61 protein-coding genes and 2 tRNA genes (2 of these 63 only partly in view) are annotated in these 54,333 nt (G+C 62.6%); 29 read left to right on the forward strand and 34 right to left on the reverse strand.

Features of this window, described 5'->3' with window-relative positions; translation table 11 throughout:
* From NKI67_RS16190 to NKI67_RS16220, 7 genes are all read right to left on the reverse strand, one after another.
* Positions 1-177, reverse strand: the 5' portion of a protein-coding gene (locus NKI67_RS16190) for a YkgJ family cysteine cluster protein (RefSeq protein ID WP_051406159.1). Its footprint begins 162 nt before the window's first position; 177 of the gene's 339 nt are visible here — the first part of the coding sequence; its start codon is at positions 175-177; the stop codon falls past the left edge of the window.
* 50 nt (positions 178-227) lie between these two features.
* Entirely contained in the window at positions 228-392 is a 165-nt protein-coding gene (locus NKI67_RS16195; protein ID WP_023677606.1) for a hypothetical protein, read from the reverse strand.
* A 1-nt stretch (position 393) separates the two neighbouring features.
* Positions 394-801, reverse strand: a complete 408-nt coding sequence (locus NKI67_RS16200) for a hypothetical protein (protein WP_023677607.1) — start codon at positions 799-801, stop codon at positions 394-396.
* Positions 801-1,028 carry a hypothetical protein gene (locus NKI67_RS16205; protein ID WP_023677608.1) on the reverse strand — a complete coding sequence of 76 codons (228 nt, stop codon included), beginning with the start codon at positions 1,026-1,028 and terminating at the stop codon, positions 801-803. Before NKI67_RS16205 ends, NKI67_RS16200 begins: the two co-directional genes overlap by 1 nt.
* A 343-nt stretch (positions 1,029-1,371) precedes the next feature.
* A complete protein-coding gene (locus tag NKI67_RS16210; protein ID WP_010915421.1) occupies positions 1,372-1,581 on the reverse strand; it encodes a cold-shock protein in 210 nt (69 codons plus the stop codon).
* A 435-nt stretch (positions 1,582-2,016) separates the two neighbouring features.
* Complete coding sequence (locus tag NKI67_RS16215) at positions 2,017-2,808, reverse strand: SDR family oxidoreductase (protein ID WP_280952103.1); 792 nt, start codon at positions 2,806-2,808, stop codon at positions 2,017-2,019.
* Positions 2,809-2,874: 66 nt separating this feature from the next.
* The gene (locus tag NKI67_RS16220; RefSeq protein WP_023677611.1) at positions 2,875-3,336 is read right to left on the reverse strand and encodes a RidA family protein; all 462 of its coding nucleotides are present in this window, start codon (positions 3,334-3,336) and stop codon (positions 2,875-2,877) included.
* 96 nt (positions 3,337-3,432) lie between these two features.
* Here NKI67_RS16220 and NKI67_RS16225 point away from each other — a divergent pair, with 96 nt between their 5' ends.
* Complete coding sequence (locus NKI67_RS16225; RefSeq protein ID WP_023677612.1) at positions 3,433-4,284, forward strand: LysR family transcriptional regulator; 852 nt, start codon at positions 3,433-3,435, stop codon at positions 4,282-4,284.
* A gap of 19 nt (positions 4,285-4,303) precedes the next feature.
* Here NKI67_RS16225 and NKI67_RS16230 read toward each other — a convergent pair whose 3' ends face one another.
* The gene (locus tag NKI67_RS16230; protein ID WP_023677613.1) at positions 4,304-5,059 is read right to left on the reverse strand and encodes an SDR family NAD(P)-dependent oxidoreductase; all 756 of its coding nucleotides are present in this window, start codon (positions 5,057-5,059) and stop codon (positions 4,304-4,306) included.
* An 83-nt stretch (positions 5,060-5,142) separates the two neighbouring features.
* Positions 5,143-5,811, reverse strand: a complete 669-nt coding sequence (locus NKI67_RS16235; RefSeq protein ID WP_352645962.1) for a glutathione S-transferase family protein — start codon at positions 5,809-5,811, stop codon at positions 5,143-5,145.
* A 147-nt stretch (positions 5,812-5,958) separates the two neighbouring features.
* Between NKI67_RS16235 and NKI67_RS16240 the strand changes: the two genes are divergently transcribed.
* On the forward strand, positions 5,959-6,138 hold the full coding sequence (locus NKI67_RS16240; RefSeq protein ID WP_031212003.1) for a CsbD family protein: 180 nt from the start codon (positions 5,959-5,961) through the stop codon (positions 6,136-6,138).
* Positions 6,139-6,200: 62 nt separating this feature from the next.
* On the opposite strand, the gene NKI67_RS16245 is transcribed toward NKI67_RS16240, so the two are convergent.
* Positions 6,201-7,331, reverse strand: coding sequence for a metallophosphoesterase (locus NKI67_RS16245; protein WP_352645964.1), 1,131 nt, complete (start codon positions 7,329-7,331; stop codon positions 6,201-6,203).
* 119 nt (positions 7,332-7,450) lie between these two features.
* Here NKI67_RS16245 and NKI67_RS16250 point away from each other — a divergent pair, with 119 nt between their 5' ends.
* Complete coding sequence (locus tag NKI67_RS16250; RefSeq protein WP_352645966.1) at positions 7,451-8,044, forward strand: hypothetical protein; 594 nt, start codon at positions 7,451-7,453, stop codon at positions 8,042-8,044.
* Positions 8,045-8,093: 49 nt separating this feature from the next.
* On the opposite strand, the gene NKI67_RS16255 is transcribed toward NKI67_RS16250, so the two are convergent.
* Positions 8,094-8,705, reverse strand: a complete 612-nt coding sequence (locus tag NKI67_RS16255) for a TetR/AcrR family transcriptional regulator (RefSeq protein ID WP_352595764.1) — start codon at positions 8,703-8,705, stop codon at positions 8,094-8,096.
* A gap of 150 nt (positions 8,706-8,855) precedes the next feature.
* Here NKI67_RS16255 and NKI67_RS16260 point away from each other — a divergent pair, with 150 nt between their 5' ends.
* The 5 genes from NKI67_RS16260 (at position 8,856) to NKI67_RS16280 (ending at position 13,299) form a co-directional block, all read left to right on the forward strand.
* Complete coding sequence (locus tag NKI67_RS16260; RefSeq protein ID WP_352645968.1) at positions 8,856-9,638, forward strand: NIPSNAP family protein; 783 nt, start codon at positions 8,856-8,858, stop codon at positions 9,636-9,638.
* 113 nt (positions 9,639-9,751) lie between these two features.
* Positions 9,752-10,510 (forward strand): SDR family NAD(P)-dependent oxidoreductase, encoded by a 759-nt coding sequence (locus tag NKI67_RS16265; protein ID WP_023677620.1) that lies wholly within the window; start codon positions 9,752-9,754, stop codon positions 10,508-10,510.
* Positions 10,511-10,780: 270 nt separating this feature from the next.
* Positions 10,781-12,178, forward strand: coding sequence for a class II fumarate hydratase (gene fumC / locus NKI67_RS16270; protein ID WP_352645970.1), 1,398 nt, complete (start codon positions 10,781-10,783; stop codon positions 12,176-12,178).
* Between the two features lie 128 nt (positions 12,179-12,306).
* Positions 12,307-12,741, forward strand: a complete 435-nt coding sequence (locus tag NKI67_RS16275; RefSeq protein WP_023677622.1) for a DoxX family protein — start codon at positions 12,307-12,309, stop codon at positions 12,739-12,741.
* 144 nt (positions 12,742-12,885) lie between these two features.
* Positions 12,886-13,299, forward strand: a complete 414-nt coding sequence (locus tag NKI67_RS16280) for a DoxX family protein (protein WP_023677623.1) — start codon at positions 12,886-12,888, stop codon at positions 13,297-13,299.
* 14 nt (positions 13,300-13,313) lie between these two features.
* On the opposite strand, the gene NKI67_RS16285 is transcribed toward NKI67_RS16280, so the two are convergent.
* The 3 genes from NKI67_RS16285 to NKI67_RS16295 are packed head-to-tail and all read right to left on the reverse strand — an operon-like array spanning position 13,314 to position 17,721.
* A complete protein-coding gene (locus tag NKI67_RS16285) occupies positions 13,314-13,943 on the reverse strand; it encodes a hypothetical protein (RefSeq protein WP_352645972.1) in 630 nt (209 codons plus the stop codon).
* Between the two features lie 44 nt (positions 13,944-13,987).
* The gene (gene ppx / locus NKI67_RS16290) at positions 13,988-15,520 is read right to left on the reverse strand and encodes an exopolyphosphatase (RefSeq protein WP_352645974.1); all 1,533 of its coding nucleotides are present in this window, start codon (positions 15,518-15,520) and stop codon (positions 13,988-13,990) included.
* Positions 15,520-17,721 (reverse strand): RNA degradosome polyphosphate kinase, encoded by a 2,202-nt coding sequence (locus tag NKI67_RS16295; RefSeq protein WP_352645976.1) that lies wholly within the window; start codon positions 17,719-17,721, stop codon positions 15,520-15,522. Before NKI67_RS16295 ends, ppx begins: the two co-directional genes overlap by 1 nt.
* Before the next feature lie 149 nt (positions 17,722-17,870).
* On the opposite strand from NKI67_RS16295, the gene NKI67_RS16300 reads away from it, so the two are divergent.
* Both NKI67_RS16300 and NKI67_RS16305 read left to right on the forward strand, forming a co-directional pair.
* Positions 17,871-18,116, forward strand: a complete 246-nt coding sequence (locus NKI67_RS16300) for a zinc-finger domain-containing protein (RefSeq protein WP_023677627.1) — start codon at positions 17,871-17,873, stop codon at positions 18,114-18,116.
* 19 nt (positions 18,117-18,135) lie between these two features.
* A complete protein-coding gene (locus NKI67_RS16305; RefSeq protein WP_352645978.1) occupies positions 18,136-19,368 on the forward strand; it encodes an FAD-dependent monooxygenase in 1,233 nt (410 codons plus the stop codon).
* Between the two features lie 218 nt (positions 19,369-19,586).
* On the opposite strand, the gene NKI67_RS16310 is transcribed toward NKI67_RS16305, so the two are convergent.
* Entirely contained in the window at positions 19,587-20,258 is a 672-nt protein-coding gene (locus NKI67_RS16310; RefSeq protein ID WP_352645980.1) for a TIGR02117 family protein, read from the reverse strand.
* A gap of 104 nt (positions 20,259-20,362) precedes the next feature.
* On the opposite strand from NKI67_RS16310, the gene NKI67_RS16315 reads away from it, so the two are divergent.
* Genes NKI67_RS16315 through NKI67_RS16325 form a run of 3 tightly spaced genes read left to right on the forward strand, consistent with a single transcriptional unit; the run spans position 20,363 to position 22,389 of the window.
* Positions 20,363-20,626, forward strand: coding sequence for a metal-sensing transcriptional repressor (locus NKI67_RS16315; RefSeq protein WP_352452777.1), 264 nt, complete (start codon positions 20,363-20,365; stop codon positions 20,624-20,626).
* On the forward strand, positions 20,623-21,645 hold the full coding sequence (locus tag NKI67_RS16320) for a cation diffusion facilitator family transporter (RefSeq protein ID WP_502904522.1): 1,023 nt from the start codon (positions 20,623-20,625) through the stop codon (positions 21,643-21,645). Before NKI67_RS16315 ends, NKI67_RS16320 begins: the two co-directional genes overlap by 4 nt.
* A gap of 30 nt (positions 21,646-21,675) precedes the next feature.
* Complete coding sequence (locus NKI67_RS16325) at positions 21,676-22,389, forward strand: HoxN/HupN/NixA family nickel/cobalt transporter (RefSeq protein ID WP_352645982.1); 714 nt, start codon at positions 21,676-21,678, stop codon at positions 22,387-22,389.
* A 74-nt stretch (positions 22,390-22,463) separates the two neighbouring features.
* Here the strand turns inward: NKI67_RS16325 and NKI67_RS16330 are convergent, their stop codons facing one another.
* The gene (locus NKI67_RS16330) at positions 22,464-24,380 is read right to left on the reverse strand and encodes a multicopper oxidase domain-containing protein (RefSeq protein WP_352452779.1); all 1,917 of its coding nucleotides are present in this window, start codon (positions 24,378-24,380) and stop codon (positions 22,464-22,466) included.
* Positions 24,381-25,038: 658 nt separating this feature from the next.
* On the opposite strand from NKI67_RS16330, the gene NKI67_RS16335 reads away from it, so the two are divergent.
* From NKI67_RS16335 to NKI67_RS16345, 3 genes are all read left to right on the forward strand, one after another.
* The gene (locus tag NKI67_RS16335) at positions 25,039-25,974 is read left to right on the forward strand and encodes a multicopper oxidase family protein (RefSeq protein ID WP_352645984.1); all 936 of its coding nucleotides are present in this window, start codon (positions 25,039-25,041) and stop codon (positions 25,972-25,974) included.
* A 131-nt stretch (positions 25,975-26,105) separates the two neighbouring features.
* Positions 26,106-26,462 (forward strand): multicopper oxidase domain-containing protein, encoded by a 357-nt coding sequence (locus NKI67_RS16340; RefSeq protein WP_352645986.1) that lies wholly within the window; start codon positions 26,106-26,108, stop codon positions 26,460-26,462.
* Between the two features lie 13 nt (positions 26,463-26,475).
* Entirely contained in the window at positions 26,476-26,913 is a 438-nt protein-coding gene (locus tag NKI67_RS16345) for a YqaA family protein (protein ID WP_352452781.1), read from the forward strand.
* A gap of 125 nt (positions 26,914-27,038) precedes the next feature.
* Here the strand turns inward: NKI67_RS16345 and NKI67_RS16350 are convergent, their stop codons facing one another.
* The 4 genes from NKI67_RS16350 to NKI67_RS16365 all read right to left on the reverse strand — a co-directional run bounded on the left by NKI67_RS16350 (position 27,039) and on the right by NKI67_RS16365 (position 31,300).
* Positions 27,039-27,788, reverse strand: a complete 750-nt coding sequence (locus tag NKI67_RS16350; RefSeq protein ID WP_031194215.1) for an amino acid ABC transporter ATP-binding protein — start codon at positions 27,786-27,788, stop codon at positions 27,039-27,041.
* Positions 27,789-27,858: 70 nt separating this feature from the next.
* Positions 27,859-29,016 carry an amino acid ABC transporter permease gene (locus NKI67_RS16355; protein WP_352569728.1) on the reverse strand — a complete coding sequence of 386 codons (1,158 nt, stop codon included), beginning with the start codon at positions 29,014-29,016 and terminating at the stop codon, positions 27,859-27,861.
* 4 nt (positions 29,017-29,020) lie between these two features.
* Positions 29,021-30,208, reverse strand: a complete 1,188-nt coding sequence (locus tag NKI67_RS16360) for an amino acid ABC transporter permease (RefSeq protein ID WP_023677634.1) — start codon at positions 30,206-30,208, stop codon at positions 29,021-29,023.
* 63 nt (positions 30,209-30,271) lie between these two features.
* Positions 30,272-31,300 carry an amino acid ABC transporter substrate-binding protein gene (locus tag NKI67_RS16365; protein WP_023677635.1) on the reverse strand — a complete coding sequence of 343 codons (1,029 nt, stop codon included), beginning with the start codon at positions 31,298-31,300 and terminating at the stop codon, positions 30,272-30,274.
* Between the two features lie 427 nt (positions 31,301-31,727).
* On the opposite strand from NKI67_RS16365, the gene NKI67_RS16370 reads away from it, so the two are divergent.
* The 4 genes from NKI67_RS16370 to NKI67_RS16385 all read left to right on the forward strand — a co-directional run bounded on the left by NKI67_RS16370 (position 31,728) and on the right by NKI67_RS16385 (position 34,777).
* Positions 31,728-32,897 carry a cystathionine beta-lyase gene (locus NKI67_RS16370; protein WP_352645988.1) on the forward strand — a complete coding sequence of 390 codons (1,170 nt, stop codon included), beginning with the start codon at positions 31,728-31,730 and terminating at the stop codon, positions 32,895-32,897.
* A gap of 253 nt (positions 32,898-33,150) precedes the next feature.
* Positions 33,151-33,822, forward strand: a complete 672-nt coding sequence (locus NKI67_RS16375; protein ID WP_023677637.1) for an RNA polymerase sigma factor — start codon at positions 33,151-33,153, stop codon at positions 33,820-33,822.
* Between the two features lie 104 nt (positions 33,823-33,926).
* Positions 33,927-34,451: a DUF4142 domain-containing protein gene (locus NKI67_RS16380; RefSeq protein ID WP_023677638.1), complete on the forward strand. Its 525-nt coding sequence runs from the start codon at positions 33,927-33,929 to the stop codon at positions 34,449-34,451.
* A 14-nt stretch (positions 34,452-34,465) separates the two neighbouring features.
* Positions 34,466-34,777: a cupredoxin domain-containing protein gene (locus NKI67_RS16385; RefSeq protein WP_352569824.1), complete on the forward strand. Its 312-nt coding sequence runs from the start codon at positions 34,466-34,468 to the stop codon at positions 34,775-34,777.
* A 107-nt stretch (positions 34,778-34,884) separates the two neighbouring features.
* Here NKI67_RS16385 and NKI67_RS16390 read toward each other — a convergent pair whose 3' ends face one another.
* The 3 genes from NKI67_RS16390 to NKI67_RS16400 all read right to left on the reverse strand — a co-directional run bounded on the left by NKI67_RS16390 (position 34,885) and on the right by NKI67_RS16400 (position 36,607).
* Positions 34,885-36,105, reverse strand: a complete 1,221-nt coding sequence (locus tag NKI67_RS16390) for an anion transporter (RefSeq protein WP_352569726.1) — start codon at positions 36,103-36,105, stop codon at positions 34,885-34,887.
* A 59-nt stretch (positions 36,106-36,164) separates the two neighbouring features.
* Positions 36,165-36,241 (reverse strand) — tRNA-Arg (locus NKI67_RS16395).
* A 60-nt stretch (positions 36,242-36,301) separates the two neighbouring features.
* Entirely contained in the window at positions 36,302-36,607 is a 306-nt protein-coding gene (locus tag NKI67_RS16400; RefSeq protein WP_023677641.1) for an ETC complex I subunit, read from the reverse strand.
* A gap of 160 nt (positions 36,608-36,767) precedes the next feature.
* On the opposite strand from NKI67_RS16400, the gene NKI67_RS16405 reads away from it, so the two are divergent.
* Positions 36,768-36,844 (forward strand) — tRNA-Pro (locus tag NKI67_RS16405).
* 123 nt (positions 36,845-36,967) lie between these two features.
* Here NKI67_RS16405 and NKI67_RS16410 read toward each other — a convergent pair.
* A complete protein-coding gene (locus tag NKI67_RS16410; RefSeq protein ID WP_352569725.1) occupies positions 36,968-37,795 on the reverse strand; it encodes an alpha/beta fold hydrolase in 828 nt (275 codons plus the stop codon).
* A gap of 131 nt (positions 37,796-37,926) precedes the next feature.
* Here NKI67_RS16410 and NKI67_RS16415 point away from each other — a divergent pair, with 131 nt between their 5' ends.
* Complete coding sequence (locus NKI67_RS16415; RefSeq protein WP_352569724.1) at positions 37,927-38,955, forward strand: GlxA family transcriptional regulator; 1,029 nt, start codon at positions 37,927-37,929, stop codon at positions 38,953-38,955.
* Between the two features lie 439 nt (positions 38,956-39,394).
* Here the strand turns inward: NKI67_RS16415 and NKI67_RS16420 are convergent, their stop codons facing one another.
* From NKI67_RS16420 to NKI67_RS16435, 4 genes are read right to left on the reverse strand one after another with little or no spacing between them, the layout of a single operon-like run.
* Complete coding sequence (locus NKI67_RS16420; RefSeq protein WP_352594419.1) at positions 39,395-39,730, reverse strand: hypothetical protein; 336 nt, start codon at positions 39,728-39,730, stop codon at positions 39,395-39,397.
* Positions 39,731-39,740: 10 nt separating this feature from the next.
* Positions 39,741-40,442 carry a DnaA regulatory inactivator HdaA gene (gene hdaA / locus NKI67_RS16425; RefSeq protein ID WP_352646027.1) on the reverse strand — a complete coding sequence of 234 codons (702 nt, stop codon included), beginning with the start codon at positions 40,440-40,442 and terminating at the stop codon, positions 39,741-39,743.
* A 5-nt stretch (positions 40,443-40,447) separates the two neighbouring features.
* Entirely contained in the window at positions 40,448-41,674 is a 1,227-nt protein-coding gene (locus NKI67_RS16430; protein ID WP_352645991.1) for an AI-2E family transporter, read from the reverse strand.
* Positions 41,646-42,203 carry a CDP-alcohol phosphatidyltransferase family protein gene (locus NKI67_RS16435; protein ID WP_023677645.1) on the reverse strand — a complete coding sequence of 186 codons (558 nt, stop codon included), beginning with the start codon at positions 42,201-42,203 and terminating at the stop codon, positions 41,646-41,648. Before NKI67_RS16435 ends, NKI67_RS16430 begins: the two co-directional genes overlap by 29 nt.
* Positions 42,204-42,403: 200 nt before the next feature.
* Here NKI67_RS16435 and NKI67_RS16440 point away from each other — a divergent pair, with 200 nt between their 5' ends.
* The 7 genes from NKI67_RS16440 (at position 42,404) to NKI67_RS16470 (ending at position 47,148) form a co-directional block, all read left to right on the forward strand.
* Positions 42,404-43,054 (forward strand): glutathione S-transferase family protein, encoded by a 651-nt coding sequence (locus tag NKI67_RS16440; RefSeq protein WP_352645993.1) that lies wholly within the window; start codon positions 42,404-42,406, stop codon positions 43,052-43,054.
* 133 nt (positions 43,055-43,187) lie between these two features.
* Entirely contained in the window at positions 43,188-43,820 is a 633-nt protein-coding gene (locus tag NKI67_RS16445) for a hypothetical protein (RefSeq protein ID WP_352645995.1), read from the forward strand.
* Positions 43,821-43,954: 134 nt separating this feature from the next.
* Positions 43,955-44,362, forward strand: a complete 408-nt coding sequence (locus NKI67_RS16450; RefSeq protein WP_156937368.1) for a hypothetical protein — start codon at positions 43,955-43,957, stop codon at positions 44,360-44,362.
* Between the two features lie 109 nt (positions 44,363-44,471).
* The gene (purM, locus tag NKI67_RS16455; protein ID WP_023677649.1) at positions 44,472-45,536 is read left to right on the forward strand and encodes a phosphoribosylformylglycinamidine cyclo-ligase; all 1,065 of its coding nucleotides are present in this window, start codon (positions 44,472-44,474) and stop codon (positions 45,534-45,536) included.
* Positions 45,533-46,240 (forward strand): phosphoribosylglycinamide formyltransferase, encoded by a 708-nt coding sequence (gene purN, locus NKI67_RS16460; protein WP_023677650.1) that lies wholly within the window; start codon positions 45,533-45,535, stop codon positions 46,238-46,240. The genes purM and purN overlap by 4 nt, the downstream gene beginning before the upstream one ends.
* Positions 46,241-46,290: 50 nt before the next feature.
* Complete coding sequence (locus NKI67_RS16465) at positions 46,291-46,623, forward strand: hypothetical protein (protein ID WP_023677651.1); 333 nt, start codon at positions 46,291-46,293, stop codon at positions 46,621-46,623.
* 9 nt (positions 46,624-46,632) lie between these two features.
* The gene (locus NKI67_RS16470; protein WP_352645997.1) at positions 46,633-47,148 is read left to right on the forward strand and encodes a SixA phosphatase family protein; all 516 of its coding nucleotides are present in this window, start codon (positions 46,633-46,635) and stop codon (positions 47,146-47,148) included.
* Between the two features lie 110 nt (positions 47,149-47,258).
* Here the strand turns inward: NKI67_RS16470 and NKI67_RS16475 are convergent, their stop codons facing one another.
* The 6 genes from NKI67_RS16475 to NKI67_RS16500 all read right to left on the reverse strand — a co-directional run.
* Positions 47,259-47,531: a DUF680 domain-containing protein gene (locus tag NKI67_RS16475; protein WP_023677653.1), complete on the reverse strand. Its 273-nt coding sequence runs from the start codon at positions 47,529-47,531 to the stop codon at positions 47,259-47,261.
* A 275-nt stretch (positions 47,532-47,806) separates the two neighbouring features.
* Complete coding sequence (locus NKI67_RS16480; protein ID WP_023677654.1) at positions 47,807-48,046, reverse strand: DUF680 domain-containing protein; 240 nt, start codon at positions 48,044-48,046, stop codon at positions 47,807-47,809.
* 378 nt (positions 48,047-48,424) lie between these two features.
* Positions 48,425-50,626, reverse strand: a complete 2,202-nt coding sequence (locus NKI67_RS16485) for a cation:proton antiporter domain-containing protein (protein WP_502909345.1) — start codon at positions 50,624-50,626, stop codon at positions 48,425-48,427.
* Between the two features lie 170 nt (positions 50,627-50,796).
* Positions 50,797-51,495, reverse strand: coding sequence for a DUF2270 domain-containing protein (locus NKI67_RS16490; RefSeq protein ID WP_352622363.1), 699 nt, complete (start codon positions 51,493-51,495; stop codon positions 50,797-50,799).
* A 56-nt stretch (positions 51,496-51,551) separates the two neighbouring features.
* On the reverse strand, positions 51,552-53,660 hold the full coding sequence (locus tag NKI67_RS16495; protein WP_352646000.1) for a molybdopterin-containing oxidoreductase family protein: 2,109 nt from the start codon (positions 53,658-53,660) through the stop codon (positions 51,552-51,554).
* A 212-nt stretch (positions 53,661-53,872) separates the two neighbouring features.
* Positions 53,873-54,333: the end of an ABC-F family ATP-binding cassette domain-containing protein gene (locus NKI67_RS16500; RefSeq protein ID WP_352646002.1), read on the reverse strand. Its footprint extends 1,417 nt past the window's final position; only the last 461 of its 1,878 coding nucleotides appear in the window; the start codon falls outside the window, past its right edge; the stop codon is at positions 53,873-53,875.

Raw genomic sequence — 54,333 nt, forward strand, 5'->3', positions numbered from 1 at the left:
ACCGGCTTCGTCGGCAGCCACGTATTTTTGCGGGATAAGGTCGAGCTGCGCGTCATCCTCGGTGGAGAAGCGCGGCCATCTGGACGAGTAGGCGCAGCAGGCGCCACAGGTCTGGCAATCGAAGGCAATCGGACCGGCGCCCTCTTGTGGCGACGAAAACTCCTCTGCGACCGCCAGGGCAAGCAGCCTTGGCGCAGATTTCCGGTCGGCATTTTGCTGCAAGGGCGCTATTTCTTCTTGGGCTTGCGCGGCGGTGCTTCCGCCGGCGACCTGAACAGATCGGTGCCCGCTTCGGCGGCTTCGCCGGTTTTTGGCGCGGCGGCCGGCTTGACCGGCTTCACGGCGGCAGCAGGCGCTGCCGGCTGGCCCTTGGCGGAAAACTTGATTGCCATATCAATCCTCGTCAGAGAAACGCGATGATGGCGCATTCGGATTGCGAAGGCGGCCGATGAGCGCCGAAACGGCCGTGATGTTCATTTCTTCGGGCGACCAGTTCCTGGCTTCCTCGATGTGCCGAGGCGCCAGCTCGCGATGCGTGCTGCCGCTGTAGGCGGCATCCTGAAAGGTCACGCGCTCGCGGGTCTTGGCGTTTTCCCGGACGTATTCGATCAGATAGTTGGGGCATTCGGCACGACCGCGCACGCCGAGCCGAACCTGGGCATCGCCGTGGACACGCCTGCAGCGCTCGAGCTTTTCGAGCACGCGCCGGACATATTCGACCGGCTTGTCTAGTTCGCCCACGACATCGGCGATGGTCGAATCTGTGGCGATCGCCTTTTGAGGCACGCGTTTGGTGGCCATCAGCGTTTGCCTGCGCGTTTCGGCGAGGCCGCGAGCGCAACCGCCGCCGCCATGTCGTCGGCTTCCTTCTCCAGGCGCAATTCGCGCAGCCGCGCGGTCTTGGCTTCGCGGGCCTGGCTGACGGCATCCCGTTCGGAATTGATGCGGTCGAGCGACATCGACTGGGTCCGCGTCTTGCTGAAAATGGATTCGGCCTGGTCGCGGGGTTTTTTTGAAGTTGCGGTCAAGGTCTTTCTCCCGGTTCGGAGCACGCCGCCGAAAAGTGGCGAGACTGGTCTTTCGGCCAGGATCCCGCACAAAGCAATACGGCAGCCGGTTTCAAATTGCTGGAACGTCCTTAGCACGTCCGGGCCGTCGAGCAGCGCTCTTTCGGCGGTCGAAGCGCAAAAATGAAAAAGGCCAGGCACCGCCTGACCTTCCATAAGAGCGCCTGCGCATCCCGAGAGACGCGCAAAGAACGTTCTTCTCATGCGCATGAGCGGGGACTTAACATCCCCGCGATCATGCGCTGGAATTTGCCATTCACCGGTGCCAGTACATCCGTGGTCACCGGCGAGGCTGAATTCCGTTTTAGGCCGCCTTCAACTGGTCGGCGGACATCTTGCCCGACTTGTTGTCGCGGACCATCTCGTAGCCAAGCTTCTGGCCCTCGACGATGTCGCGCATTCCGGCGCGCTCGACGGCTGAGATGTGGACAAAAACGTCGGCAGAACCGTCGTCAGGCTGAATAAAACCAAAACCTTTGGTGGCGTTGAACCATTTAACTGTGCCTGTGCTCATAACGAACCCTTTCCATGGCAAATATTCGTTCGCCGTCATGCGGATGCACAACAACGTTTGTCTCGATTTTGATGGGGGAAGTTCGCCAAAGGCGCGCCTAAGCACGCGGATAACAAAAGTCGGTCAAACAAATATCGACAAAATTCTTATAGACTTCTTTGCGCGTTGTGTCAATTTTTTTGATTTTCCACACTCGCGGAGACGCGCGGCGGCGGCCCGCGCCAGCACATCGGACGGCGAAAGCCGGGCTATTGCCCGCCGAAAAAACCAATCAGCCGGGAACCATTTTGGCACCGCGGGCATTCTTTCGGTGTCGAAAGCCGTTCTTGAAAGAGCGATCTTGAGAGAGGCGGACGACAAACAGGACGCCCCCCGCGCAGATAAAAGGCACGAGGGGCGTTCCTGTGTGATGCGAGCATTCGCGCCGCCTGCCCCTCACAGCATGCCGCGGCTGAGCCCACCATCCACCGGCAAAGCCACGCCGGTGATATAGGCGGCGTCGTCGCTGGCCAGGAATGCGGCAACCGCGCCGAATTCGGCGGGGGTCCCGTAGCGCTTTGCCGGGATTTCGGCCTGACTCTCGGCGGCGATCACAGCAGCGTCCACACCCCTGTCGGCGGCGTCCATCGCGTCGAACTGCTTCGTCCGGTCCGTCGCAAAACGGCCAGGCAGCAACAGGTTGACGGTGACGCCGTCCGCCGCCACTTCGCCGGCCAGGGTCTTGGCCCAGCCGGCAAGCGACGCGCGCAACGCATTCGAAGCGGTGAGGCCGGGGATCGGCTCGCGGACGGACGTGGAGGAAACGGCGATGATGCGCCCCCAGCGCCGCGACCGCATGCCTGGCAGGAAAGAAATGGCGATACGCATCTGGCTCAGCACCATGCTGGTGAACTGCTTCTCCCAGACGCTCGCATCGAAGACGCTGGCCGCGAAGGGCGGCGGGCCGCCGCCATTGAGCAGGACGATGTCGATCCGCTGATGCTCGTCCTCGATGGCACGGATCAGCCGGGAGACGCTGTCGTTATCGGAAAGATCGGCGCTGAAGGTCGAGCAGACGGGGCCGGCGGACTCGATCGCGCGCCGCGCCGCATCCAGGGTCTCCTCCCCTCGTCCGACCAGGATGATCTCGGCGCCTTTCGCCGCGAGCACTTCGGCGACGCCGAAACCGAGGCCCTTGCCTCCTCCGAGAACCAGCGCCTTCCGCCCCTCAAGATTTGTACTTATCAAGCCAAGCCCCCTCTGGTTTCACTGCGCACTCCCGGATAAGCCCTGAGTGCATGCTTTGGGCGTGCATCAGCGGACATGCACAATGGCGTCGGCTTCGACCGGAACATTGGCCGGCAAGCCGGCCATGCCGAGCGAGCAGCGGGCATGCTCGCCACGCTCGCCAAAAACATGGAGCAGAAATTCGGATGCTCCGTTGCCGACCTCCGAATAGGCCGCAAAGCCGGCCGCCGCGTTCACATAGACGGTCAGCTTGGCGAATTTCACGACGCGGTCGAGATTGCCGTCCAATTCCTTGTCCAGCCAATAGACGATGTTGGCCGCGCAGAGCCGGGCGGCATTCCGCGCCGCGGCCAGATCGATCTCTGCGCCGACCTGGCCGATCGCGGCGATCTCCTGCCCGATCTCGGGGATCTGACCGGAGACATAGACGATGTCGGCGACCCGAACCGTCGGCGAGAACGGCAAAGCGGGCCGCTCGAGTGACGGCCAGGCGACACCGAGCTCCTCAAATCTTCTTCTGTAGGACAAGGTGGCTGCTCCTGTTTTCGTTGGACGAGCGGACCTTGAATTCAGATCGGGCTTTCAGGTAGCCTGATAGTGCTGACACAGCTATCAGGACTTCTTATGACTGGAGATATCGACGTCAGGCTGCTGCGCGCCTTCGTCACCGTGGCCGATACGGGAACGGTGAGCCGGGCGGCCGATCGGCTTGCCCGCACCCAGGCGGCGGTGAGCATGCAGCTTCAGCGCCTCGAGGGTGAAGTCGGCGCCGAGCTGCTGCGCCGTTCGCCGCGCGGCGTGACGCTGACCGAGGCCGGCGAGATCCTGCTCGCCTTCGCCCGCAAGGCCATCGCGATCGGCGACGATGCCAGGCGCGAGATAGAAGGCCGCAGGCTGGTCGGCCGTGTCCGGCTCGGCATCGTCGAGGATTTGGCGGTAACGCGGCTGCCGTTGATCATCGCCGACTTCCGCCGCCGGCATCCTTCCGTGGAGATCGAGCTGACGTCGGCCAGCAGCAGCGATCTCAGCAAGTCTTTGGGCGAAGGAAGATGCGACATCGTCATGGCCGATCCGGCGCGCTTCACAAAGGCGCCGCGAGGCCATCTGTCACGACAGCTGGTCTGGGCGGCAAGCCGCATGATCGAGATCGATGACGAGGTTGAGCTTCCGCTGATCATCTTCGAAGGCGCCTGCTCCTGGCAGGACAGGATGCTGGCCTCGCTCGCCGAGGCCGGGATCGGCTGGAAGATCGGCTGCCGCGTGTCGACCTTCGCGACACTGATCTCGGCGCTGAGGGCCGGGCTTGGCATCGGCCTTCTGCTGCAGGAAGGACTGCCGCCCGACTGCCAAAGCCTCAACGGACGCTTCAACCTGCCGCCGGCGCCGATGGCGGATTTCGGCGTCTACCTCGCGAGGGACCCGTCGCGGCTGGTCGAGGAGTGTGGCGATTTCCTGCGGGCGGGATTTGAGGCGTAGCGAAAATATCTGACGCCGTTCACCGTTCCTGGTCGGTCGGGCGGATGACGATCTCGTTGACGTTGACGTGTGCCGGCTGGCCCACGGCGTAGAGAATGGCCGCGGCGATGTCCTCGGCGGTCAGCGCCTCCATGGCGGCGAGCCGCTGGTCGAGCCCGGCCTTCGCCGCCGGGTTGGTGACATGGTCGCCGAGTTCGGTGCGCACAAGGCCAGGCTCGATGACGGTGACGCGAACCTTGTCGGCGTAGACTTCGCGGCGCAGCGATTCGGAAAAGCCGACGACGCCGAACTTGGTTGCGGCATAGCCGCTGGCGCCGGGATTGGCGACGCGTCCGGCGATCGACGAGACATTGACGATGTGACCCTTGGCGGCCCTGAGATGCGGCAGCGCCGCCTTGGTGACGCCCATCAGCGCCAGCAGGTTGAGCTCGACCATGCGGCGCCAGTCGTCGAGTTCGGCATCGGCGGCCGGCGACAGAAGCATGACACCTGCATTGTTGACGAGGATGTCGAGGCGGCCCCATTCGGCGACAACCTTGTCGACCATGGCGGTGACATCGTCGTTGCTGGTGACGTCAGCCTCGATGCGGAGCGCAGCGCCGCCGGCCTCTTCGATACGCGCGGCCAGCGCTTCGAGACGATCGGCGCGGCGTGCGGCAATCGCCACCTTGGCCCCGGCGGCTGCGAGTGCCACAGCCGTTGCCTCGCCGATGCCCGAGGAGGCGCCGGTGACGAGTGCGACCTTGCCGGCCAGTGCGGAAGAAACAGATGTCATTGTGAAGTCTCCAAGGCCCCAGCCCGATCTTCAGATAGGCCGCGGGCCGCGAAGTGGAAGACCAGTTTGCCGGTTGCTCGGCTCTATTCGTCTGGGCCGGGCTCCGGCCAAGGCTCTTTCGCCGCCTCGGCATACCAGTGGCGCATCGCCGGCATCGAAAGCACGGCGTCGACATAGGCGCGGGTATCGGTTGTCAGCGTGCCGCCATAGGTGTCGAAGCGGGTGACGACCGGCGCATACATGGCGTCGGCCGCGGTGAAATGGCCAAACAGGAACGGGCCGCCTTTGCCGTATTTTTCGCGGCATTCGCGCCATAGCCCTTCGATGCGCGCCCGTTGTGCCTCACCTTCGGCGTCGAGCGGCTTGTAGCCTTTTGGCCGGCGCAAATTCATCGGCCAGCCATAGCGGACCTCGCGAAAGCCGGAATGCATCTCTGTCGCCGCCGAGCGGGCCAGCGCGCGGGCGCCGATGTCGGCCGGCCAAAGCTCTTTCCCGGGAAACAGCTCGGCGAGATATTCAAGGATGGCAAGGGTTTCCCAGACGATCCGGACCTCGCCATTCGGCAGCCGATGGTTCAGCACCGGCACCTGGCCGGTCGGCGATATCCTGGCCAGATTGGCCGCGGTCTCGGGCGTGCGCAGGCGCACAAGACCTTCCTCGAACGGGATCTCCAGATACTTCATCGCCAGCCACGGCCGCAGTGACCACGACGAAAAACACTTGTTGCCGAGGAAGAGCGTGAATTCAGCCATTGTCCCTCCGGCCCTGTCTGTTCGGGCGTTCTGGTGCACCCTATCCTGTCGGCTTCGCGGCCGGAAGCTATCCCAATCGACGGGCAGAACCCGGAACCTAAGCGATCCGCGACCGTTTCTCCAGGCGAACGGTCCAGGAGATGCGAGATGGTGAACAAGGATCAGGTTGCCGGCGTTGCCAAGCAAGCCAAGGGCTCGGTCAAGCAGACCGCCGGCAAGGCCACCGGCAAGAGGCGCGCCGAGGCCGAAGGCGACGTCGACAAGGCGACCGGCAAGATGCAGAAGGCTTACGGCGACGTGAAGGAGAAGGTGAAGAAGGCGCTTTGACGCCGGCCCTTCGTGAACCAGGAAAAGGCGGCTCGGCCGCCTTTTTGGCCCTCTCCTGCCCGTCAGAAAGTCAGGCTTTTGCTGTATGCATTGGTGAAGGTGACCTCGCCATGATCTCCGGCGGCTTCGCCCAGCACCACATCCATGCTGTTTCCCGTCACCCGCGCCAACGCAAAGCCGCCCATGAAGGCGGCCTTCGGCTTGAATAAATCGAGCCCGTCGCGGCGGTAGATTATCGGCGTCGCGTGCTGGTGGCCATGGAAGATGCCGACGATGTTGTAACCCTTCAGCACAGCCAGCAGCGCCTGCCTGTCGGCTTCGCTCCACCAGTGGGGCGGACCCTTGCCGCCGTCGTCGAAGGTTTTCTCGGCGGCGTCCCATCTTTCGATCGAAAAAGTATCCCAGCCATAATGCTGGAACAGGATGACCGGGCGGCCGTCGCCGGCATAAGTCGCCAGGTCCTGCTTCAGCCATGGCAGGCTGCTGACGGCGCCATGGCCGGTATCGCCGGCGAAACGGTGCGTCTGGACAAGATGCAGGCCGCCCCAATCCCATGAATAGCAATCGGTCGCGACATCGTAGTCGGTCGCCGGCGCAGGCGGCTTGAAGAACACGCCGGGGCGGTGGTTGACCTCGACGTAGTCGCGCATTTCGCGGCGGTACCAGTCGACATGCGAGCGCGGGCCGTTCTGGTCGAGGTCGTGGTTGCCGAGGCCGACATAGACCGGCATGTGCACGCGGTCGGGGCCGACGCCTTGCTGGTAGCGCTGGCTGAACTGAAGCAGTTGCGTGCCCTCGCTGGGCTGGGTGATCTGGCCGCCGCCATCATCGGTGATGTCGCCGCCAACGACGAGGCCGAGCGGCGTGCCGATTTTGCCCGTCGAGCGCAGGGCGGTGGCAACGCCATCGATTTCAGCCGGCCATTGCCTGTCGCCGACGCCGTTGAGTGCGGCGACGTTGCGCAGCAAGGCAGCGTCGGTCTTGCCCTCCTGCTCGCAATGCGGGCTCAATCCGTTCGCCGTGCGGCAGGCATGGACATCAGCGATAAACAAGAAGGTGGCGTCGATCGGCGGGATACGCTGGCCGGTCTGGCCAAAGGCCGGGCGCGAAACGGCGCCGGCCGCGGCAACGGCCGCTGCCTTCATCAGGAACCTGCGCCGGGAAACCGGCCGGGCGGAAATACGATGCATCATGTGCTAAAATTCAGCACGACGCGGACCGGCAGTCCAGTTGCTCGCAAAGTGTGTCGACACGTTCTCCCAGGTCTGGCATTGCTTTCGGCATTCAACTTGCGCGGGCAGAGGAGGACGCCATGAAAGCTACATCCATCGGCATGGCAATGGCGATTCTGGCGGTGACGAGCGCAGCGCATGGCGCCGGGTGCATCGACGCCAAATCGGCCAAGGCCGGCTTCATTCTCGAAAGGGCTGGCATCCACAGCGAATTTCGTCCGGCGGCGGGCGGAATGGTTGCCGTGGCCAACAAATACCAGTCGCAATCGCCGCAGTCGCAGTACCTGTTCGGCGGGCTGATCGAGGTGTTTCGCGACAGCAGCACGGGGCAGCTGGCGATGATCCCGTTTTCCGATCTCAGGAAGGTGTTCCCGCTGAAGGCGGGTGCCAAGAGCAAGATCGTATTTGGCCGTCTCGCACCGAACAAGCCGCCGAAGGGCACCGAGACGCTGGAGATCAACATCAAGGGCAAGGAGACGTTCAGCCTGGGTGATTGCAAATACTCCGTGCTCGCGGTCAAGCAGACGATCAGGAGCGAGGCCGGCGAGATGCGGGACGAGTTTACCGCGCTTTACGCACCCGACCTGCAGGCAGTTGTGGCCAGGCGCTATGACGAGGGCACCAGTGCCGAAAGCGTGGTCGGCTACGAGCTGATCAAGCCGCTGCCGAATTAAGAGCTCGGCCTCCCCGCCTCGGTCATAGTGAGCGACTGTCCTGCCGGCGTCAGAGGGCTCTGTGCAGTATCCTGCTACGTCGCCTCGTTCCTGCCTTGGACGACATAACTCCCTGCTCCAACGCCATCAGGCAGTCACGCAGCACGCTCGCGTCCTGTGCTGTCTTGGCCATCGACATGGCGCCCGAATAGCTGGCGACGGCGAGCGCTGCGAAGCGCTGCGGATCGGTGCCCAGCTCCCGGCCCGCCTGCTGGTCGGCGCTGATCTTGTCGGCGATCGCCTGACGCCAGGTCGAAAAAATGCCGGCAAGGGCAATGCGGAAATCCGGATCGGCAAGCGACAGTTCATGCGCCAGGTTGTTGAGCGGGCAGCCGCGCACGAAACCCTGCTGCTCCAGCTCCGCCGCGACGGCCGCGAACACGGAGCGCACGCCCTCGCGCGCTGAGGGAGCCATCCGCATCGGCGCGATCCAAGTCTCTTCTACGGCGGCGGCGACCCGCTCCTCGATCACTGCGAGCGCCAGCGCCTTCTTGGTTGGGAAATGGTGGTGCAGCGCGCCGCCGGTGACGCCCGCCGTCGCCATCAGGTCGCCCATGCTGGATGCATGATAGCCGCGTGCCTGAAACGCCTCCTCGGCGACATCGAGCACCTTTTTGCGCATGCCTTCGGGGTCGTTGGTGCGTTTTTGAGCCCGCGACCTTGGGCGAGCGGATATCTCTGCTGACATCTTCACACGATAGCAGATTGACAAAACAGGACAATCGGTCTGTTTTGTAAAACAGGATGACTGTCCTGTTTTGGAGCTCGCGCGATGAACCTGCCTTTGAACGCCATACCTAATCCCGATCTGCTCGCCTCGCCCGTCGTCGAACTCAGGCAATACACGCTGAAACCCGGCCGGCGCGAGACACTGATCGGCATCTTCGACAATCAGCTGATCGAGGGCCAGGAAACCGCGGGGATGACCATCATCGGCCAGTTCCGCGATCTCGACCGGCCGGATATGTTCGTCTGGCTGCGCGGCTTTGACGGTATGGAAGCGCGGAAAAACGCTCTGACCGCCTTCTATGACGGGCCGGTCTGGGCTGCCTGGCGCGACGCCGCCAACGCCACGATGATCTCATCCGACGACGTGCTGCTGCTGAAGCCGGCCTGGCCAGGCGCCGGCCTAGACCTCTCGGGATTGCAACGATTACCCCAGGCAGACCTCGAAAAACCGAGCGCAGGCAGTGATTTGCAGGCAATTGTTGTCATCAGGATTCATCAATTGCAACCGGGCCTGGAAGCCCGTTTCGCCAATGACTTCCAGACCGCGGCCCTTCCGGTGCTCGCCGCATTTGGCGCGTCGCCGCTCGCCGCCTTCGTTACCGAGCATGCCGAAAACAGCTTTCCGCGGCTGCCGGTGCGGGCCAGCGAAAACGTCTTCATCAGCATCACCGGTTTCGCCAGCGCCGATGCACATGCCCGCCACGAGGCAGCCTTGGCTGCCTCCCCGGAGTGGCAAGTGTTCGAGCAGAGCGTCCAGTCACGTATGGCCAAGCCGACTGAGACTTTGCGACTGTCGCCAACCTCACAATCGCTGCTTGGGCGGTGAGACGAGGCGAAGTTTCATACGGTGGGATAGGCAGGCGACTTGACCCCGAGTGCCGGCGGCGCTGCTCTGGGGTTCATGCCGCCGGCGGAAGCGGCAGTGCGCGGGAGTGTTGGATGAGACTAGGCGGCAAACGGGCACTGGTCACCGGCGGCTCGGACGGGATCGGGCTGGCAATCGCCGAGGCGTTTTTGCGCGAAGGCGCGGACGTGCTGATCGTCGGCCGCGACGGCAAAAAACTCGACGCCGCCCGCAAGCAGCTCGGGGATAATGTCGAAGCGCTTTCGGCCGACCTGTCGGCCAGCGCCGGCATCGATGCCGTGGTCGAGCATGCCAGGCGCGGCCCACCTGTCGATATCCTCGTCAACAATGCCGGCGTGGCGTTCCTTGTGCCGTTCGAAACCGTCAGCGAGGATCAGTTCCAGCAGTCCTTCGCACTCAACGTCACGGCGGTATTCTTCCTCACCCAGCGGCTGTTGCCGCATCTCGCGCCGGGCGCGGCCTCGGTGATCAACATCTCGTCCTATTTCGCGCATAAGATGATCCCGAAGCGGCCGTCCAGCCTCTATTCGCTGTCGAAGGGCGCGCTCAATTCGCTGACCAAGTCGCTCGCCTTCGAGCTCGGGCCGCGCGGCATAAGAGTCAACGCCATCGCGCCCGGCACGGTCGACACAGCGATGCGGCGCAGGTCGATCGAAAACCTGCCTGAGGCCGCGCAAGCCGAGCTCAAGGCCTATGTCGAGCGCAGCTACCCGCTCGGCCGCATCGGCCGAACCGGCGACCTTGCCGGCATCGCCGTCTATCTCGCCAGCGACGAAGCGGCATGGACCAGCGGCGGAATCTTCGCCGTGGATGGAGGATACACGGCGGGGTGAGGAGCGCGCGCTCTTCCTTCTCCCCTTGCGGGAGAAGGTGGCCGAGCGAAGCTCGGTCGGATGAGGGGTGCTGGACGGATCGCCGACGCCTCGTTTCTTCCAACACCCCTCATCCGGCTCGGCGCTACGCGCCGATCCACCTTCTCCCACAAGGGGAGAAGGAAAAGGCGCTGCTTCAACCGATTTGCATTCCCGTCACCCGCAATCTCCGCTTGAAGGCATTTGTGCAACGCGATACGCCGTTTGCAAATTGCAAACCGGAGAGACTTCGTGAGCGCGCCAGAGACCAGAACCGAAACCGACACGTTCGGTCCCATCGAGGTCGCCGCCGACCGTTACTGGGGCGCGCAGGCGCAGCGTTCGCTGGCCAATTTCAAGATCGGCTGGGAAAAGCAGCCGGCCTCGATCGTGCGGGCGCTGGGCATCGTCAAGCGGGCGGCAGCGGAGGCCAATATGGAGCTGAAGCGGCTCGATCCGGCGATCGGCAAGGCCATTATCGAGGCCTCCCAGGAGGTCATCGACGGCAAGCTCAACGAGCATTTCCCGCTGGTCGTCTGGCAGACCGGTTCGGGCACGCAGTCCAACATGAACGCCAATGAGGTGATCTCCAACCGGGCGATCCAGCTTTTGGGCGGCGTCATGGGGTCGAAGAAGCCGGTGCATCCCAACGACCACGTCAATATGAGCCAGTCGTCGAACGACACCTATCCGACTGCAATGCACATCGCCTGCGCCGAGCGCATCATCCACGACCTGCTGCCGGCGCTAAGACATTTGCATGCGGCACTCGAGGCCAAGACCAAGGCTTTCGCCCATATTGTGAAGATCGGCCGCACCCATACACAGGACGCGACGCCGCTGACGCTCGGCCAGGAATTCTCCGGTTATGCGGCGCAGGTCGCCTCGTCGGTCAAGCGCATCGAACTGACCCTGCCCGGCCTGCAGGAATTGGCGCAAGGCGGCACCGCGGTCGGCACCGGCCTCAACGCGCCGGTCGGTTTTGCCGAAAAGGTGGCGGCGTGTATCGCCGCGATCACCGGCATCGATTTCGTCACCGCGCCGAACAAGTTCGAGGCGCTTGCCGCCCATGATTCCATGGTCTTCTCGCACGGCGCCATCAATGCCTGCGCGGCGGCGCTGTTCAAGATCGCCAACGACATCCGTCTGCTCGGTTCCGGCCCGCGTTCGGGCCTCGGTGAATTGTCGCTGCCGGAAAACGAACCGGGCTCGTCGATCATGCCGGGCAAGGTCAACCCGACCCAGTGCGAAGCGATGACGCAGGTTTGCGTGCAGGTCTTCGGCAACAATGCGGCGATCAGCTTCGCCGGCAGCCAGGGCCATTTCGAACTCAACGTCTACAATCCGCTGATGGCCTATTGTTTCCTGCAGTCGGTACAGCTGCTGGCCGACGCTTCGGTGTCGTTCACCGACAATTGCGTCGTCGGCATCGAGGCCCGCGAAGACAACATCAAGGCGGCACTCGACCGTTCGCTGATGCTGGTGACCGCGCTGGCGCCGACGATCGGCTACGACAACGCGGCCAAGATTGCAAAGGCGGCGCACAAGAACGGCACAACGCTGCGCGAGGAAGCGCTGGCCACCGGGCTGGTCAGCGAAGCCGACTATGAGCGGCTGGTGCGGCCGCAGGACATGACGCATCCGGGGTAAGTTGATCGCGAAAACGTTACCTGGGTGAACAATCCGTAACCAATCTGGCGTCTTTGGTGAACAGTCGGCCTGCGCTAACTAGACGGGTATCCCAAGCCGTTTGGCCAAACCCTTCTGGAGAGTTACGCATGTCCACCAACACGTCCACCAACACTTCGTTTGCCGGTTCCGGCACCGCCGCCGGCGCCTCGGGCACGATCCTGCTCGGCCGCATCCTGCTTTCGGTCATCTTCCTGCTTTCCGGCTTCGGCAAGCTGACGGCGATTGCCGGCACGGCCGGCTATTTCGGCAGCCTCGGCCTGCCGCTGCCGATGGTGACCGCCATTGTCGTCGGCCTGATCGAACTGCTTGGCGGCCTCGCCATCCTCGTCGGCTTCCAGACCCGGATCGTCGGCTGGGTGATGGCGATCTTCACCGTTGCCACCGCATTGGTCGCCCACACCGGCTGGGCCGATCAGATGCAGATGATCAATTTCCTGAAGAACGTTGCGATTGCCGGCGGCTTCCTCGTGCTGGCCTCCTCGGGCCCAGGCGCCTATTCGATCGACGCCAAGCGCGGCTGAAGCAGTCCAGCATTGCTTGGACAAAAGGGGTGCGGAATTTTCCGCGCCCCTTTTTCGTTGTCGGTTTGTGCCCTTCGGTCCGCTGACGGAAAACCTGCTAAGATCGGGCGCCAGGCCAAGCGGCCGTCGACAACGGAGGTGAAGATGCCCCGCAATGCGCTGCTTCTGCTTTCCCGATTGCTGCTCGCCGCACTTTTCGTTCCGTCCGGCTTCCACGCGCTTACTGACGTTGCCGGCACATCAGGCTATTTTGCCGGCCTCGGCCTGCCGCTGCCAACACTCGTAGCCTGGGCGACGGGCCTGTTCGAGCTGATCGCCGGACTGCTCATCCTCGTCGGCCTCAAGACGCCGATCGTGGCGCTCCTGCTTGCCGCGTTCTGCATCGCGGCGGGCTTCATCGGCCACTATGGCCAGGGTGGCGACGATCCGACGCTGACCTTCATGCATTCACAGATGCTGATGAAGGACATCGCCATATCAGGCGGTTTTCTGGCGCTGGCAATGGCCGGCGCCGGCGCCTATTCGTTCGATGGCCGGGCGTTTGGGACCCGCGCCTGAGCAAGTCACCCGGTTTATTTGGTGTCCAGAAAAACAAATTTTGCGAGACGGCTTACATTGACAGGCACCGACGCTAGGGCGCTGTAGTAGCCCATCCGCCCAACGCCGATGTACAGACAAAGCTGCTGTTTTTCTACCGCTGCAGCCACCCACTCCGATCCGAAGTCGTTTGGGTCCCAAACGTAGTTTCGAAGGTTGCTGTCTATGGCGACATATACATAACCATCTGATTGAATCAGTTCTTTTCTCTTGAGATACGGCAACAGATCGACTCGACCAAAAATGGGCTTGGTCGATCCGCCAATGGTCTGAGCCCTGTCGGAAAGAGCTTGGTCAATACCTCTTGAACATGGCTCGAGCCTTGAAAACAAATCGCTCTTCGACAGCGATTTCATAAATTTGAGAACGTCCGTGCTTGGCTTGAATACAAAGTAATTTATGCGCTCCCCGTTCTGGGGTGTTCTCAACATCCTATGAAAATTGAACGGCATTCTGACGCCTATCCCTTTGGGATAATGTCGATCCAGATCGAACGTCCCCTTGGCCACGACGGACAGAGTATAAAGCGTCTGGCCACTGGCGGTGCCCGCGAAGACGACGAAGATCGCTGCAACCAACAGCTGAAGAACCTGCCTGGATCTCATGGTCTTCCCCCTTCCTAAACTGTCACGTGCGACGACGCAGGCGCCTATTTCACAGAAACGCTTGGCCCGCCCTCGACCGCCAGCACCAGCCGACGGTTGGTGACCCTTGCCAGTTGTGCCAGCCGGCCGGCGGGCCGCTCGCCGTAAAGATCGGCCAGCGCTGCCGGCAGCACCAGCGCCAGCACGCCATTGCCGCGGTTTTCCCATTTCAGTCGCGGCATGACGGCGGGCATTGCCGCGCTCAGCAAATAGACGACGCGCAGCAGCGCGGCCAGCACGCGGGCCCGTTCGAGATAGCGCGGTGTCGCCAGCCCGCGGATTTCCGGAGCGGCTTCATTGAACACGCCCTCGTGGCGAAACAGGCTGACAAGCGCCAGGAAGGCGCGGCCGGGATGATCGACGCCGATGAACGAGGCGTGGGCGATGATGTTGAGCGATTGCTTGCCGCGATATTCGGGATGGGCACGCCAGCCGATATCGGCGAGCAGGCAGGCGGCGTGGCGGTAGCGCGCCTCATCCCTGGTCTCGTCGATGCCGAAGGCGGCGAAGGCCTTGCCGGTCCACTCGACAAGCTCATGCGCGTGGTCGACCGAGCGCGAGCGCAGGCGGGCAAGCTCTTCCGCCGCTGAGATCAGCGGATCGGCCTTCTGCTCGGCCTTGTCGAGCAGCGAATAGAGAAAGCCCTCGCGCACGCCCAGCGCCGACACGATGATCTTCGACGGCTGCATCGCCGCCATGATCTCCTGCAGCACGATGGCGCCATAGGGCAGCAGCGAACGGCGGTTCTTGGAGATGCCCTCGATGCCTTTGATCTTGTCGATCTCGGCTTTGGCGACCTGCCGGAGGAAGTTCGCGGCGCTTTCGATGCCGATCTCGTAATGGTGCATGACGCCGAGCGGGTAGTTGGTCATTTCCATGTGCAGCCGGGCGAGGTTTCGCCAGGTGCCGCCGACCGTGTAGAACGCCCTGCCCTGCCCGCCCTTCAGCAATTTCGCCCGCGCCAGTTGCTCGCGCGTGATCCTTGCCGCCTGCGTCAGCGAGTTCTTCGCCATGTCCTGCAGGCGCAAGCCGCCCAACGGCAGCGTGATGCCGTCACCGATCGTCTCACCGTCAATGTCGATCAGTTCGAGGCTGCCGCCGCCAAGGTCGCCGGCAATGCCGTTGGCTGGGTGGAAACCGGAGATGACGCCGAGCGCCGAATAATGGGCTTCCTCGCGGCCGCTCAGCACCTGGATCTCGGTCTTGAGCACATCCTCGGCGCGGTGGATGAAGTCGGGGCCGTTGACGGCCTCGCGAGCGGCGGCGGTCGCCAGCACATACATGCGCTCGGCGCCGGCCTGGTCGGAGAGCGCGCGGAAGCGGCGGAACTCCTCCATCGAGCGCGTCACCGCCTCGGGATCGAGTTTTCCGGTCGAAACGATGCCGCGGCCGAGGCCGGCCAGCATCTTTTCGTTGAACAGCAAGGTCGGCGAGCGCGCCAGCCCCTCATAGATGACAAGACGGATCGAGTTCGACCCGATATCGATGATGGACAGCGGTCGGCGGTCCTGGAGCCGGCCCTGGGATGCTGAAATCATCAGCCCGTCGCTGCGTTCTGTTTCTTGCGGCGCTTGAACTGCGCGATGCGCTTGGGCGCATGCGACTTCAACGCATCGCCCCGTCCGGACAGGCTCGGATTGGTCATGAAATATTCCTGCGCGTTGAACGGTTCCTCGCCCTCCTCCAGCACAACGCGCCGGGAGGTTCCGTCAGCCAATACGTCGAAACTTTGCTGGTTGTCCATGATGTTGCCGAGCATGATCTGGCCGAGCACCTGTTCGTGCACAGTTGGATTGGTGATCGGCACCATGGTCTCGACACGGCGGTCGAGATTGCGCGGCATCAGATCGGCCGAGGAGATGTAGACGATCGCCCCGTCCGAGGGCAGGCCGTGGCCGTTGCCGAAGCAGTAGATGCGGCTGTGCTCGAGGAAGCGGCCGACGATCGATTTCACCCTTATGTTCTCCGACAGGCCGGGCACCTGCGGCCTCAGGCAGCAGATGCCGCGCACGACGAGATCGATCTCGACGCCGGCGCGGCTGGCATCATAGAGCGCGTCAATGACGATCGGGTCGACCAGCGCATTCATCTTCATCCAGATGCGGGCGGGCCTGCCCTCCAGCGCGTGACTGATCTCGTCCGAAATGTGCTTGAGGATGCGGTCGCGCAGCGTGAACGGCGATATGGCCAGCCGCATCTGCTCGGCCGGCTCGGCATAGCCGGTGATGAAGTTGAACAGCTGGGCGACATCGCGCGCGATCGTCGGGGCGGTGGTGAAGAAGGACAGGTCGGTGTAGATGCGCGCGGTGACCGGGTGGTAGTTGCCGGTGCCGAGATGCACGTAATTGCGCAGCCTGCCATCCTCGCGCCGCACCACCAGCGACATTTTCGAATGGGTCTTCAGTTCGAGGAAGCCGAAGACGACCTGGACGCCGGCTCGCTCGAGGTCGCGCGCCCAGCGGATGTTGGCTTCTTCGTCGAAACGCGCCTTGAGCTCGACCAGCGCGGTCACCGACTTGCCGGCCTCGGCGGCGTCGACCAAAGCGCGCACGATCGGGCTGTCGTTGGAGGTGCGATAGAGCGTCTGCTTGATCGCCACCACTTCCGGATCGGCCATCGCCTGGCGCAGGAACTGCACCACGACGTCGAAGGATTCGTAGGGGTGGTGGACGATGATGTCCTTCTCGCGGATGGCGGCAAAGCAATCGCCGCCATGCTCGCGGATGCGCTCGGGAAAGCGCGGATTGTAGGGGGTGAATTTCAGATCGTCGCGGGCGACGGCGACGATCTCCGAGATCTGGCTGAGCGCCAGCGGACCGGTGAGCACGCTGATGCGGCTCGCCGAAACGCCAAGCTCGCCGGCGACGAAGTCGCGCAGTTCGGGCGGCATCAGCATGTCGAATTCGATACGGATGACCGAACCGCGGCGGCGGCGCTTCAGCGCCGTCTCGAACAGTCGCACCAGATCCTCTGATTCTTCCTCGACCTCGATATCGCTATCGCGGATGATGCGGAACGTGCCGGAGCCCTTGACCTCATAGCCTGGGAACAGCTTGCCGATATAAAGACCGACCGCCTCCTCGAGCGGGATGAAGCGGACATGGCGCTTGCGATCCGGCAAACGGATGAAGCGCCTCAGCGCCACCGGCAAGCGCAGAAGCGCGCTCATTTCCTCGCCGTTCTTGCGATGGCGCAATTGCAGCGCCATCGAGAAACCGAGATTGGGAATGAACGGGAACGGATGCGCCGGATCGATCGACAACGGTGTCAGCACCGGAAATACCTGCTCCTGGAAATGGTCCTCCAGCCAGGCCTTCTCGTCCTTGCTCAGCGCCTCGCGAGTGATGCTTTCAATGCCTTCCTTGTCGAGGAGCAGCATCAGCGCCGAAAGGCTTTTCTGCTGGTCCTCCTGCAGGCGCTCGACCTCGCGCAGCAATTGTTCGAGCTGCTGCTCGGGCGTGCGCCCGTCCGGGCTCTTCAGCACGATGCCCTCGCGCACCTGGCCGGCAAGACCCGCAACGCGGACCATGAAGAACTCGTCGAGGTTGGCGGCCGATATCGACAGGAAGCGAACACGCTCGAGCAGCGGATGATTGGCGTTCAGCGACTCTTCGAGCACGCGCCGGTTGAATTGCAGCCAGGAAAACTCGCGGTTGACGAAGCGGTCGGGATTGCCGCCTTCGCGGCTCGCCGCCTCGACGGTGATGAATTCGTTCTGCACCGGCTTCAGTTCGTTCATGGTTTCCGCTCTTCCCACACCGTTCGACGACCATAGCCTTAACCGGCTTAACTTATCCTCTGACAGGCTTTTGCGACAGTTTCATTTCATCGATCTTGCAAAGAGACGGGTTATGATCCAGATGCAATCGACAAGATCAGGAGACGACGATGGCAGGCGGTTCCATTCCCCATTTCCAGAACGATGCGGGCTATCCGGCAATCGACATCGGCGTCAAGGAATTCATGTGCACCGGCGCCAATCCGCCTTTCGACCACCCCCATGTATTTCTCGATATGGGCGACGACAATGAAAAGGTCTGCCCCTATTGCTCGACGCTCTATCGCTATTCGCCGAAGCTGAAGGCGTTGGAAACGCAGCCGCCGGGCTGCCTCTATCTCGACCAGGCCGCCTGATTCTTCCGCGACAAGCCTGATGCAGGAAACGCAGTCCCGGCAGGTGGTCATCGCCGGGGCGGGCGTCGCCGGGCTGACCGCGGCACTGGCCTTCGCCGAGCGCGGCTATCGGATAAAACTGTTCGAACAGGCGCAGCACCTCGAGGCTGCCGGCGCCGGTATCCAGCTTTCGCCCAACGCGACGCGCATCCTACGGCAGCTCGGCGTACTCGATCGGCTGTTGCCGACGGCGGTGCGGCCGGAGGCGGTCGTGCTCAAGGATGCCGCCACGCTGCGCAAGCTGGCGCGCGTACCGCTTGGCCAGGCGGCCGAAACGCGCTGGGGAGCGCCCTATCTCGTTGCCCACCGCGCGGATCTGCAGTCAGCGCTGATGCAGCGAGTTTCGGAGCAGCCCGGTATCGATCTGATCGCCGGCGCGCGGGTGACCGACATCGCAGCCGGATCGAAAGGTGTTACCGTCACTGCATCGGCTGATGGCGACACGGTCGAGGCTGGCTGTCTGCTGATCGGCGCCGATGGCGTCTGGTCGTCGGTGCGAGAAACGCTTGCCCGCAACGCAGCCGATTTCCGGAGAAGCCGGTTTTCGGGCGAGCTTGCCTGGCGCGCCACGGTGGCCGCCGACAGCCCCGCCGGACAAGCCTTCAGGGTGATCGGTGCGCCCGATTGCGTTACCGCATTCCTCTATCCAGGCTTCCATATGGTCGCCTATCCGGTCAGCCGTGGCACTGCCTTCAACCTCGCGGCCTTCACCAAGGGCGAGCGCATCGCCGAGGGCTGGTCAGGGCATGCCGACCCCGCCATCCTCGCCAGCGCCATGCGTGGCGCCGCGCCGGCGCTGGTCCGCTTGGCGAACGAGGCCGCGCCGTGGACGGCATGGCCGATCCACATTGTCGAGCAGCGGCGGTGGACGACGCCGGAAGGCATCGCGCTGACCGGCGATGCGGCGCACGCGATGACGCCGTTTGCAGCACAGGGCGCGGCGATGGCGATCGAAGACGCGGTAACCCTTGCCGGTTTCGTTGCCACCTCGCCTGCCGATCTCAGCAGCGCGCTTGTCGCCTGGGAACAGGCGCGGCGGCCGCGCGTCGCCCAGGTCGCCCGCCGCGGCGCCGTCAATCGCCTCGCCTGGCATGCGGCCGGGCCGGTGGCGATGGCCCGCAACCTGTTCCTGGCGATGCGCTCGCCCGAAAAACTCGCCGCCGATCTCGACTGGCTCTATGGCTGGCGGGCGTTGGACGATGGCGCGCGATGATACGCACGACAGGCTGGCGGGACAGCGCCTCTCTCTGTCCTGCCGGACATCTCCCCCACTTGGGGGGAGATTGGCCATCACATTGGCTTTCGCCAATCTTCAAGGTTGCATGACCTAGCAAGGCGTCGAAGCCGCTAATCTCCCCCCTCGTGGGGGAGATGTCCGGCAGGACAGAGGGGGGCGCGAAGGATCGCGGCGTTGATCAGCCGGAACCCTCTTCAATTGTAAAGCCGCATCGACAGGCCGAGCGAGGCCGGCAGCGGATTCCACCAGCCGGTGCGCAACCCGGCCGTGCGCAGTGCCGCCGCCGTCCAGGTGTTGCAGCCGACCAGCGCGTTGAAATGGCCATTGGCTTCGAAGAACCGATCGAAGCGGGAATAGGCCGCACTCTCGATCGGGATGGCCCCGTTCGGCCCCTGCCGGAAGCTTGCCGCAATGTAATCGAGCAGCGCCGTAAACCGCTCCTCGCCGATGTCGAAGGCAGCGACGTCGCGATGCGGCTCGGCGATGTCGACGGAAATGTCGACATGCATTGCCGAGGCATCGACCGATAGCGCCTTCATCACCGGCACCGCCTTCAGCTCCGACCAGGTCGGCGTCTCCAGATAGAAGGCGCGGCCGCCCCAGCCGAAGACGATGTAGCGGACCTCCGCCATGTCTGCTGGAATGCCGGCATCGACCAGGAAATGGAAGCGCCGGCGCACATCGTCGTCGACCGGGATGGCGATGTCGGTGTGGATCGGATTTTGCAGCACCAGGATACGGTGGCTTGTGCCGATCGGATCGGCAACGGCCGCCGGCCAGAGCGGGCGCGGCAGCAGCGTGCCCAGCGCCACCGCAAGGACTGCTGCAACGACCAGCAGGCCAAGAAAACGGGCAAGCTTCTTCATGGGAAAGGCATAGAACAAGCAATGCTCAAGGTGAAGCCCCTCCGAACGTTGCACAGCTGACTTAGAGCTTGACGCATATCCTCCCCGGGAGGATATGCTCAAGCATGTCAGATCACCTCCACGCCTCGCATCCTTCCATCATAAAGCGCCTGAAGCGCGCGCAAGGCCACCTTGCGGCGGTGCTGGCGATGATCGAGGCGCATCGCCCTTGCGTTGACCTGGCGCAGCAGCTTCATGCAGTCGAAAAAGCGATCAGCAGCGCCAAGCGCGAGCTGATCAACGATCACATCGAGCATTGCCTGACGGACAGCGTGGAAACCGGCGGCAACTCGCTGGCGGAACTCAAGCAGCTGGCGAAGTATCTATGAATGCCATCGTAGCCCGCATTCTGGACTGGCTCGGGTTCGGCTCGCACGCCGCACATCATCACGGCGATCACGGTCCGCACGGTCACAGCCATGGCGTCATCGACGCGACAATTGCCACCACCGACCGGGGCATCTGGGCAATCAAATGGTCGTTCGTGATCCTGGCCATCACCGCGGCATTGCAGATGGTCGTGGTTGCGTTGTCGGGGAGCGTGGCATTGCTGGCCGACACGATCCATAACATCGGCGATGCGACCACGGCGATCCCGCTATGGATTGCGTTCGTTCTGGCGCGGCGCAAGCCGTCGCGGATCTTCATGTATGGCTTGGGCCGGGGCGAGGATCTGGCCGGCATCATCATCGTGCTCATCATCCTGTTCAGCGCTGTAGTCGCTGCCTACCAAGCCATCGACAGGCTGATCAATCCACAAGTGGTGACACACCTGGGCTGGCTGACTGCGGCGGGCATTGTCGGCTTCCTCGGCAACGAGGCGGTTGCCGTGTTCCGTATCCGCGTCGGTCGCGAAATCAACAGCGCGGCACTGATTGCCGACGGCTACCACGCCCGCACAGATGGACTTACCAGCCTTGCCGTGGTCATCGGAGCCATCGGCGTTTGGTTCGGCTTTTCCTTGGCCGATCCGATCGTCGGCCTGCTGATCACGATTGCGATCTTCGGTATCGTCTGGCAATCGGCCCGCTCGGTGCTGACCCGCATGCTGGATGGAATCGAACCCGGTGTGATAGACGAAATCCGACATGCCGCCGAGCATGTTCCGGGCGCGCGCATTGTCGATGCCAAGGCGCGCTGGATCGGTCATAGATTGCACGCCGACATCGCAATTGCCGCGGACGAAACCCTGCCGCTGTCGGCGGCGAACAAGATCGCCGCAGCGCTGAAGGACGAACTATCCCAGCATATGCCGGCCCTGGCTGAGGCGAATGTGCAGTTTTCAACGGAACGTGGAGAGAACGACCATCCTCACGAGCACACGCATCACCACGGCCACATGCACTGACGCTCGCCGATTTTCTGCTAGTCTCGTCCGATGTTCCAGACGCTCGTCGAATTTCAGCGCACGATCTATCTGACGCTCGGCGAACAGATCAAGCTGCTTGCGGCCGGAGGCAATTGGCTGGCGTTCATGGCCTTCCTGCCGATGGGCGTCGTGTTCGGGGCTGCCCATGCGCTGACGCCGGGGCACAGCAAGGCCGTCCTGGCGACGTATCTTGCCGGTTCGGATGCGAAGGTCTCGCGTGGTCTGCTCGTATCTATCACGCTATCGTTCACGCATGTGACGATTGCCGTTCTGATTGCGGCTCTCTCGCTGCCACTGGTCTCAATAGCATTGGGCAGCGTCGGCCGCGCTCCGCTTCTGGAGCACATCAGTCGCGGGCTGCTCGGCCTCATTGGCGTCTGGATGCTCTGGCGCGCTTTGAGCCACCGCCATCACCACAGGCACGAGGGCGAGGCTGTCGGCGTCATGGCAGGCCTGATCCCATGTCCGCTTACGCTTTTCGCTATGACTTTCGCGATGTCCAGGGGTGTTCCGGCAGCGGGCGTCCTGTTTGCCATCACCATGATGGTCGGCGTGGCGCTGACGCTGTCCTGCGTCGCCGTGTTGTCGATCGTGTTTCGGGAACGGCTTGTACAGTTTTTCGCGCGCCAGCCACGGCTGTTCGAAACCATCTCCCGGGCCATCGAGGGCGCCGCCGGTCTCGCCCTTGCCGGCGTCGCTGTCTGGCAGATCACATCAGCTTAAGAGAAAATATGGTTTCAGCCACTGCATGGTGTCCGGTCCGGTGCAGCGGATGGAACGCGCCAAGGCGACGCCGGTCATGTCACATCGATCACGACCATCAGCCCGCCGCCGCCCTTCTCCTCGACATTGTTGTTCGTGGTGTGATGCGGGATGTGGCAATGGATCAGCCATTTGCCCGGACGCTGCGCCTTCCAGATCACGTCGTAGCGCTGACCCGGCCCGACGTTGATCGTATCGGCAAGGAAACGACCCGAAGCGGGGACCGTCTCGCCGTCGCGGGCAACGACCTCGAACGGTCCGCCATGGATATGCATCGGATGGATGAAGCCGTTGTTGGTGCCGATGAACCGCACCTTGAGCGTGTCGCCGACCTTCATCGGGATCGTCTCGGTCGAGGGATAGGCCTTGCCGTTGATGGTGAAGAAATTCGGCATGCCGCCGTCCATCGGCATCGACGGGTAGGTCAGCCCTTCCCGCACCAGCCATTCCTGAAGCTGGATGACGTAATCATGGTCGGCCGCGACCTCGTCGGCGGGATTGGCGGGATCGATGATCAGCGCACCGTAGAGGCCGAGCGCCTGGGTCCGGTCCGGCTTGGCATGGGGGTGGTAGAAATAGGTTCCGTGCTGGGTTGCGGTGAATTCGTATGAATAGGATTGGCCGGGCTCGATCGGCGCCTGGGTGATCTCGGCCGGCCCATCCATCTGGTTCGGCAGGATCAAGCCATGCCAATGCACCGTCGTTTCCTCAGGCAGGCCGTTGGTGACGTTGATCCTGACCCGATCGCCCTGGCGAATGTGAATTCGCGGGCCGGGAATCTGGCCATTATAGGCATAGGCGTCGACCGCGACGTCCGGCAGGATCTGCCAGCGGACCACTGAAGGCCTGAGCTCGAACACCTTGATGCCATTCTCTATCCGAAACGGCAGTTCCTGGTCGCCCCTTGCCGTCAGGCCATAAGAGGCGGCCACGAGGCGTGGATCGGTAGCGGCCATGTCGCGCATCGTATCAGCCGGCGTGTCGCGATCCATGATCATGCCTCGCGGCATGATCACCCCGCCGACGTCGCGTGCCGACAGCGTCAGGTTCAGCCAGTTCGCCGGCGCGATCATGCCGATGGCGAGCGCCAGCAGGGAGACGGCACCCAGGGCAGCCACCTGCGGCGTTGTGGCATCTGTCTCCATGTGATGGCCGCCGCCTTTGCCTTTGTGGGAAGCTATATCGTGGCGCTGTCCGCGATGGCCACTGGCGTCGGCCTGCTGCATTTGCATCTGCGCATGTTGCCTCGTTGCAGGCTGCTCTCGACCATCGATGCCGGCTGCCTGCGCGCGCTGTGTCATCAGCCCATGCTTCAGCCCCCGGGCGACCAGCCAGACATTGGCCGGGTAGGCAAGCGCAAAGCCGGCGATGACGCCGATCGACATCACGCCCCAGAACAACAGCTCCGTCGGTTCCATCGCGCGCATGTCGCGGCCCATCATCAGGAAGCTCATGACCGGCGCCATGCCGGCCATCATGAAGTTCATGGAGATGAACTCGGGCAGGAAGCTCTTGCGTACGTTTTTCCAATAGGTGCCGCCCATCATCGATTTCATGAACAGCGACTGGAAGATGAACAGGCCGAAGGCAAAGCCGGCGAGATATTCGACGATCAGGTCGATCCACATCGGCAGGCCGAGCGCCGCCGTGACGGCGGCGGCAAGAATGATGCCGGTGGCATCGCCGGCGACGCAGTGGATGGTGGAGCCGACGCCCTGCTTCCAGAGCGGCCGGGTGAACACATCATGCTCGCCCGGCCGTGGCTCCTTGTCCGCGAGCACATAAAGCAGCAAGCCGAGCGGACCCATATAGAGGGTGACCAGGATGAAGCCCCATTTCATCACCACCGGCTCGGGATTGTTGCGATATTGGTCGAAGCCGACATAAAGCGTCGAAGCCAGCGCCAGCGCGAACCAGACGACGAGGAAATAATCGATCGGTTGGATGAGCATCAGGATGAACCCTTGACCTATCGCCGCACTCGCCCACTCGGCTTGTTATACAACTCCTAATGGCAACAAACGCGGCTGGCGCGCTTATGATCCGCGCCGACCGTACGCTGTTCAGGCAGGCCAATTTTCGTTGTAACCGACTGATCTGATGACGCCTGCCCGCAGTTCATTTCCGGAACTGTCAGTCTTATCATTGCGGCTCTCCTCTAGTGGGGTTGTCATGGGGCTTCCCATCACAGGAAGGTCAAGGGCTTTTGAGCCAGCTCAAATCATCGCTGTGGTGCCGAAGCAGCGCTCGAAATTTGCCCCTTGACCTTCCCGTGATGGGAACCTTTATCGTGTCGCAGTTACCCAGTTGGAGCTGCAAACCCATGAACGCTGTCGCTCATAACCCCAGCCGAGCCTGTTTCCGCTCCCGCGATTCAGATTGGGATCGAGGGCATGACCTCCGCCTCCTGTGTCGCCCGCTTGAAAGGCGCTGAAGACGGCGGCATGACGTGACCGAGGCTAGTGTCAACCTGGCTACGGAGCGTGCCACGTGAGTTACACCGCGTGCCGACGCGCGTGACCTTAATCTCGGAGACAACACATGGATCGACGCTGTTTTCTGGCGGCAGGCGTTGCCACGGTTCTCGCCAGCCCGCGCGCCATCGCCCAGATGAAGATGGACGAGATGCCCGGCATGGATATGGGGCACGCGGGCCACGACATGGGCGCGGCACCAAAAAGCGCGACCATGCTGCCTGAGGGCCAGGCGTTGCGCGAGTTGCCGCTGCTAGCCAATGAAGCCAATGCGCCCCGCCTGTTCAGAGCAAACCTCACGGCTGAACCCGCCATGGTTCGCTTTGCAGAAGGGCTCGACACGCCAATCCTTGGATACAATGGTATGAGCCCGGGGCCATTGATCGAGGTGACTGAAGGCGACCGTGTCGAGATTGCATTCACGAACCGAATTCCTGAAGAGACGAGCACCATCCATTGGCATGGCATGCCGGTTCCAGCTGACCAGGATGGCAATCCTATGGACCCCGTTGCGACGGGCACGGAGCGCACCTACAGCTTCGAACTGCCCGAAGGAAGCGCGGGGTCGTACTGGTATCATCCGCATCCGCACGGCAAGACGGCCGAGCAGGTCTATCGCGGACTTGCCGGCGCGTTCGTGGTCAAGCCGAAGGCGGACCCGATCCCGGCCGAGTATGGCGACACTGTGCTGATGTTCACAGACCTTCGCCTTGCCGCCGACGGCACCATGCCGGACAACACCATGGTCGATTTGATGAACGGGCGCGTCGGCGATCACGTGCTGGTCAATGGACAAAAAAATCCCGCGCTATCCGTCCCGTTTGGAACAAAGCGGCGATTTCGGTTCTACAACGCGACTAACGCGCGCTTTTTGCGGCTCTCCTTCGACGGCGCACCCATGACGATCATCGGCACCGATGGCGGTCTGCTGGAGGCGCCGGTGGCAGCCAAGGATGTCCTGCTCAGCCCGGCGGAACGCCTTGAACTGATCGTCTCGTTTGAGAAGCGCGGCCCCGTCTCGACTACGATCGCGGCTGGATGGGCGCAGGCCGCCCCGCCGATGCAGGCCTGACATTGCTTGCGGTCAATGTTTTGGACACGCCTGCAGAGACGTTTCCTCCGCTGCCGGAAAAGCTTCGACCAATTGCGCAACTTGGCACCCCTGCCGTCAGCCGGCGTTTCGTGTTCACCGAAACGACGACGATGAGCGCGACGGATATGCAGATGGGCTTCCTGATCAACGGCGCGGCGTTCGACATGGGCCGCATCGACGTGGTGTCGAAAACAGGACAGGTCGAGCTCTGGGAAATCGTCAACAAGGCCGACATGGACCATCCGTTCCATGTTCATGGGACGCAGTTCCAAGTGGTCGAGCACGAACGTGGTGGGCAGGTCTCGAAACCGGCCTATCTCGCCTGGAAGGACACGGTCAACGTGGCGCGCGGCGAAACGATGCGGCTTTTGCTGCGCCAGGATCGCCCCGGGCGGAGGATGTATCATTGCCACATCCTGGAGCACGAGCAGCTCGGCATGATGGGCGTCGTCGACGTGCAGGCCTAGCCGGTCGCTCGACGTGGCTGCACTGGCAATCTATGGCGCCCTGTTCACCAGCGCATTCCTAGCCGCAACCATCTTGCCGGTCTCGTCGGAAGTTGTGCTCGCCGGCTTGATCGCCGGCGGCCGTGGCGATCCGGTGCTACTGCTTGCGGTCGCCACAATCGGCAACACGCTCGGCTCGGTGGTGAACTGGACGCTGGGGCGTGGCATCGATACGCTGCAATCTAGGCGATGGTTTCCCATCACCCGTGAACGATACCAGCGGGCCAGCCGGAGCTTTCGCCGCTTTGGCGCGTGGCTGCTCCTATTCGCCTGGCTGCCGGTCGTCGGGGACGCCTTCACTGTCGCGGCAGGCGCGGCCCGCATGCATCTCGGCGTATTCGTGATGCTTGTCGCATTGGGCAAGGCTGCACGATATGCGGCAATCGTCGCAGGATTGTGGGTGCTAAAATAATTGCCGATGCTCGCCATCGAACAAAGGGCAGATCCTCCCGAGCATCACCGCTCGTCGAATACGCGTAAGGCCCGAGCAAGGCAGAGGGCCGGTCCGCCGGTCTTGTCCCGAACCGGCGTACAGGATCAGTGCAGGATCTGCGACAGGAACAGCTTCGTGCGCTCATGGCGCGGGTGGTCGAAGAACTCGGCCGGCGTGTTCTGTTCGACGATCTGACCCTGATCCATAAAGATCACCCGGTTGGCGACTTTGCGCGCAAAGCCCATCTCGTGGGTGACGCAGAGCATGGTCATGCCTTCCTCGGCCAGCCCGACCATCGTCTCCAGCACTTCCTTGATCATTTCCGGATCGAGAGCCGAAGTCGGCTCGTCGAACAGCATGATGCGCGGGTTCATGCACAGCGAGCGGGCGATCGCCACGCGCTGTTGCTGGCCGCCGGAAAGCTGGCCGGGATATTTGTTGGCCTGTTCCGGGATCTTGACGCGCGTGAGGAAATGCATGGCGATTTCCTCGGCCTGTTTCCGCGGCATCTTGCGCACCCAGATCGGCGCCAGCGTGCAATTTTCCAGAATGGTCAGATGCGGGAACAGGTTGAAGTGCTGGAACACCATGCCGACCTCGCGGCGCACCTCGTCGATCTTCTTCAGATCGTTGGTCAGTTCCTTGCCGTCGACTATGATCTTGCCCTTCTGGTGTTCCTCCAGTCGGTTGATGCAGCGGATCATCGTCGATTTGCCGGAGCCCGACGGGCCGCAGATGACGATGCGCTCGCCGCGCATCACCTTCAGATTGATGTCCTTCAGCACATGGAATTCGCCGTACCATTTGTGCATGGCGATGATGTCGATGGCGACATCGGTGGTGGAAATATGCATTTTGGCGGCATTGACCTTGATCTCTTCCGCGCTGACGGCGTTTTCTATGGCCATGACAAGGTCCCCTTTTTTAGCGTTTGTGGCCGGTGTCGAGACGGCGTTCCGTGTACATTGAATAGCGCGACATGCCGAAGCAGAACAGCCAGAAGATGAAGGCCGCGAAGACCAGGCCGGATCTGGCCGTCTGCGGCGTCGCCCAATTGGCGTCGGAGAAGTTCTGCTTGACGATGCCGAGGAGGTCGAACATCGAGATGACGATGACCAGGCTGGTGTCCTTGAACATGCCGATGAAGGTGTTGACGATGCCGGGAATGACCAGCTTCAGCGCCTGCGGCATGACGACCAGACCCATCTTCTGCCAGTAGCTGAGGCCGAGCGAATCGGCGCCCTCATACTGGCCTTTGGGGATCGCCTGCAGGCCGCCGCGCACCACTTCGGCCATGTAGGCGGCGGCAAACAGCGACACGCCGATCAGCGCGCGCAGGAACTTGTCGAAGCTGACGCCGGCCGGCAGGAACAGCGGCAGCATCACGCTGGCAAAGAACAGCACCGTAATCAGCGGGATGCCGCGTACCGTCTCGATGAAGATCACGCACAGCAGCTTGACGATCGGCATGTTCGAGCGCCGGCCGAGCGCCAGCACGATGCCGACCGGCAGCGACACAGCTATGCCGACGAAGGACAGGCTGAGCGTCACCAGCAGTCCACCCCAGAGCGGGGTTTCGACATAGGGCAGGCCGAACATGCCGCCGATCAGCAGAACGAAGGCGACGACCGGCAGTGCAAAAAAGAGAAGAATGGCATTCAGCCCCTTGCGCGGTACGCGCGGAATGAGCAGCGGCACCAGCAGCGCCACGAAGAGGATGGCCACCAGGATCGGGCGCCAACGCTCTTCCAGGGGATAGCGGCCGAACATGAACTGGCCGAACTTGGCGTTGACGAAAGCCCAGCAGGCGCCGGTCCAGCCGTCCGACTGGATGCCGCCCTGCGCCACGGTGGCGCAGACCGTGCGGTCCGGTCCCGTCCACTGGGCGTTGATGAAAGCCCAATTGACGATCTGCGGCAGGATCATGGCAACCAGCACGATGCCGATGATGGTCAGGATGGTGTCGCCGGTCGATGCGATCAGATTCTTGCGGACCCAGGCGGTGAGGCCGCGCTCGCTCGACGGCGCCGGCTGCGCCAGCGCCATCTCCGTCCGCACCCAGGACATATCGTGCTCTTGCATGGCCCTACCTCTCCACCAGCGCCATCCTGGCATTGACGACGTTCATGATCGCCGACGTGATCAGGCTGAGCGCCAGGTACACCGCCATCATGATCACCACGCCTTCGACTGCCTGCCCGGTCTGGTTCAAGACCGTGCCGGCCGTCGCCGTCAGGTCCGGATAGCCGATGGCGATGGCGAGCGAGGAATTCTTGGTCAGGTTGAGATACTGGCTGGTCAGCGGCGGAATAACGATGCGCATCGCCTGCGGCACGACGACAAGCCTGAGGATCGATCCCGAGCGCAGCCCGAGTGCCGCGGCCGCCTCGGTCTGGCCTGCGCTGACGCCCCTGATGCCGGCGCGCACGATCTCGGCGATAAAGGCGGCCGTATAGCAGGACAACGCCAGATAGAGTGACAGGAACTCGGGCCTGACCTGAAAGCCACCGACGAGATTGAAGGTCGACTGCTTTGGAAATTCAAAGCTCAGCGGAAAGCCGCTCAGCGCGTAGGCCAGCAGCGGCAGGCCGACGATCAACGCCATGGATGTCCAGAACACCGGGAATGGCTGTCCCGTCGCCATCTGCCGCTGCCGCGCCTTGCGGGCGACGAACCAGGCCATGGCGATGCCGAGGAGCAGTGCGACCAGGATCAGCCAGGAGCCCTCGCCCCATATAGCGCGGGGAAAATAGAAGCCGCGCTGGTTGAGAAAGGAGCCGAACGGCAGATTGATGCTCTCGCGTGGCGGCGGCAGCACGGCGAGCACGCCGGAATACCAGAAGAAGATGACCAGCAGCGGCGGGATGTTGCGGAACACCTCGACATAAACGGTGCAGATCTTCCTGATCAGCCAGTTATGCGACAGCCGGCCGATGCCGACGATGAAACCGATGATGGTGGCGGTGATGATGCCGACGACAGCAACGATCACGGTGTTGATAAAGCCAACCAGGATGGCACGGAAATAGGTCGAATCCGATGAATAAGCGATGGCGCTTTCGCTGATGTCGAAGCCGGCGCGGCCCTTAAGAAAGCCGAAGCCGGAAGCGATGTGCAGCCGCGTCAAATTGGCGATGACGTTGTGGGTAACCCACCAGACACCCGCTACCAGCAGGACGAGGACCAGTGCTTGAAAGAATATGCCGCGGACGCGCGGATCATTGATGAAGGAACCGCGGCTTGGCTCCTCGCGAAGAACTTCCTGCGATGCCATTCGACAGTCCCCTGGAAAGAGAGACCGGAAGGCAGACGATCTGCCTTCCGGATCCATTTTCGATCAGCGGATCGGCGGAGCGTACTGCAGGCCACCCTTGGTCCACAGCGCGTTGATGCCGCGGGCGATCTTCAGCGGGCTGCCGGAGCCGACATTGCGTTCGAACATCTCTCCGTAATTGCCGACGGCCTTGACGATGTTGACGACCCAGTCGTTGGAGACACCTAGATCGGTGCCGATCTTGGTGTCGGCTTCCTGGCCGAGCACGCGCTTGATCTCGGGATTGTCCGAGTTCTTCATCTCGTCGACATTGGCCTGGGTGATGCCCAGTTCCTCGGCGTTGAGCAGCGCGAAATAGGTCCACTTGACGATGTGATACCACTGGTCGTCACCCTGGCGCACGGCCGGCCCAAGCGGCTCCTTGGAGATGATCTCGGGCAACACGACGTGGTCGGCCGGCGAGCTGAGCGTCAGGCGAATGCCGTAGAGACCCGACTGGTCGGTGGTGTAGACGTCGCAGCGGCCGGCGTCATATGCGGCGTTGACCTCATCCAGCTTTTCGAAAACGACGGGGTTGTACTCCATCTTGTTCGACTTGAAATAGTCGGCAAGGTTGAGCTCGGTCGTGGTGCCGCTCTGCACACACACTGCCGCGCCCGAAAGCTGCAGTGCCGAATTCACGCCCGGAAGCTTCTTGGCGTTGATCATGAAGCCCTGACCGTCATAATAGGTGACGCCGACGAAGTTCAGGCCAAGCGCCGTATCGCGGTTGATGGTCCAGGTGGTGTTGCGCGACAGGATGTCGACCTCGCCCGACTGCAGCGCGGTGAACCGCTCCTTGGCGCTGAGCGGCGTGAACTTGACTTTGGTGCCATCGCCGAAGACGGCGGCCGCCACGGCGCGGCAGAAATCCACATCGATGCCTTTCCATTCACCCTTGTCGTCAGGCGCCGCGAAGCCAGCAAGACCCGTATTGGTGCCGCACTGGATGAAGCCTTTCGCCTTGACATCGTCGAGCGTGCTCGCCGATGCGGCCGAAGCCGCGAATCCAAACGCGGCGGCGCCCAAAAGGCCGATTGCAATGTGTTTCATGACCCACTGACCCTTTTCTGTTTTTTCCAGGCGAACCTGATTTTTTCCCGTGTGAACGCAGCTAAGTATCCCGGCCCGTTACCGGAATCCCGCATCGTCACCGACGCGCTGCCTCCCATTCACGAACAACATCGAAGGCGATTATTCCTGTGAGGTCAAGGGAAATGACCAAATCCGAAAGACTTTGAAAACCAACCGCCTGAAATGCCTGAAATTGCAGACAAACGCGCTCGCAAATTGGTCAGCGCGCCAATAAAGCCGGCAAAGTCCGACCGTGAGTTGCCAAGCGCACTTGGCAGCCTTCCCGCGGATCCACGGCTCGTTGCTGAATTGGCATATTCAAGACCTTGGCCTGGCGGGTGCGGTGCGGTTGCGCGGCCAATGCCGCCGCACTATGGCTAACGACCAACCCATGGGACGAAAAGCAATGGCAAAAGACGACAGCGAGATGGGCGTCAACACGCGGCTCGCCCATTCCGGCAACAACCCGCATGACTATTTCGGCTTCGTCAATCCGCCGGTGGTGCATGCCTCGACCGTGCTCTATCCCAATGCGGCGGCGATGGCTTCACGCAGCCAGAGATACACCTACGGCACGCGCGGCACGCCGACCACCGATGCGCTGAACAGCGCGATCGATGGGCTGGAAGGTTCGGCAGGCACGGTCGCGGTACCGTCCGGCCTGGCGGCGGTGACGCTGCCGCTGCTCGCATTCCTGTCGGCCGGCGATCATCTGCTGATCGTCGATTCCGTTTATCATCCGACCCGCAACTTCGCCGACACGATGCTGAAGCGGCTGGGCATCGAGGTCGAGTATTACGAACCGCGCATCGGCGCCGGCATCGCGGCGCTGATCAAGCCCAACACCAAGGTGGTGTTCACCGAATCGCCGGCCTCCAACACTTTCGAGGTGCAGGACATACCGGCCATCGCCAAGGCAGCGCATGCCGCCGGCGCCATCGTCATGATGGACAACACCTGGGCGACGCCGCTCTACTTTCGCCCCCTCGACCATGGCGTCGACATCTCGATCCACGCGGCGACGAAATACCCGGCCGGCCATTCCGACGTGCTGCTCGGCACGGTGTCGGCCAATGCGGACTGCTGGAAGCAGCTTTTCGAGACGTTCAACACGATGGGCTGCTGCGCCGGGCCTGACGACGTCTACCAGGTGCTGCGCGGCCTGCGCACGATGGGCGTGCGGCTGGAGCATCATCAAAAGAGCGCGCTTTCCCTCGCCGGCTGGCTGGAGGGTCAGCCGGGCGTAGCGCAGGTGCTGCATCCGGGGCTGCCCAGTCATCCCGACCACGCCATATGGAAGCGCGATTTTTGCGGATCGAGCGGCATCTTCTCGATCGTTCTCGCGGGCGGCGGACAGAAGCAGCAGCACGCCTTCCTCGACGCGTTGAAGTTTTTCGGCCTCGGCTATTCCTGGGGCGGCTATGAGAGCCTTGCCGTGCCGGTATTCCTTGGCGACCGCACCATCGCCAAGGGCCCGTATGACGGGCCGCTGGTGCGCCTGCAGATCGGGCTCGAGGATGTAGGGGATTTGAAGGCCGACCTGGCGCGCGGGCTGGCGGCGGCCGCTGGGGCCTGAGCCAGCACCTTTTCAAACTGAGTCAGAAAATCGGCGTAACAGCCTGGAAAAATTGCGATCCTGAGCGATATCATGGCGACCGATCGGGCGATGATACGGCTCTACAAAATAGAGGCGGCGGTGTGGTGAAGGCGGTAGAATAGCCTCTGCCAGTCCTTGACACGGATTGAGGCTGGCCGGCGGGATCAGTCGGGAACCTTTTGTCGGCCGATGCATCCAATGTCGCGATGAGAAGCCTATCAGGAGATCGGCTATGCCTGCTGCGTTGACGGCAACGCCCGCCGCTTCGGGCGACATGCAGCTTGTCGGCCGCGCGCTGGCACGTGATGGCGATGCGTTCCGCACCATCATCAAGACGCACAACCAAAGGCTCTACCGCATCGCCCGAGGCGTCGTGCGTAACGACAGCGAGGCCGAGGACATCGTCCAGGAGGCCTATGTCAGCGCCTTTGCCCATCTCGAGGCCTTTCGCGGCGATGCCTCGCTCGCCACGTGGCTATCGCGTATCGTCATCAACGAAGCGCTCGGCCGCTTGCGCAAAAGGCGGCGAATGGTAGCGATGCCTGAAAACCCGCAAGCCGAAATCATCCGGTTTCCCCTCAACCCGAGCGACGATCCGGAGCGGACGATGGCGCAACGGCAGATCCTTGAGCTTGTCGAACGGGCAACCGACAGTCTTCCCGATGTCTACCGGATGGTGTTCGTGGCGCGCGTCATCGAGGGATTGAGCATCGAGGAAACCGCCGAACTGCTTGGCGTGCGACCAGAAACCATCAAGACCCGGCTGCACCGCGCCCGCGCGCTGGTGCGCAAGGCGCTGGACGACCAGATCGGCCCGGTGCTGCTCGACGCCTTTCCCTTCGCGGGCCGGCGCTGCGAACGGCTGACCAATGCCGTGATGCAGCGGCTTGGTCTTTCCGGATAGGCCGCGCCGATTTTCGCGGGAACGTTTGGCGGCGACCTGCATCCAATGAGCATCACTGAAAACGAAGCCCGATGCAGTTCCGCGTCGGGGCGAAGGTGAGCATCATGTTTATTCGATCGACCACGGCACTGGCCGCAGTTTTCCTGCTTAGCGCAGCGCCCTTGTCGCAAGCTGCCGACAAACCGACCGATCCGCAGATCGCACATATCGCCTACACAGCGGGCGTGCTTGACGTCGAAGCGGCCAAGCAGGCGCTGAAGAAATCGAAGAACAAGGAGGTCGTGGATTTCGCCAAGGACATGGTGCGAGATCACGAGGCGGTCAACAAACAGGCTCTCGACCTGGTCAAGAAGCTCAAGGTCACGCCTGAGGATAATCCGACCAGCAAGGCGCTGACCAAGGCAGCGGCCGAAGAACGTGCCAAGCTTGCCAAGCTCAAGGGCGCCGCGTTCGACAAGGCCTATGTCGCCAGCGAGGTGGCCTACCACAAGCAGGTCAATGGCGCGCTCGAAACACTGCTGATTCCGTCGGCCAGCAATGCCGAGCTGAAAAGCCTGCTGGAAACCGGCCTGAAAATATTCCAGGGCCACGAACAGCACGCCGAACACGTCGCCGGCATGCTGAAGTGAGGATTGGGCCGATGATGTCGAGGCGGCATCTGTGGGTTGCGCTGGCATTGGCCATGGTTGCCGCGCCGGCCAAGGCCGAAACCATCGAGGTGACGATCGAGAAGCTTGTGTTTTCGCCGGCAAAGATCGAGGCGAAGGTCGGCGACACGATCAGGTGGGTAAACAAGGACGTGTTCGCCCACACGGCAACCGTCAACGGCGCCTGGGAAGTGATGATCCCGCCGAAGAAGGCGGCGAGCCTGACGGTGAAGAAGGCGGAATCGGTCGATTATTTCTGCCGCTTCCATCCCAACATGAGAGGCCATCTGACGGTGACATCGCCCTGACTGGCTGATGCATGTCGCGCAAAAGTGTGCAGCGGTTTTGCGATAACGACATGCATAAACAACAGCCCAATGCGTGTCGCATGAGGCCGGTCTAATGCGACGCGCTTTTAGGCCGCCAGCCATGCCGTCCCTACAAGAAGCGTGACCAGCGTCAACGGCAGGCCGACCTTGAAGAAGGCGATGAAGCCCAGCGGTTTGCCGGAGACCCGCGCGTGCTCGGCAACGATCAGATTGGCGACCGAGCCAAGCAGCGTGAAATTGCCGGCCAGCGTCGAGCTCATGGCGACGACTAGCCAGGCCCGCTCGGGGTTTTCCAGTCCGGGCACGAATGGCTTCAGCGCCAGCACGGCCGGGACATTGCTCATGATGTTGGACAGCACTGCGGTGAAGCCGGACAGCCGCCAGACATCATTCAGCCCGAGGTCCTTTGCCGAGGCGACGATGTCGGGCGTCAGCAGCGTCTTCTCCGCCCCGGCGACGACGATGAACAGCCCGGCGAACATGAACAGCAGCGGCCCATCGATCTCGCGATAGATGCGCTCAGGTTTGATGGCGCGGGTCAAAAGAAGAATGGCGCCGCCGATCAGCGCTGCCTTGGCGACTGGAACGCCGGCGAAGAAGGCGATCGCCAAACCGACACAGACGACCACCGCCTTCACCACCTGCCCCGGCAGCATGCGGCCGCGATAGACTTCGGGGCTGAGCTCGGCCTTGCGCGAAAATTCGGCGCGGTAGACGATGCGGATGATGACGATGACGGCGACGAGGCCGAACGCCGCGACCGGCGCCAGCGCCGCCGAGAAGGCCGGATAGGAAATCCCCGACAGCGCGCCGATGACCATGTTCTGCGGATTGCCGGTGATGGTGGCGACGCTGCCGCAATTGGACGCCGTGGCGGTGGCGATCAGATAGGGAACCGGATTGCGGTTGATGACGCGGGTGACATGGACGACGATCGGCGCCATGACCAGGCAGATGGCGTCGTTGACCAGGAACGCCGACAGGACGCCGGTCAACAGCGTCACCATCACCAGCAGCATGAACGGCGCATGCGCATGCTCGATGGCGAACCCGCCGAGCGCGCGAAAGGCGCCCGACACTTTCAGATGCGCCACGACGATCATCATGCCGAGCAGAAGCGTGATGGTGTCGAAGCTGATGGCGCGGTAGGCGTCCTCCATGTCGAGCGCGCCGATGGCGATCATCGCCGCACCGCCGAGCAGCGCGATCCCTGCCCGGTCGAGGCGCAGCCCGGGTATCCTGCCGATTGCGACGCCGGCATAGGTCAGGACAAGGATCAGCAATGCCGCCGCGCCCATCGCTGTCATGTGTTGGAAATCCTGTGCGACTGGCAAGTGAACCTGTCCGGAATGGACATTGAAAATATTGGCGATCCCGACAGGATTCGAACCTGTGACCATCGGCTTAGAAGGCCGGTGCTCTATCCAGCTGAGCTACGGGACCGCTGGCCGGCCGCACGACCGGCTGATTTGTTCTTGGCGCCGGCACGGGCCGGCATGGCCGTCAATGCGTCCAGGGCGTCCTGCGGTCATAGCGGAAATTCTCCGCATAAGAAATCTGGCGGCGCTTGATTTCCTTCGGCTCCTCGACGCGAAAAGCGAGCCCTTCCTTCTCGGCATAGGCCACCGCCTCTTCCCTGGTGTCGAAGGTCAGCCTGATCTGGCTTCGCATGTCGCCGGACGTGGTGTAGCCCATCAGCGGATCGATCTTCTTGCGCTGCTCCGGATCGAATTCCAGCACCCAATAGCCGGTCTTGGCCTTGCCGGACTGCATCGCGGTTTTGGCTGGGCTGAAAATGCGGGCTGACATGACCACCTCATTGCTGGTTGCAAGCACACGACCCCGAGACCACATTACTGTTCTCTGGCCATGCACTAGCCCGTCATTACTGCGCAATGCCGTCGGCAGCAAGGCCGATGGCTTTTTACGCTTGCTTTGGCGGGCTGAAATCACTAGGCAACAGACCGTTCGGAGTGTAGCGCAGCCTGGTAGCGCATCTGGTTTGGGACCAGAGGGTCGGGAGTTCGAATCTCTCCACTCCGACCATTCACCAAGCGAATCTCGTCGGCAGCGCAAGTGGATCACGCTCAAGCGTGTCTCCGTCGCCGGTCATGTTTAAGCGACGGACGGACAGCACGAGCCCGCGCTGCCCGTCCGACATGTAAGCCGTCAGCCCTGGATGAAGGCCAGCAGATCCGGATTGATGATCTCCGGGTGGGTGGTGCACATGCCGTGCGGAAGGCCCTTGTAGACCTTGAGCGTGCCGTGCTTCACCAGCCTGGCCGCAAGCAGCGCGGAATCGGCGATCGGTACGATCTGGTCGTCGTCGCCATGCATGATCAGGACGGGAACCTCGATGTTCTTGAGGTCGTCGGTGAAATCGGTCTCCGAGAACGCCTTGATGCAGTCGTAATGGGCCTTGGCTCCGCCCATCATGCCCTGGCGCCACCAATTGTCGACGGCGCCTTGCGAGACCTTGGCGCCCTCGCGGTTGAAGCCATAGAACGGGCCGGCCGGCACGTCCCTGTAGAACTGGGCGCGGTTAGCGGCCAGGGCGGCACGAAAACCGTCGAAGACTTCAATCGGCAAGCCGCCGGGATTGCTGTCGGTCTTGACCATAATCGGCGGCACGGCGCCGATCAGCACCGCCTTGGCAACACGGCCGCCGCCGCCATAGAGCGCGACGTAACGCGCCACCTCGCCGCCACCGGTCGAGTGGCCGATGTGGATCGCACCCCTGAGATCGAGATGCGCCGCCAGCGCCGCAACATCGGCGGCGTAGGTGTCCATGTCGTTGCCGGTCGCGGTCTGCGACGAGCGGCCGTGGCCGCGGCGGTCATGTGCGATGACGCGGTAGCCCTTTTCGAGGAAGAACAGCATCTGGTTGTCCCAGTCGTCTGAGCTCAGCGGCCAGCCGTGATGGAACACGATCGGCTGGCCCTTGCCCCAATCCTTGTAGAAAATCTCGGTGCCGTCATGGGTGGTGAATGTGCTCATCGTTCTACTCCTTGATGAAAAAGTCGGGGGGTAACAGGGAAGCTTTTAGCCCCCTTCAGCTGGACAAATTATAACAGTGCGGTCAGGGTGAGCATTGGCAAAACGGACATTCAACGTGGCAAAACTGACAAATGACGGCGGCGCGTGATCTGATCGAAATCGGCCTTGTCTTGTATCCCGGTGTGCAGGAAGCAGCCGTGCTCGGCCTGACCGATCTTTTCATGCTGGCAAACCGGCTGGCTGTCGAGCGGTCGCCCGAGGCGGCGAGGCTTCGCGTCAGTCATTGGCAATTGGAGGACGCGGGCCACACCGTAGTCCGCACCTTCGACAGCGACCCCGGCGCCGACAATGAACCAGCCATGGTTATCCTCCCGCCGACCTTGGGAGATCCGATCGCTCGGGAAGCAGCCGCGCCCTATGCCGGCTGGCTCAGGGATCGCCACACGGCAGGCGCGACGCTCGGTTCGGTCTGTGCCGGCGCTTTCGTGCTTGCCGAAACCGGCCTGTTGTCCGGCCGTGCGGCGACGACGCACTGGGCTTATCGCGACGCGCTGGCGCTACGCTTTCCCGACATCCTGCTCGACGCCGACAGGCTGGTCATCGACGATGGCGACATCATCACCGCGGGCGGCTACATGGCCTGGACCGATCTCGGCCTGAAGCTGGTGGACAGGGTGCTCGGGTCAGCCGTCATGATGGACACGGCGCGTTTCATGCTGGTCGACCCGCCGGGCCGCGAGCAACGTTTTTACAGTCCGTTTGCGCCGCGGCTGACCCACGGCGACGAAGCGATTCTCAAGGTGCAGCACTGGCTGCAGGCGAACGGCGCGCGCGATGTGACGCTTGGCGCCATGGCCGATCACGCCGGGCTGGAGGAGCGGACTTTTTTGCGGCGCTTCCGCAACGCCACCGGCCTCAAGCCGACCGAATATTGCCAGCACCTGCGGGTCGGCAAGGCGCGCGAGATGCTGGAAACCACGATACGAGCGATCGACCAGATCGCCTGGGAGGTCGGCTATGACGATCCCGGCTCCTTCCGCAAGGTATTCGCCAGGATAACCGGCCTCGTGCCTGGCGATTACCGCCGGCGCTTTGGCGTGGAACAAGCGGCGCTTGGGGGAGACGATCGGTCTGAAACGGTAGCGAGGCTAGAGCAATGACGGACCGACCAATCGCGACCTGCGATGAGTGCGGCAGCACATATTTTTCCGACAGCAGCGCAATGGCCAGTCTATGTGCCGAATGCGCATCTCTGCTCTATGGATATCCAAACTGCGAACATAATTTCGAAAGCGGCCGATGCACGGCCTGCGGGTGGGACGGCTCTCGATCAAAATACGTCGCCGATATCATTTCCAGGCAAGACCGACAGCGTTGAGAATATCGCTATCAGCTGGCGAGAAAATCACACTTCAAGGCGACTGGTCGGATCGCCGCATATGGCAAGCTCGCCGGGAAGAGAACCCCAACCACCCATCTCCCGGCGAGCCTACTACCTGATTTGATACGCAATCAGGACCGGGATTAGCCGGCAAGCTGTCAGGTGCAAGACAGATGCCAGGTTTGTTTCCCGAAATGAGACACCGGCCGAGGTAAGAACTAGGTATATGCACCTTCCCCGGCCCAGCCAAAAACCATTGGCCGTAGTTCTTCAAGGGCGGCTTGCAGCATTTCGGGAGACGCGTGGCGTTCCTCTCTGGCACCCCATTGTGTAGCGCTTTTAGGATCCAGCACCGACGCCACAATGGTTACGTTGCCGTTGACGTCAGGCAAATTGAGCCACAACTGAGCACGACGATTGCCATTCTTGTCGTAAACCCAGATAGAACGGACATCGTCGTCGCGATATTTAGTGGCGACCCGTATTCCGTGCCGATTTGCCCACGACATCAGAAACGGATCAATGATGTCGTATGCACTGAATTCAGACGTCATTTTGTATCCTCTAAATCTCGAACTCGCCCTGCCCTTCGTCCATGGCGCTGACCGTCTCGGCTGCCAGGGCGCGGGTGATCGGCGTCTTGCGCTCGAGCGCGGTGCGGTCGAGCCGCTCGACCACGCGCATGGCGGTGGCCAGCGAGCGTTCGATGCGGCGCACCAGATATTGCACGACATGCGGCTCGACCTCGACCTGGCGGTCGGCGAACAGCTTTGTGATGACGCCGGCCAGCAGAAGATCGTCGGGTTCGTGGATCTCGACGGTCGCCGCCGCCTTCAGCCGCGACGTCAGGTCGGGCAGCCTGACGCCCCAGGCGGACGGGAAGCGCCGCGCCGTCAACAGCAAGGTCGAGCCGGCGCCGCGCACCGCGTTGATCAGATGGAAGAGGCCGTGCTCATCGATCGGTTCCGCATCGATATCGTCGATCAGGGCCGGATGCGGGCCGAGGTTTTCGATGCACTCGCCGATGCGGCCGGCCTCCACTTTCACGGCGTCGGCGCGGGTCCGCCAAATCGAGGCCAGATGGGTTTTCCCCGAGCCGGCCGGCCCGGCCAGCACAACGACCGGCGACGGCCAGTCCGGCCAGCGGTCGACAAGCGCCGCCGCCTGGCTGTTGGTGCTGGAGACGACGAGCTCGTCGCGCGAATAGCCGGTGCCGTGGCCTAGATCGAGCGGCAATTGACGCGGCGGATCGATCTTGTCCGGCATCTGGCTCAACCGCGCGCGCCCCCGCGGCGCCGCACCTGCAGCGGCGGCACCGGCTCGTCGGCATGGCCCTTGTAGAGCGGCGATTCCAGATAGCGGGCGATGGCGAAACGCACCAGAACGGCAACGGCGGCGGAAGCCGGCACGGCAATCAGCAGGCCGACGAAGCCGAACAGCGCGCCGAAGGCAAACAGCGCAAACATCAGCCATACCGGATGCAGGCCAACGCTTTTGCCGACCAGCCTGGGCTGCAGGATGTTGCCCTCGATGAACTGGCCGACGAAGAACACACCGGCCACCGCCGCGATCATGGTCCAGTCTGGCCAGAACTGGACGAAGGCGACGCCGACGGCCAGCACCAGGCCGGTCAGCGAGCCGACATAGGGGATGAAGGAGATCAGCCCGGCGAACAGACCGATGAGGATGCCGAAATTCAGGCCCGTCAGTGTCAGGCCGGTGGCGTACATGGCGCCGAGCACCAGGCACAGCGTGCCCTGTCCGCGCACGAAGCCGGCGGTTGCCGTGTTGATGTCCCTGGCGATCGTCCTGACGGTCTTGACGTAATCGCGCGGCACCCAGCTGTCGACGATTGTCACCATGCGGTCCCAGTCGAGCAGCATGTAGAAGGCGACGACCGGCGTCACCACGAACAGGCTGACCACCGAGACCAGCGCCACGCCGGAGCTCCAGATCGAGGTGAAGACGGTGGTCAGGAGGCCGAAGCCGGAGGTCAGCAGCGAGTTCAGGCCTTCGCGCAGGCCGTTGGCGTCGACGCCGAATTTCTCTTCCAGCCATTTCGGGTCGAAGCTGGTGATCAGGCCCTGCAGCCGGGTCAGATAGTCCGGCAGCTTGCTGGCGAAATCAGCCATCTGCGAGGCGAGCACCGGAACCAGGATGACGACGGCCAGCACCAGGACGACGATGAAGGCGATGAGGATGACCACCGTTGCCATCAGCCTGGACAGGCCGAGCCGCTCCAGCCGGTCGGCCACAGGATCGAGGAAATAGGCGAGCACCATGCCGGCGACGAACGGCAGAAGGATGCCGCTGAAGACATAGAGGAAGACGGCGAGGATGATGGCGCTGACCAGCCAGAAGCGGATCTGGCGGCGAAACGACGCCGATGCCGCAGCCTCCGCTGCCGCGGCTTCGGCCTCGGCGTCGATGGACCGTTCGTCAGGTGCCCGGTGGTCAGGTGCCCCGTGTTCAGGTGCCGGGTGTGGAGCCTTCGCCATAGCCGCTCATATGCCTCAGCCAAGCCACGAGATAGGCCGCGGCCGAAGCCACGGTCAAGACCCCGGACAGCAATATGAGGGCCGGCCTCAGCGGATCGAGACGGATGTCGAAGGCGAGTTCGCCCAACACCACTGCCGCCAGCACGATCTGGATCGCGGTGTTGGCCTTCGACACCAGGAGCGGCTTCATCTCGACCGGATGCGCCATGACGGTGGATAAAAGCACGGCGCAGACGATCAGTGCGTCGCGCGACACCATGGTAACGACCAGCCACAGCGGCAGTTCGCCGCTGAAGCCCAGGACCACGAAAACCGAGACCAGCAGCAGCTTGTCGGCCATCGGATCGAGATAGGCGCCGAGCCTAGAAAACTGGTTGAAATGACGGGCGATGAAGCCGTCGACGCCGTCGGAAATGCCGGCAATGAGGAAGCCGGCAAACGCCCAGTCCCAGCGTTCCTGCAGCATGGCCAGCACCACGGCCGGCACCAGCACGAAGCGCATGATCGTGATCATGTTGGGGATGGTCAAACGCATATCCCGTCGCTCTTGTTTGTCGATACATGATGGAGATGGAGGGTTACGGCAAGTGAGAAGCGACACAGAAGCTGCCAATCTCCCCACGAGGGCGCCAGCAATGAAATAGGTCAAGACCGATGTCGATTTCGGGGAGGCTCATTCGTCTCACGATAGGAAGCCGAGGAAATTTGCCCAGCGAGGAAACGGACGCGATGACAATCACTATCACAGCATTTGAACGATCGCCCGATGGCGGCAAGGGACTGGCGCGCGATACGCGCGTTCGCTGGGCGCTCGAAGAAGTGGGGCAGCCGTATGAGGTTCGTCTTGTTTCCTTCGCAGAAATGAAGGCGCCTGGCCATCTGGCCATCCATCCCTTCGGCCAGATCCCCACCTATGAGGAAGGTTCTCTCTCGCTGTTCGAAACCGGCTCGATCGTCTTTCACCTTGCTGAGCAGCATGCGGGATTGCTGCCGAAGGATCGCAATGCCCGCGCGCGTGCGATCACGTGGATGTTTGCCGCACTTAACACCGTCGAGCCGCCGATCCTCGAATTAACGACGGCAAGAATATTCGAACGTGACAAGCCTTGGAGCGAGGAGCGCTTGCCGTTGGTAAAGGACCGTGTTCGCGCTCGGCTGGACAAACTCTCGGCCCACTTGGGCGTCGCCGACTGGCTCGATGATACGTTCAGCGCAGGCGATTTATTGATGGTATCGGTGCTGCTGCGACTAAGAATGTCAGGCATTTTGGACGAATATCAAAACTTGGCTGCCTATGTAGCGCGCGGGGAAGCTCGGCCGGCTTATATCCGGGCTTTCGCCGCGCAATTTGCAATCAACGCAGAGGGGCGTGAAGAATAGCCAGCGTTGAACCAACCAAATGGAAGCGAGCCCGAAGCGCGCTATCCTTTGGCCGTTAGGAAACAAGGCGCGCTGTGGATGGACTAATAGGGCGCTAGCAAGGCACGATGCGCAACAGAGAGGGAGTGGAACCTTGTCTTTGGCCGTTGGCGAAGCGCGTAAGTATCTCGATACGTTCATGACGGGACATGGCTTTCGCCGCATCCGGAAAGGCGTCTTCGAAGTCGACCGGAGCGACGATATCAGCCTGATTCTCGAAGAGGCCTTTACTGCAAGCCATGGCGATGTTCATTTGAACATGCTCGTTTACCTGGACTTTCTTACCGTCAGGCCGTTGCTTGAAAGGCTGTACGGCAAAAAATGGATCTGGCCCGGACTGTCGCAGTTTCATCCTGAAACGATATTTAACAATGAGCTGAAAGCTTATGCTCGTTACTTCGAGCACCTTGACCAGACGAACATAGATAGGTTGCTGGGGAAATATGTCGAGCTGGCGCGACGGATCAGGGCTCAGAACCCGGACCTCACCAGTTACGTCGCCGGACATAGCGAGTTGCTCGACAAACCTTACGAATTCACACAGCCCTTCGCAGTTCGAATCCTCGCGCTGATTGCCTGCGAAATCGAACTCGGGCACTACGAGAGGGTGAGGCAGGCCGTGCACTGGATCCGAACGAACAATAGCGGAATAGCGCTGAGCAGCTATGCCAAGGCACAACTCGACCGCGTCGACATGGTTCTGGCGGAACGAGAGGGGCGTCCATAAGGGGGCACCTTGGGCGACTGTCCACTCCTTTGTCGAGCCAAGACCGTCTGATCCCGCCGTCATCCTTGCGAGGTGCGGCCGTTCATGCGAAGAGCCCGTGAAGCGACAGCCTATTTCCCCACTGCTGAATGACGATGGCGCAGAGAATCACAATCGCTTGGCGAGTAACGCTTTGTTATCTGGCCGGACTGACGGAAAGTCTTTTGGTCTTCGCATTTTTCGGAGCCTCGCACCGCAACGTGGCAGCGCAGGATCTTCTTTCGACCTTCGCTCTTTATCTGGCCGTAGGCGTGGTCGTCTCTTGGCCCCTCTGGCTGACCGCCGCTGTCGTCGCGTTCGTTTTCTCAAGGTCAGTCGCTGCAAATCCAGGTCTGTGGACTGCCGCGGCGGCTTTGATCGCCGCCGGCTTCTCGTATGGGACCCTGCCCTTCGACGGTGAGATCAGGTCTCTTGCCACCGTCGGAGGCCTCGCCGCAATTCTGGCAGGGATTTCTTTTTACTGTTGGAGTGTATCACGCCCGGTTCCGCCGTTATCCAACTGAAACACCATCATCGCGCGCTTGCCTTGCGGGGCAAAACCGTTCATGCGAAGAGCCCGCACGCGAGTGAAAACAGCGACAGGCAAGCGCAACAGATGAGCAGGCGCCGGAAATGAGCAAGCGCAAGAACGGGCTCACCTATGCCGAAGCGGGCGTCGACATCGATGCCGGCAACCTCATGGTCGAGAAGATCAAGCCGCTGGTGCGCGCCACCCGCCGGCCGGGCGCCGATGGCGAGATCGGCGGCTTCGGCGGCCTGTTCGACCTCAAGGCAGCCGGCTTCACCGATCCGGTGCTGGTCGCCGCCAATGACGGCGTCGGCACCAAGCTGAAGATCGCCATCGACGCCGGCAAGCATGACACGATTGGCATCGACCTCGTCGCCATGTGCGTCAACGACATCGTCGTGCAGGGCGCCGAGCCGCTGTTCTTCCTCGACTATTTCGCCACCGGCAAGCTCGATCCCGACCAGGGTGCTTCGATCGTCGGCGGCATCGCCGAGGGCTGCCGGCAGGCCGGTTGCGCGCTGATCGGCGGCGAGACGGCGGAAATGCCCGGCATGTATCACGACAAGGATTATGACCTTGCCGGCTTTGCCGTCGGTGCCGCCGAACGCGGCCAGCTGCTGCCGACCGACGACATCGTCGAAGGCGACGTGCTGCTCGGCCTCGCCTCGTCGGGCCTGCATTCGAACGGCTTTTCGCTGGTCCGCCGCATCGTCGCCGTAAGCGGCCTTGGCTGGGGCGATCCGGCGCCGTTCAATGACGAGGCGACGCTGGCGGAGGCGCTGCTCGAGCCGACGCGCATCTACGTCAAGTCGATCCTCAAGGCGATCCGCAACACACATGGCATCAAGGCGCTGGCCCATATCACTGGCGGCGGCTTTCCCGAAAATATCCCGCGCGTTCTGCCCAAGGATTTTTCGGCCGAGCTCGATCTCGGCGCCATCGAGGTGCCGCCGGTGTTCTCGTGGCTGGCCAAGACCGGCGGCGTCGCGCCGGAAGAGATGATGCGCACCTTCAATTGCGGCATCGGCATGATCCTGGTCGTCGCCTCCGGCCAGGCGGCGCAGGTCGCTGCCGTTCTGCAGGAGGCCGGCGAGACGGTGACGCCGATCGGCCAGATCGTGCCGCGCCGCGATGCCGGCGTCATCTATCGGGGCTCGATTGGCCTATGACCAGGAAACGGACGGTCGTACTGATCTCGGGGCGCGGCTCCAACATGACGGCGCTGGTTGCGGCGGCGAGCAACCCGGCCTATCCGGCCGAGATCGTCGGCGTCATCTCCGACCGCGCCAATGCCGCCGGCCTTGGCATCGCCGCGGCGCGCGGCATCGCCACCAGAGTGATTTCGCGCTCCGACTATGCCAGCAAGCAAGCGCATGACGAGGCGATCGATGCGGCCCTCTTGTCGTTCGGCGCCCAGATCGTCGCGCTGGCCGGCTATATGCGCATCCTCGGCGCGCGCTTCGTCGAGAAGTGGCAGGGCCGCATGATCAATATCCACCCTGCCCTGCTGCCTGCCTTCAAGGGGCTGGATACGCATGCGCGGGCCCTCCGCGCAGGCATGCGCATCCATGGCTGCACGGTGCATTTCGTCACGCTCGACATGGATGACGGGCCGATCATCGCCCAGGCCGCCGTGCCGGTGATGGTTGGCGACAATGAGGATACGCTGGCCGCGCGCGTGCTCAAGGCCGAGCACCAACTTTATCCGCTGGCGTTGGGCCTTGTCGCCGAAGGCAAGGCGCGAATGGAAGGCGGCCGCACGGTGTTTTCGCGCTTCGCCGACGATGCCGACAACGCCACGTCAGTGGTGATCGCGCCCGACCCGCTGCGCGAAGAGACCGATCTCGAGCATCTGGCACGGATCACGCCGTAAGGGTCCGCGGAAACGGCCAATTAATCGCCGGGGAATGACAGAATAGATCAATGGACGTTTTCGACAGCGCGATCCGGACAAAGCGTGATCTCGCCGGCGTCTTCGAGTACGACGAGGCGGGCGATCCGAAAAGTGCCACGGCATATTTTTATCTCTGTCGGATCGAGGACGGACGAGTAGGTCCCGTCGTCGGTGCAATTCACGTTCGATCGGGCGATTGGGCCATCACTGAAGCAGACATTTTGGTCAGATGGGATAAAGATGAACGGCGTGTAGGCCTGTTCATCTTTGGTGCACTTTGGGCGAGTTTTGATACCGTCACAGGTGCAAGACATGGCGGCGGATATGGGAAAGACTTTCAGCCCGACATCCCTTGGACTTGAGTTGAATCCATGAAGCAACTGCTGCTCCTGCGTCACGCCAAGTCGAGTTGGGACGATCCCGACCTCATCGACTTCGACCGGCCGCTGTCCGCGCGCGGGCTGAAGGCAGCACCACTGGTCGGGCGCGAACTGGCCCGGCGCGGCTGGCTGCCGGAGCTGGCGCTGGTGTCGCCGGCGCTGCGCACCCGCGACACGTGGCGGCTGATCTCGGCGGAATTGCCGGCGAAGGTGCAGGCCAAATCTGCCCAGGCGCTTTACGAGGCAGCGGCGGCGGACATCCTCGCCAAGGTGCGGCAAGTGAAGGCGGGGACCGGAACGCTGCTGGTGCTTGGCCACAATCCCGGGTTGGAGGAGTTCGCGCGCGGTCTTGCCGGGGCTGGATCTGATGAAGCGGCGCTGAAAAAACTGGCGGAAAAATACCCCACCGCGGCCCTGGCTCGGTTCGACGTCGATGGCGATTGGGCCGGTCTCACCTTCGGCAGCGCCCGGCTGACGCACTGCATTTGGCCGAAGGATCTGCGTTAGGGATTTACCAACAGGCCCGGGGATCGCCGATCCTTTCGACCGACCGGGCTTTGCCCAAACAAAAACGGCGGGCCAAGCCCGCCGCTCTTCGTGCTCCGGGGTTTGAGGAACTATCGGCCCCAGTTGCCCCGGCCAGATTGGGGCACTACGGGTTGATCCGTGCCGAACCGGGTCGTCGCCTCGGTGTCGACGGCGTTGTGCTCGGTCGTCAGCGGCTTGCGGATGGAACCGGTAAACCCGCTGTCGATGGTGCCGACAGGCGCGTTGCCAACAGCCGCGGCCGGCTGGTTGACGCCGTCCGAACCATAGTGATCACTGCCTGCAAAGGCGCTGCCCGTGGCGACGAGGACGATGGTGGCGACGGTAAGAGCAATCTTGGTCATTTCAGGTACTCCAGTGTACTGGTCATTCGTGAGTTGTCGTTGCTTTCGACGCATTCGAGATGAGAGCGCTGTCCGCGCCGACGAATACGCACCCGGCTTTTCCGATGTGCACGTTGCTGGACGATTTCAGCAACCGAGATTGTGGCTACAGATGAAACCTGCAAATCAAAGTATTCGATTGGCGCAGGATGCTATTCGGCGCACACGCCCGTTGATACGCGAAAGCAAGAGTAGCGGGCCAAGCCCGCCGCTCTTTGTGGTGCGGGCCGTGATAATCAGCGGCCCCAGATGCCTTGGCCGGATTCAGGCGCCACCGACTCGGAGGTTATCTTGGCACCGGTATGCTCGGAAGTAACTGGCTTGCGGATCGAACCGGTGAAGGTGTTGTCGACGTTGGCAGCAGCAGCAGCGGCCGGCTGGTTGACGTTGTCCGAGCCATAATGGTCGCTGCCGGCAAAAGCAGTGCCGGTGGCAACGAGGATGGCGGCGGCGGCGGTAAGAGCGAGCTTGGTCATTTCGGGTACTCCGGTAGTTCTTTGGTCTGTCCGTCAAGTGGCGTGCCTCGGGAGGAATTCGCGTCGCTCGGACCACCCCGAGATGGGTCGGCAAGTCTGTCGTTTCCAATCACGAAAATTTTGTACGGGTGCGCCAAATTGGCCGCTTGAAATTCGACATGCAGCTCCTGGCGCCACAATGTTCTTATTTCTTTTCAACTAGTTATGCGGTCAGTGGTGATTTGCCGCGCGAACATTCTTTGAGCCGGCGTTCACCCTTTCCTGCACTCTCTGTCAACAGAACCGAACCGTTCGGTTCGAGTTCTTTTACGTTTGGCTGATAAGCGCTTTCAGAAGCTCGATCGACATTCCTGCCGACGGATCAATGCGCCGTGAAATTCACGCTGCCAGCTCAGCGCCAGCGGCGTCGTGCTTGGGCCGCGCGCTGGCCAGAAGCACGACGGGGCAGTTGCAGGCGGCTAAAACAGCGCCGGCGGTTTCACCGAAGAACAGGTCCTCACCCGGACGTTGGGTGACGCCCATCACGACGATCGCCGCGCCTTTGGCCGCCTCCCGGGTGATCGCCTTGTCGGGTGTGACGCGGGTATGGAACGCTGTGTCGATATGCAGGCCGTAGCGGCCCGCCAGATCAGCGATGTCTTTCAGGACGGCCTCTTCGCGGCTATGCGACACGGATGTCAATCTTCGGCCCTTGGCTGCCGTTTGCGAGACGTAAAGTATCTTGACCCGCGCCCGGTTTGGACGGGCCAGCGCCAGCGCCAAGTCGGCGGCGCGACGCGCCACTTGGGTACCGTTGACGGGGACGAGAATGCTGGTGCCGGCCTTCAGAGTCGGCATCTTTTCGGCAGCATTGCCACCATTCAGGACCAGGCAAAGCGGGCCGTCAAATCCTCCGGCGATGTCGTTGAGGGCCGGCGCAAAGGCGCCATCGGCGGTCAGCACATTGTCAAGCCCGACCAGCAGCAGGCCGTATCCCTTGCGGGCCTCTTCGGCGATCGTCTCACCGGTGGCTTCCAATTCGGTGCGGGCCGTCAGGTGGACTTTGCCGACAAGCGTATCTTCAATCCGTTTCACCGCCCGGGCGCTTTTTTTTGCACCCTTCTTGATTTCCTTCAGGGTGCGCTCCTGTCCTTTGCTGTCGGTTGGCCTGTCCATTCGGCCGTCCTTCGGCTGAAGCAAGGTGGTGGGCATGCCGCTGCCTCCGCCGACCAGTCCGGCGAGATAGGCGGTGAACTTGCCGATCCTGCTGTCGTCGACCAGCACCAGCAGCCGCTCCAGCCTGGAAATGAAGCCGTATTCGTCCAACGCCTCGCGCTCGACCCGCTGCTGCTCATCGTGCCCAACCGGCAGCCGGCCGAGCGCCCAGCGCAGCATCGGCGGCATGGCCAGCGTGGTGATCACGGCCATGGTAACGATCATGGTGAAGAGATTGTGCGACAGGATGTTCATCGACAGGCCGATGCTGGCGACGATCACCTCGGTCGAGCCGCGCGCGTTCATGGCACTGCCGACGGCGATTGCTTCCTTGAACGACATGCCGGCGAGCCTGGCGCCGATGAACGCGCCGCCAAACTTGCCGATGCTGGCGATGACCACGAGAGCGCCCGTCAGCATGGCAAGGGTTGGATCGGCGAGCACGGTGAGATCGGCGGAAAGCCCCGCCATGCCGAAGAAGATCGGCATGAACAGCGCGGTGATGACGCCGCGAAGCTGGCCTTCGATATGGCTGGAGAGGATGGGCGATTCCCCGACAAGGATACCGGCGACGAACGCCCCCAGCACGGTATGGACGCCTATCATGTTGGTGATCAGCGCCATCACGCCCATGATGATGAGGATCATGGTGATCACCGCAAACTCGCTGCGGAATTGATCGTTGGTCCAGCGGATCAAGGTGAAGACAAGACGGCGGCCAATGGTGAAGGAGAACACCATGAACAGTGCCACGGCGGCGATGGTGGTCACCAGCGGTACGAGCTGCAGCCTGCCATTGGTGGCGATGCCGAAGGTTACGGCGATGACCAGCCAGCCGATCGTGTCCTCGATGATTGCCGAGGAAATAATCACCTGTCCGAGGTTGCGGCGCATGAAGTTCATCTCGCGCACCACCATGGCGACGATCTTGACCGACGAGATCGACAGCGCGGTGCCCAGGAACAGCCCGGCGACGGTACGTTGCGTGGGGTCAGCCAGCAATGCGTCCGGCAGGAACTGCGCCAGCGCGAAACCGCAGATGAAGGGCACCACGACGCCGGTAGCCGAAATGGAAAAACAGGCCGCGCCAACCCGGCGCACCAGCCGCAGGTCCGTCTCCATGCCGGTCAGCAAAAGCAGCATCAGGATGCCGAGCTGCGAGACGGCGTCGATCATGCCCTTTTGCGCAGGATCACTGGGAAAGATCAGGTGCTGGGCCGACGGCCACAGCCAGCCGAACAGCGAAGGACCGAGCAGGATGCCGCCGATCAGTTGGCCCATGATTGCCGGCTGGCCATAACGCTGCAGCACTTCGCCCAGGCCGCGCCCAACAAGCAGCAGAAGCACGATCTCGGCGACGAAAGCGCCTTCGCCCGAACCACCCATGCCGGAGGCCCGGGTACCGACAACGAGCGTCTCCGCTGCCCAGGCCGCGCCCGCGGGGACGAAAGCGCAAACCAGCAGTGTCAGGCTTGAACGTGTCGGAGCCTGCCAAGCCATGAAACCCCCATCGCCCAATGCACGTGTCCAACAACGCGCGACAGGGCGTTGCGTTGCTAGACGTGGACGTCACCGAAGGAGAGTTCGCCGTCGTCGCTCTCTGTCAGAAAGGCTGTCACCAGCAGGCCTGCATAGAGGACGGCGACCAGCACGACGATGGCGCCACCAGGAACGGGACCCAGGGCAGCACTGGCGACGGCCTCACGCATCGACCCGACGAAGCCGATGCGGACGCCTTCGGCCAGAAGACTGGGGGTCGACAGTTTGAGGATCCAGGCCAGCAGCAGAATCAGCAGCATGTAAATGTAATTGCGACGCAGGCGGCGCGCCAAAGCCACGCGTTGCGAAATCAGGAATTTCGGCGCGCGCAGGCTCTCGCCGACGATCAACAGCCAATCGGACGCGAAGTCCGGCTGCGGCGAGAATATCTGCGCGAAATAGTGCCGTTCGAACTGGCGCACGCGAGCCCGATAGAAGTCGAAGAAGCGATATCGGCGGGCCTCTATCCACAGCAGCAGCAGAACAAGCAGCATGGCAAACAGCAACACGCCATGGTGAGCGCTGGCTGTCGAAAGCGAAACGGACAGCATGGCTGCGACAACGGTTATCGCCCAGTTGCTCGTCCGGTCCAGGCGGTCACGCCACCCAGCCATGCGCGCAATCTCGGCGCGATGAAAGTGGGACATCGTGGTTACGAGTTCGCCGGACGACAGTGTCCTTCCGATGGGATCCGGCGCCGGCAACACTTCTGCCATGACAATGCCTCCACCCGCCACGCGAAAACGGCCGGATGGAGATATCGTTCCGACGCTCAATCCGCCGGGCGCAGCCAGACCTTGTTGTCGTGGAAGGCGGCGCCGCCATAGGGCGCCGGCGCATCGGCGCCGGTCAGCACGTTGATGCCCTCGCCGCGCTCATGGGCGCTGTTGGGCCAGATGCCTTCGGCGACGACGACGCCGCGCTTGATGCCGTCGAACAGCTTTGCGTGCAGCACCACTTCGCCACGCTGGTTGCCGACCTCGACACGGCCGCCATCGGCAAGCCCGAGAGCTGCGGCGTCGTCGGGATGCAGCAGCAGTTCCGGCCGCCTCTCCTTGGCTTTGGACACCGGCGTTTCGGCAAAGGTCGAATTGAGGAAATTGCGCGCCGGCGAGGTGGTCAGCCGGAACGGGTGCGCCGCGTCCGCCACCTCGATCAGGTCGACGTGATCGGGAAATTCCGGCAGCCGCTGCACAGGCCCGAAGAGGCCCATGCTTTTCGGCGGCCGGTTGGGCGCTGCCTGCCCGGTCCAGTTGGCGCGGAAATGGAACTTCTTGTCGGCATGGCCGAAGCCGTCGAGGAAATGCGCCGCCTCGAAATCCGGCTGCAGGTCGACCCATTTGTCTTCCTTCAGACTGTCGAAACTGCCCAGCCCGCGCTTGCCCAGGATGATGTCGATGTGCTGCTGTTCTGTCAGGCCGAAGCCCGGCATGTCGGCAACGCCGAGGCGCTTGCCCAACTCCTCGACAACGAAATGGTTGGTGCGCGGGCCTTCCGGCGGGTCGATCAGCTTCGGCCCGAGTGTGATGTGCTGGTTGCCGCCGCCCTTGTAGACGTCGTCATGCTCGAGAAACATCGTCGCCGGCAGCACCACATCGGCGAGCTTGGCGGTGTCGGTCATGAACTGCTCGTGCACGCAGGAAAACAGATCGTCGCGCAGAAAACCTTGCTTCACCAGCCGCTGCTCCGGCGCGACATTGACCGGATTGGTGTTCTGGATCAGCAGCGCCGTCACCGGCGGGCCGCCATAGAGCGCATCCTCAGCCCCGGTCAGCACCGGGCCGATGCGCGAATGGTCGAGATGACGGATCGCGGGGTCGCGCATCCGCGTGCCTTCGAGCAGTTCCTGGTTGAGCTTGAAGATGCCCGAATTGGTATGGAAGGCGCCGCCTCCCTCATACTGCCAGCAGCCGGTGACCGCCGCGATCGAGGCTGCGGCATGCATGTTGACCGAACCGTTACGCTGCCGCGAAAAACCGTAGCCGAGGCGGAAATAGGTCTTCTTCGTCGTGCCGACGAGGCGGGCGAAGGCCTCGATTTCGTCGACGGAAAGCCCGGTGATGTCAGCGGCCCATTGCGGCGTCCGCGTCTTGAGATGCGCTTCCAGACCGTGCGGATCGTCGGTGTATTTTTCCAGATAGGCGCGGTCGGCCATGCCGTCACGGAACAGCACGTGCATCACCGCGCAGGCCAGCGCGCCGTCGGTGCCGGGCTTCAGCACCAGGCCGAGATCGGCCTGCTTCATCGTTGCATTTTCGTAGACGTCGATGACGACGATCTTGGCGCCGCGTTCCTTGCGCGCCTTGATGGCGTGGGTCATGACGTTGACCTGCGTGACCACGGCGTTGGTGCCCCAGATCACCACGCAGTCGGACTTTGCCATTTCGCGCGGGTCGGGGCCGCGCAGCGCGCCGGCGCCCATCATCCAGCCGGTCCAGGCCAGATTGGTGCAGATCGAACCGAAGAAGCCGGAGTATTTCTTGGCGTGCCTGAGCCGCTCGATGCCGTCGCGCTGCACCAGCCCCATGGTGCCGGCATAGTAATAGGGCCAGACCGTCTCCGAGCCGTATTTTGCCTCCGCCGCGATGAATTTTTCAGCGACCAGATCGAGCGCCGCCTCCCAGCTCGCTTCCTTCCAGGCGCCGTCGCCCTTGGCGCCGGCCCGGACCAGCGGCTTCAGCAGGCGGTCGGGATGATGGACGCGATCGGCGTAACGGGCGACCTTGGCGCAGATGACGCCGGCCGTATAGCTGTTGGCCTTGGCGCCATGGACGCGGCCGATGCGCCTGGCGTCGAGCAGCTCGACCTCGAGCGCGCAGGTCGACGGACAATCATGCGGACAGGCCGAATGGCCGATTTTGAGTTTGGCATGCTGATTCATGGGGTCAAACTAGCTGCTTTGGACAACCAGGTGTAGGGCCAGATGACGAGCCAATCTCCCCCCAAGTGGGGGAGATGTCCGGCAGGACAGAGGGGGGCGTGAAGGATCGCAACGTCGTCGGTGTGACTCGCTCTTGATCAAACTCCAACGACCGGCGGCTCCAAATGGCTGTCAGGCTGGCGGGAACCCACGAGCGGGGAGATTACGCTCTCCTACTCCGCCGTGCCTTCCTCGTACTCCGCCGACATCGACAGCCATTTTTCCTCATGGCCGGCCAGCTGTTGCGCAAGTTGTGAGCGCTCCTTGGCCAGCCTTGTCGCGGTCGAGGGGTCCTTTTCGTAGACGGCCGGATTGGCGAGCTCGTCCTCGATCAGGTCGATGCGCTTGCGGAGGCGGTCCATCAGCGCTTCGGTGGCGCGGATTTCCTTGGCCAGCGGCTCGAAGGCGGCGCGGCGCGCGGCTGCATCGCGGCGGCGGTCGGCCTTCGACGCTTTGTCCGCCTCGCGCTTGCCGCGGCGGTCGCCGGAGACGCCGGTGACCAGCGTCTTGTAATCCTCGAGATCGCCGTCATACGGATTAACCGCGCCGTCCTTGACCAGCCACAGCCGGTCGGCGGTCGCTTCGAGCAGATGGCGGTCGTGCGAGATCAGGATGACCGCGCCGGGAAAATCGT

Source organism: Mesorhizobium sp. M0408, assembly GCF_040321495.1.
Classification (GTDB): Bacteria; Pseudomonadota; Alphaproteobacteria; order Rhizobiales; family Rhizobiaceae; genus Mesorhizobium.

Excerpts from the sequence above, each read along its gene's own strand:
- NKI67_RS16415 (WP_352569724.1), top strand. The coding sequence starts at position 37,927 with ATGACGGCGGCGCGTGATCTGATCGAAATCGGCCTTGTCTTGTATCCC.
- NKI67_RS16285 (WP_352645972.1), bottom strand. The coding sequence starts at position 13,943 with ATGAGATCCAGGCAGGTTCTTCAGCTGTTGGTTGCAGCGATCTTCGTC.
- NKI67_RS16390 (WP_352569726.1), bottom strand. The coding sequence starts at position 36,105 with ATGACAGCGATGGGCGCGGCGGCATTGCTGATCCTTGTCCTGACCTAT.
- ppx (WP_352645974.1), bottom strand. The coding sequence starts at position 15,520 with ATGATTTCAGCATCCCAGGGCCGGCTCCAGGACCGCCGACCGCTGTCC.
- NKI67_RS16320 (WP_502904522.1), top strand. The coding sequence starts at position 20,623 with ATGAATGCCATCGTAGCCCGCATTCTGGACTGGCTCGGGTTCGGCTCG.
- NKI67_RS16315 (WP_352452777.1), top strand. The coding sequence starts at position 20,363 with ATGTCAGATCACCTCCACGCCTCGCATCCTTCCATCATAAAGCGCCTG.
- NKI67_RS16400 (WP_023677641.1), bottom strand. The coding sequence starts at position 36,607 with ATGTCAGCCCGCATTTTCAGCCCAGCCAAAACCGCGATGCAGTCCGGC.
- NKI67_RS16265 (WP_023677620.1), top strand. The coding sequence starts at position 9,752 with ATGAGACTAGGCGGCAAACGGGCACTGGTCACCGGCGGCTCGGACGGG.
- purN (WP_023677650.1), top strand. The coding sequence starts at position 45,533 with ATGACCAGGAAACGGACGGTCGTACTGATCTCGGGGCGCGGCTCCAAC.
- hdaA (WP_352646027.1), bottom strand. The coding sequence starts at position 40,442 with ATGCCGGACAAGATCGATCCGCCGCGTCAATTGCCGCTCGATCTAGGC.
- NKI67_RS16280 (WP_023677623.1), top strand. The coding sequence starts at position 12,886 with ATGCCCCGCAATGCGCTGCTTCTGCTTTCCCGATTGCTGCTCGCCGCA.
- NKI67_RS16245 (WP_352645964.1), bottom strand. The coding sequence starts at position 7,331 with ATGATGCATCGTATTTCCGCCCGGCCGGTTTCCCGGCGCAGGTTCCTG.
- NKI67_RS16230 (WP_023677613.1), bottom strand. The coding sequence starts at position 5,059 with ATGACATCTGTTTCTTCCGCACTGGCCGGCAAGGTCGCACTCGTCACC.
- NKI67_RS16225 (WP_023677612.1), top strand. The coding sequence starts at position 3,433 with ATGACTGGAGATATCGACGTCAGGCTGCTGCGCGCCTTCGTCACCGTG.
- NKI67_RS16350 (WP_031194215.1), bottom strand. The coding sequence starts at position 27,788 with ATGCATATTTCCACCACCGATGTCGCCATCGACATCATCGCCATGCAC.
- NKI67_RS16240 (WP_031212003.1), top strand. The coding sequence starts at position 5,959 with ATGGTGAACAAGGATCAGGTTGCCGGCGTTGCCAAGCAAGCCAAGGGC.
- NKI67_RS16195 (WP_023677606.1), bottom strand. The coding sequence starts at position 392 with ATGGCAATCAAGTTTTCCGCCAAGGGCCAGCCGGCAGCGCCTGCTGCC.
- NKI67_RS16380 (WP_023677638.1), top strand. The coding sequence starts at position 33,927 with ATGTTTATTCGATCGACCACGGCACTGGCCGCAGTTTTCCTGCTTAGC.
- NKI67_RS16430 (WP_352645991.1), bottom strand. The coding sequence starts at position 41,674 with ATGGCGAAGGCTCCACACCCGGCACCTGAACACGGGGCACCTGACCAC.
- NKI67_RS16235 (WP_352645962.1), bottom strand. The coding sequence starts at position 5,811 with ATGGCTGAATTCACGCTCTTCCTCGGCAACAAGTGTTTTTCGTCGTGG.
- NKI67_RS16480 (WP_023677654.1), bottom strand. The coding sequence starts at position 48,046 with ATGACCAAGCTCGCTCTTACCGCCGCCGCCGCCATCCTCGTTGCCACC.
- NKI67_RS16485 (WP_502909345.1), bottom strand. The coding sequence starts at position 50,626 with ATGGGTGGTTCGGGCGAAGGCGCTTTCGTCGCCGAGATCGTGCTTCTG.
- NKI67_RS16465 (WP_023677651.1), top strand. The coding sequence starts at position 46,291 with ATGGACGTTTTCGACAGCGCGATCCGGACAAAGCGTGATCTCGCCGGC.
- NKI67_RS16495 (WP_352646000.1), bottom strand. The coding sequence starts at position 53,660 with ATGAATCAGCATGCCAAACTCAAAATCGGCCATTCGGCCTGTCCGCAT.
- NKI67_RS16330 (WP_352452779.1), bottom strand. The coding sequence starts at position 24,380 with ATGCTCATCCAACCGATCGATTATTTCCTCGTCGTCTGGTTCGCGCTG.
- NKI67_RS16475 (WP_023677653.1), bottom strand. The coding sequence starts at position 47,531 with ATGACCAAGATTGCTCTTACCGTCGCCACCATCGTCCTCGTCGCCACG.
- NKI67_RS16360 (WP_023677634.1), bottom strand. The coding sequence starts at position 30,208 with ATGGCATCGCAGGAAGTTCTTCGCGAGGAGCCAAGCCGCGGTTCCTTC.
- NKI67_RS16300 (WP_023677627.1), top strand. The coding sequence starts at position 17,871 with ATGGCAGGCGGTTCCATTCCCCATTTCCAGAACGATGCGGGCTATCCG.
- NKI67_RS16440 (WP_352645993.1), top strand. The coding sequence starts at position 42,404 with ATGACAATCACTATCACAGCATTTGAACGATCGCCCGATGGCGGCAAG.
- NKI67_RS16385 (WP_352569824.1), top strand. The coding sequence starts at position 34,466 with ATGTCGAGGCGGCATCTGTGGGTTGCGCTGGCATTGGCCATGGTTGCC.
- NKI67_RS16310 (WP_352645980.1), bottom strand. The coding sequence starts at position 20,258 with ATGAAGAAGCTTGCCCGTTTTCTTGGCCTGCTGGTCGTTGCAGCAGTC.
- NKI67_RS16410 (WP_352569725.1), bottom strand. The coding sequence starts at position 37,795 with ATGAGCACATTCACCACCCATGACGGCACCGAGATTTTCTACAAGGAT.
- purM (WP_023677649.1), top strand. The coding sequence starts at position 44,472 with ATGAGCAAGCGCAAGAACGGGCTCACCTATGCCGAAGCGGGCGTCGAC.
- NKI67_RS16260 (WP_352645968.1), top strand. The coding sequence starts at position 8,856 with ATGAACCTGCCTTTGAACGCCATACCTAATCCCGATCTGCTCGCCTCG.
- NKI67_RS16370 (WP_352645988.1), top strand. The coding sequence starts at position 31,728 with ATGGCAAAAGACGACAGCGAGATGGGCGTCAACACGCGGCTCGCCCAT.
- NKI67_RS16420 (WP_352594419.1), bottom strand. The coding sequence starts at position 39,730 with ATGACGTCTGAATTCAGTGCATACGACATCATTGATCCGTTTCTGATG.
- NKI67_RS16470 (WP_352645997.1), top strand. The coding sequence starts at position 46,633 with ATGAAGCAACTGCTGCTCCTGCGTCACGCCAAGTCGAGTTGGGACGAT.
- NKI67_RS16490 (WP_352622363.1), bottom strand. The coding sequence starts at position 51,495 with ATGGCAGAAGTGTTGCCGGCGCCGGATCCCATCGGAAGGACACTGTCG.
- NKI67_RS16295 (WP_352645976.1), bottom strand. The coding sequence starts at position 17,721 with ATGAACGAACTGAAGCCGGTGCAGAACGAATTCATCACCGTCGAGGCG.
- NKI67_RS16450 (WP_156937368.1), top strand. The coding sequence starts at position 43,955 with ATGGCGCAGAGAATCACAATCGCTTGGCGAGTAACGCTTTGTTATCTG.
- NKI67_RS16200 (WP_023677607.1), bottom strand. The coding sequence starts at position 801 with ATGGCCACCAAACGCGTGCCTCAAAAGGCGATCGCCACAGATTCGACC.
- NKI67_RS16250 (WP_352645966.1), top strand. The coding sequence starts at position 7,451 with ATGAAAGCTACATCCATCGGCATGGCAATGGCGATTCTGGCGGTGACG.
- NKI67_RS16340 (WP_352645986.1), top strand. The coding sequence starts at position 26,106 with ATGAGCGCGACGGATATGCAGATGGGCTTCCTGATCAACGGCGCGGCG.
- NKI67_RS16335 (WP_352645984.1), top strand. The coding sequence starts at position 25,039 with ATGAAGATGGACGAGATGCCCGGCATGGATATGGGGCACGCGGGCCAC.
- NKI67_RS16375 (WP_023677637.1), top strand. The coding sequence starts at position 33,151 with ATGCCTGCTGCGTTGACGGCAACGCCCGCCGCTTCGGGCGACATGCAG.
- NKI67_RS16210 (WP_010915421.1), bottom strand. The coding sequence starts at position 1,581 with ATGAGCACAGGCACAGTTAAATGGTTCAACGCCACCAAAGGTTTTGGT.
- NKI67_RS16255 (WP_352595764.1), bottom strand. The coding sequence starts at position 8,705 with ATGCGCAAAAAGGTGCTCGATGTCGCCGAGGAGGCGTTTCAGGCACGC.
- NKI67_RS16305 (WP_352645978.1), top strand. The coding sequence starts at position 18,136 with ATGCAGGAAACGCAGTCCCGGCAGGTGGTCATCGCCGGGGCGGGCGTC.
- NKI67_RS16355 (WP_352569728.1), bottom strand. The coding sequence starts at position 29,016 with ATGCAAGAGCACGATATGTCCTGGGTGCGGACGGAGATGGCGCTGGCG.
- NKI67_RS16325 (WP_352645982.1), top strand. The coding sequence starts at position 21,676 with ATGTTCCAGACGCTCGTCGAATTTCAGCGCACGATCTATCTGACGCTC.
- NKI67_RS16365 (WP_023677635.1), bottom strand. The coding sequence starts at position 31,300 with ATGAAACACATTGCAATCGGCCTTTTGGGCGCCGCCGCGTTTGGATTC.
- NKI67_RS16275 (WP_023677622.1), top strand. The coding sequence starts at position 12,307 with ATGTCCACCAACACGTCCACCAACACTTCGTTTGCCGGTTCCGGCACC.